This is a genomic window from Microbacterium sp. SORGH_AS_0428 (genome assembly GCF_031453615.1).
Lineage (GTDB): Bacteria > Actinomycetota > Actinomycetes > Actinomycetales > Microbacteriaceae > Microbacterium.
In genome coordinates, this window is the sequence record NZ_JAVIZT010000001.1 from 2,666,860 (window position 1) to 2,722,211 (window position 55,352).

Here is a 55,352-nt window from a genome sequence, read left to right on the forward strand (position 1 = left end):
CGCTGGGTCTGGTGCTCATGACCTCGATCGCGTTCGCGGTCGGGGCGGCGAAGCTCGCCGCCAAGCAGGTGCTCGTCAACGAGCTGCCGGCCGTCGAGGGACTCGCGAGGGTCGACGTCATCTGCCTCGACAAGACGGGCACCCTGACCGAGGGTGAGATCACCTTCGACGCCGCGCATCCCCTGCCGGACGCGGCGGAAGGCTGGGAGGGCGCGCTCGCGTGGTACGGCGCGGCTCCCGATGCCAACGCGACGGCGCGGTGTCTGCGGGAGCCCTATCCGAACCCTCCCGATACCCCTCCGACCGCGCGGATCGGATTCTCCTCCGCCCGCAAGTGGAGCGCGGTCTCGCTGGCGGGGGCGACGTGGGTGCTGGGCGCTCCCGAGATGGTGTTCCCGGAGGAGGCGACCGATGCCGCATCCGTCCTCGGCGCACTCGTGACCGGACTCGCCTCGCGGGGCCTGCGCACGCTCGTGCTGGCGCAGGCGCCTGTCGCGCTCGACGACCGAGACGTGGCGGAGGAGCGTCTTCCTGTTGCGCTCCGCCCCGCCGCGGTCGTCACGTTCCGCGAGCGCGTGCGCGCGGATGCCGCGCAGACCCTCTCGTACTTCCACGCACAGGGGGTCGGGGTGCGCATCATCTCGGGCGACAACCCGCGCACGGTCGCCGCCATCGCCCGGGATGTGGGCCTGGATGTCGCCGAGGGTTACGACGCGCGGATGCTCCCGGACGACCAGGAGGCGCTGGCCGAGGTCCTCGAGACGCACACCGTGTTCGGGCGGGTCACCCCCGAGCAGAAGAAGGCGATGGTGCTCGCCCTGCAGAGCCGCGGACACACCGTCGCGATGACGGGAGACGGCGTCAACGACGCGCTGGCCATCAAGACCGCCGACATGGGGATCGCCATGAACTCGGGTGCCGCCGCGACGAAGGCCGTCGCGCGGCTCGTGCTGCTGGATGGCAGGTTCTCGCACCTGCCGGATGTCGTCGCCGAGGGGCGTCAGGTCATCGCGAACATCGAGCGCGTCTCGATGCTGTTCCTCACCAAGACCGCCTACGCGACGGCGTTGGCCATCCTGTTCGGCACGCTCGTCCTGTCGTTCCCGTTCCTGCCGCGCCAGCTGTCCATCACCGACGGGCTGACCATCGGCATCCCCGCGTTCTTCCTCGCGCTCATGCCGAACGCCCGGCGCTACATCCCGGGCTTCCTGCCGCGCTCACTGGCCTTCGCCGTGCCGTCCGGACTCATCGTGGCGCTCACGCTCACCGGATACGCGCTCGTCGCGCGGTCGATCGGCGTCGGAGAGGACCAGCTGCGTACGGGCTCGACGATCATCCTGGCCGTCGTCGGCATCTGGATCCTGTCGATCCTGTCGCGACCGCTCAACCGCTTCAAGGTGATCGTGATCGGTGTCATGTTCCTCGCGCTGATCACGCTGTTCACGGTGCCGTTGTCGATCGAGTTCTTCCAGCTGGTCGATCCCGGTCGCGAGGGAGCGTACGCCCTGACCCTGTTCGTGATCGGCGCCATCGGTGCGATCGAGATCGTGCGCCTGTTCCACGTGCGGTTCGTGCGCGCCTCGCTCGCGCGTTCTCAGGGGGCGAAGGGGTCCGGCGCCGCGTCCCGCGAGCGGAAGTAGCGCGAGCCCAGCGGCGTCCACAGGACGACCAAGAGGGCGATCTGCAGGGCGACCTGCACGAAGAGCAGGCCGTCCCAGGTGTCGCTGGTGACGATGGTGATCACGTGCAGCGTGAGCTGGATGGCGATGTAGACGGTCACGAGCAGCCGGGAGAGCCGGCTGCCCCGTGCGACTCCGGAGGCGACGGCGAGCGTCAGGAGCCCGAACAGGATGATGCCCGCGCCGATGAGCGAGACGGTCAGCACGTCATCGGCGGCGACGTCGTAGCGGCTCAGCATCACGAGGATGCCGAGCACCACGTTGTATGCCCCGGTGAGGGAGACCAGCACGACCGCGAGGGTCACCGCGACGGGGCGCCGGACGTGATGCTGGTTCACGCGACCACCCTAGCGGCCGCCCGCGTCAGCCGGCCGCACAGCCCAGCCGCGCCTGCGAGGCGCGCATCGCGTCGATCTCCGCCGTCTGGTTCGTCTTCATGGTCTCCGCCACCTGGAGAACCCGGGGGATGCTGCCGCGCTCGAGCACGGCCTCGGCCATGGGGATCGCGCCCTCGTGGTGGCGGATCATGAGCGTCAGGAACTGGCAGTCCAGGGCCGTGCCGCTCGCGCTGCGGAGCTCCGCCAGCTCCGCGTCGGTGGCCATGCCCATGGACGCGCGCAGCTCGGCGGGATCGGCGTCGGCTCCGGCGCCGTGCGAGCCGTGTGCATCGGTGTCGCCCATCCAGCTCATCAGGGTGCCCTGCTGCGGCACGCCCCACTGCGTCAGCCACTCGAACATCATCCCGTTCTGAGCGGCCTGACCCGTGGCGATGTCGTAGGAGAGAGCCCTGACGGTGTCGTCCTGCGTTCCCTGATAGGCGATCATCGCCATCTCGACGGCCTGGTCGTGGTGCACCTGCATGTCGCGGGCGAAGCCGATGTCGGCGGCGTTGGGCACGGCCGGGGCGTTGTCGAAGAGCGAGAAGCGCCCGATGGCGAAGCCGACCGCGACCACCGCCAGCGCGACCAGCCCGGCGGCGATCCACCGGCCCGGCCGGCGCTCCGTGCGTTCGGTCATCGGGTCACTGACGGCCGGGGGCGTCGACGCCGCCGCTGCACGCGGCGAGCGGCTCGGGGGCGTTCTGGCTGCGCCAGTACTCGGTGAAGAACTCGGGGATGCGGGTGTCATCCGCGGCGTCCAGCTTCAGCTGCGCATTCCACGCACTCAGCACGATGGGGGAGTCGAGGCCCTCGAACGGCGAAAGCAGCGTGTACGTCTGCGGGAAGTAGCTCTTCAGGGTCGCGAGCTCGTCGTCGCCCACCCTGGCGGGGTCGTACGTGACCCAGATCGCGCCGTGCTCCATGGAGTGCACGGCATTCTCGTTCGGGACGGGCTCGGTGTAGATGCCGCAGTTGAGCCAGAACGGGTTGTGCTCCCCGCCGGCCGGCGGGGTCTGCGGGTAGTCGACCGGGCCCTCGACGTGGTTCGTGGTGTTCGAGAACGTCTCGACGCCCTCGATGACCGCGCCCGTCGAGTTCTGCGCCTGATAGGTGACCGGCTTCGGCGTGAAGACGATCGAGGCGACCACGAGCGCGACGACGACGACCGCTGCCCCCGAGCCGACGACCCACCACACGAGCTTGCTGCGCCGGCGCTTGGCCAGCTGGCGCTGGTACTCGGCGAGCTTCTCCTGGCGGCGCTGTTCGCGCTCCTGCTTCTGGGAGCTGGCGATCTTCGCCTGCGTCGCGGGATTGCCGCTCTGGCGCTTGTCGGGCGTCGGGGTCATGTGATGTACGTCCTCGGGTGGGTGCGGGCACGGAAGGGCGGAACACGGGCCATGCTGCCGGCCCGGGGGGATTCTATGCGAACGCATTTTGTGGGGGCTGAGAAGCCGCTCGAGCCGGTGTCGGAGGAGCTCGGATAGAATCGCTGTGCCGCTCGAATCGTTTCGACTGCGGCCCGCCGATCGGCGCCCCTCTCTCTCGAACTGGTACCCCTGTGTCTGACGCCCCCGCTCCCGACCGCCACGAGACCACCGCCACCGGTTCGGTGCGCGTACCCCGCCCGGCCACGGGCGCCATCCGCACGCTCGGCTCGAACCCGGCGACCGCCCCCATCGTGCTGCACCCCGGCGACGCCATGCCGACGTGGCGTCGCGTGCTGTACATCGTGCTGCTGGGCGCGCTCACCGCGCTCGGGCCGTTCACGATCGACCTGTACCTGCCGGCGTTTCCCATCCTCGAAGCGGACTTCGACACGACGGCGGCGATGATCCAGTTGACCCTGACGGGAACGACCATCGGATTCGCGCTGGGCCAGCTCGTGGTCGGACCCCTGAGCGACAAGCTGGGGCGCCGTGTCCCGCTGCTGATCGTGACCGGCCTGCACATCGTGGCGAGTGCGGCTGCCGCCTTCGCGCCGGATCTGGTGAGCCTGGGTGTGACCCGCGTGCTCATGGGCGCGGGCGCCGCGGCCGGCGGTGTCGTCGCGGCCGCGATCGTACGCGACCTGTTCGGCGGACGTCGGCTCGTGGTCATGCTCTCGCGTCTTGCCCTCGTCTCCGGGGTGGCACCGGTGCTGGCGCCGCTCGTCGGCTCCTGGCTGCTGCAGGTCATGCCGTGGCGCGGGATCTTCGTCGTGCTCGCCGTCTACGGCGTCGTCATGCTGGTGTCCGCGCTCATCTTCATCCCCGAGACCCTCCCGCGCGCTCGCCGCCAGGAGCGGGGCTCGACGACGATCTGGCAGCGCTATCGGAGCGTCTTCAGCGACCGCGTCTTCGTGGGCGTGCTGATCATCGGCGGCATGACCTTCAGCGGGCTGTTCTCCTACCTGTCGGCGTCCTCGTTCCTCTTCCAGCAGAGTTACGGCTTCGACGCGCAGCAGTACGGCCTCCTGTTCGCCGCCAACTCGGTCGGCCTCGTGATCGGCGTGCAGACCGCATCCCGGCTCGCCGCCCGGTTCGGGCCGCAGTGGGTGCTGGCGTTCTCGACCGCGGCTCTGGTGCTGACCGGCGCCGCCATCATCGTCGGCGATCAACTGCACCTGGGCGTGTGGGGCACCGTCGTGCCGCTGTTCCTGTTCATGACCACGTGCGGTTTCACCTTCCCGTGCGTGCAGGTGCTCGCGCTCGACCGGCACGGCAATGCCGCGGGAACCGCGCAGTCCATCATCGGCGCCACGAACTTCGGTGTCGCGGGCATCATCTCCCCTCTCGTGGGCGGGCTGTCGCACGGGGCGCCCATCTCGCCCACGACCATGGCATCGGTGATGGTGGGTTGCGGCGTGATCGCCGCCCTCTCGCTCTGGTTCATCGTGCGTCCGCGCACGGTCGCCCAGCTCGCGCCCTGATACACCATCGCGATCCACCCGCCGGATCCCGGATGAGCGTGCGAGACTGACGCGATGAGCCACGCCCGCGCCTCCTCTCGCCGCGGCATCCTGTGGCTCGGGGGAGGACTCGTCGCGATCGGGGTGGCGATCGGGGTGTGGATCGTGCTGAGCGGTGACGCGCCGTTCGCCATCGACACGACATGGAACGACCTGCTCGCCGCGATCGCCTCACCGTTTCTGACGCAGCTCTCGCTGTTCCTCAATGTCGCCGGCGGAACGCTCGTCGGCTCGCTCGTCGTTCCCGTCGTCGGCGTGACGATCCTGATGCTGGCGCGACGTCCCTGGTCGGCCGCGACGCTCGTGATCGCCATCGCGGCGAGCGCTCTGGTCGTGCAGATCCTGAAGAACGTGTTCGCGCGGGGGCGCCCCGCCGACATGACGGTGCTGAGCGACTTCGGCTCGTACCCCTCCGGTCACGTGGCGAACGCCGCGACGGTTGCGACCATGCTCGTCGTGCTGCTGCCCCGGGTGTGGACGATCGTCGTCGCCGCCGCCTGGGTGCTGCTCATGGCGTTCAGCCGCACCTACCTGCACGCCCATTGGCTCACGGATGCGATCGGCGGCATCGCCGTCGGCGTCGGTGTCGCGCTGGTGTGCGTCGCGCTCCTCGAGCGCCGCCTCGAACCCGAGCGCCGCTGAGGCGGCGCCTGCGTCCGAGCTGTCAAGAGCCGACCCCCGAGATCGTGGGCGGGCTTACCCTCACAGCATGACGACGCTCTCCTCGCCCACCGGGCACGAGCCCGCCCTGCGCGCACCGCACCGCGAGGACGGCACGACGCCGCTGGTGCTGGTGCTGGGCGCCACGGGATACATCGGCGGGCGGCTCACCCCGCGCCTGCTGGCGGCCGGCTACCGGGTGCGCGTGCTCTCCCGTGACGCCGAGCGCGTGCGAGCCCTGGCGTGGGGAAGCGAGGTGGATATCGTCGAGGGCTCCGTCACCGACCCCGACGCCATGGCGGAGGCCTGCGACGGGGTCGACGTCGTGTACTACCTCGTGCACTCGATGGGGCAGGGCAAGGGGTTCGAAGACACCGACCTCGCCGCCGCGCGCACGGTGGCGGATGCGGCGGCCGCCGCATCCGTCTCACGTCTCGTCTACCTGGGGGCGCTGCATCCCGAGGGTGTTCCGCTGTCGCCGCACCTCGCGAGCCGGGTCGAAGTGGGCGAGGTGTTCCTCGACAGTCCGGTTCCCACCGCCGTGCTGCAGGCGGGCATCGTCATCGGCTCGGGTTCCGCATCCTTCGAGATGATCCGCCACCTCACAGAGGTACTGCCGTACATGCCGGCGCCGAAGTGGGTGCGCAACCGCGTGCAGCCGATCGCGGTGCGTGACGTCCTGTACTACCTGCTGGGGGCGGCACGTCTCGCCCCCGAGGTCGACCGCGCGTTCGACATCGGTGGGCCCGACGCACCTCGCTACGGCCAGATGATGAACGGCTACGCCGTGGAAGCGGGTCTCCCGCAGCGCCCCATCGCCCCGTTGCCGGTGCTGACGCCGGGGCTCGCCTCGCACTGGGTCAACGTCGTCACCCCGGTGCCCCGCTCGATCGCGCGGCCCCTCATCGCCTCGCTGCAGAACGAGTGCGTCATCAAAGACCGTTCGATCGACGAGGTCATCCCGCCGCCGGAGGGCGGGCTGACGTCGTACCGGCGCGCCGTGCAGCTCGCGCTGGGGCGCGTGGATGCCGACGACATCGAGACGAGCTGGCAGGACGCCGAGGTCTCCGGGGTTCCCAGCGACCCGTTGCCGAGCGATCCCGAGTGGGCGGGGCGCACGGTCTACACCGATGCGCGCAGCGCCGTGACGAGCGCGACGCCTGCGGATCTCTGGAGCGTCGTCGCCGGCATCGGGGGCGAGAACGGCTGGTACTCCACGCCGATCCTCTGGGCCGTGCGCGGGTGGATGGACCGCGCGGTGGGCGGGGTGGGCCTGCGACGCGGCCGACGCAGCCGCACCCGCGTCGCCGTCGGGGACGCGATCGACTTCTGGCGGGTCGAGGCGGTGGAGCCCGGGCGGATGCTGCGGCTGCGCGCCGAGATGAAGGTGCCGGGTCTCGCCTGGCTCGAGCTCTCCGTGACGCCCGAGGGCAGCGGTTCGCGGTACGACCAGCGGGCGGTCTTCTTCCCGCGCGGGCTCAGCGGCAGGCTGTACTGGTTCGCCGTCCTGCCGTTCCACGGCTTCGTCTTCCGCGGGATGGCCGAGCACATCATCGCGGCCGCCGAAGCGCGCGAGCTCTGATGCGGGTCGTAGGCTGACCGGTATGCGTCTGGCGGCTGTCATCACCGTGTCCGATCGGTCCGCCGCGGGCGAGCGCGAGGACGCATCCGGACCCGTCGCTGTCGAGCACCTGCAGGCCGCCGGGTGGGAGTGCCCGCCGCCTCGTGTCGTCGCCGACGGGATCGACAGTGTCGAGAGCGCCCTGCGTGCGGCGCTCGCCGACGGAGCCCGACTGATCATCACCTCGGGAGGCACGGGCGTCTCTCCCCGGGACCAGACGCCCGAGGCGAGCGCGCGAGTGATCGAGCGGGAGCTGCCGGGCATCGCGGAGGAGCTGCGCCGCCGCGGCGGCGAGAGCAAGCCTGCGGCGCTGCTCACCCGCGGTCTGGCGGGAACCGCGCGAGGCGCGTTCATCGTCAACCTGCCGGGAAAGCCGGCAGCGGTCGCGGACGGGATGCCGCTGATCCTCGCCGTCGCCGACCACGTCGTCGACCAGCTCGCCGGAGGAGATCACTGATGCCCGTCGTCATCGCCCGCGTGAGCACCGAGCCCCTCGACCTCGACGCGCACCTCGCGGCCGTGGACGACGCCGCATCCGGCGCGCTCACCACGTTCGTGGGTCGCGTGCGCGACAACGACCCCGATGCGCGGACCGCGGTCGTGGCGCTCGAGTACTCGGCCCACCCGGATGCGGAGCAGTTCCTCCGCCGGATCGCCGAGCAGGCCATCGGTGACACCGGCGCGCTCGTGGCCGTCAGTCATCGCATCGGCCGGCTGGAGGTCGGCGACGCGGCGGTGGTGATCGCCGTCGCATCCGGGCACCGCGATGCCGCCTTCACCGTGTGCCGTGAGGTGATCGAGCAGATCAAGCGAGAGCTGCCGGTGTGGAAGCGCCAGGTCGAGTCCGACGGGACGACCGCGTGGAAGGGCCTGGGCGGCTGAGCTCAGCCGCCCGCGAAGGGCGGCAGCACGTCGACCACGGTGTCGGCGTCCAGCGGTGCGTCGTCGTCGCGCCGCGCCCCGGCGACGAGCACGGCGCACCGCGGCAGGATGCCGCCGAGCCCCGGGCGCTCCTCGGCCAGGGCTCGACGGAGCTCTCCAACCGTCGCCTCCGTGCGGTGCTCCTCGGCCCGCCCGGCGAGCTCCTCGGCGGCGGCGAAGTAGCGCACGTGCGCCATCATGCCTCGCGTTCGGTCACGAGACCGGTGATCTCGGCGATCGCGCGGCGCATGTCTTCCGCAGAGCCGCCGGCTCGTCCGGCCGCCAGCCCCGCCGCGAAGGTGCTCACGGGCGCCGCGGGGCGTGCGACACCGCGTGCCACGACGCCCGCCAGATCCAGCACGGCCGAGATCGGCAGGTCCTCGGGCGCGAGTCCCAGACGTTCGGCGATCTGCGCCGCCCACTCGTCGAGAGCCTCCGGCGGAAGGTGCTCGCTCATCTGTCGTCCTCCTTCTCGGCACGGGGCGCGACGGCGCCCGCATCCTGCAGATCCTGCCACGTGTCGATGTCTGCGACGACCTCGTCCGGCGCGCGCACGACCGCGATCGCGAGGTCGGCCATGATCTGGCGCACCGGCTGATCCCTGCCCTCGTCGGCGAGGGATGCGGTTCCGCGCGCCAGGGCGGCGGTGCGGTACAGCCCGGTCAGCCATTGCGGGCGGGAGGAGGCATCGCCGAGGCAGACGCCGTCGGTGTCGACGGGCAGCAGCTCTCTATCCGCCATCAGGCGCGCGACGGCCTCCGCGGGGCGGACGAGATCGACGGCGAGCACGAGGGTCCAGCTCGCGTCTGCCGCTGCGGTCGACATCGCGGCATGCAGCGCCGCCGCCGGGCCGGTGAAGGCCGGATCCTCCCGCACCCATCGCACCTCGCCTGGGGCGGGGTCCACCTCGGGGCCGGCGACGATGACGTCGGCGGCGCCCGCGCCGCGGACGGCGTCGACTGCGCGCTCGAGCAGGGTGGCGCCCTCCAGGCGCACGAGCGCCTTGGGGATCCCGCCCAGGCGTTGGGCGCGACCGCCGGTCAGGATGATCGCCTGCAGGTCGCTCATGCCTCGCCCGGTCGCTGCCAGGTCCCGGACTTGCCGCCCTCCTTGCGCACGATCCGCACGTTCTCGATCGACGGGGACTTGTCGATCGCCTTGACCATGTCGATGACGGCGAGTGCGGCCACGGTCACGGCCGTGAGCGCTTCCATCTCCACGCCGGTGCGGTCGGCCGTGCGCACCGTCGCCTCGACCTCGACGCCCTCGTCGACGACGGCGAGGTCGACGACCGCCCCGTGCACCCCGATCACGTGCGCGAGCGGCAGCAGGTCGGGAGTGCGCTTGGCCGCCTGGATGCCGGCGATCCGGGCGACGGCGAGCACGTCCCCCTTGGGGACCGAGCCGTCTCGCAACGCCGCGACGATGTCGGCGGAGGCGCGGACGAAGCCACGGGCCGTCGCCGAACGGACGGTCGGCTGCTTCGCGGTGACGTCGACCATGCGCGCGTGGCCGGCCGCATCCATGTGGGTGAAGCTCATGAGATCAGCATGACATCGACGAGATCGCCCGCGCGGACCTCATCGACCTCCGCGGGCACGACGGCGTAAGCCTCGGCGCGTGCGAGGCCGCCGGCGAGGTGGGAGCCCGAGCCGCCGGCGGTCGCGGGGCCGACGCGCCAGGCCGCGGCATCGGAACGGTCGATCGCCGCCGGCAGATACTGGCGTCGCCCGGGTGGCGTGCGCCAGCCGGTGGCCGCGGGAAGGCGGATGATGTCGCGGTGCAGCTTCGTGCGACCGAGCATCTGCAGCAGCGCCGGGCGCACGAACACCTCGAACGAGACGGCGGAAGAGACCGGGTTGCCGGGCAGCGCGAACAGCAGCGGGCCCGCAGCGAGCCGCCCGAAACCCTGCGGTTTGCCCGGCTGCATGGCGACCTTGGGGAAGGCGATGTCGCCGCTGAGCGCGTTCTTGACGACCTCGTACGCCCCGGCGCTGACGCCGCCGGAGGTGATCACGACGTCCGCGCCGGCGACGCGTGCATCGTGAAGGACCTCGAGCAGCGACGTGTCCGTGTCGTCGACGTGTGCACGCAGGACGACCTCGGCGCCCGCGGCCGACGCGAGTCCCGCCAGCAGGATGCTGTTCGACTCGGGGATCTGCCCGCGTCGGAGGGGAAGACCAGGAGCGACGAGCTCATCGCCGGTCGACACGACGGCGACACGCGGGACACGTGTCACCTCGATCTCTCCGACACCCGCCGCCGCGATCGCGGCGATCTGGAGCGGACCGAGCAGCGCGCCGGCCCCGATCACGACATCCCCGGCGGAGAGGTCGGCGGCGCGTCGGCGCACGTGCGCACCGGGCGCGGGCGGGGCGATCAGCACGGCGATCTCGCCCAGCGAATCGTCGAGACCGCCCGTAGTGTGCTCGAACGGCACGATGGTGTCGGCGCTGGTGGGCACGGGCGAGCCCGTCATGATGCGCGCGGCTTCGCCAGGGCGCAGGTCGGGGTCGAGAGCGGTGCCTGCGGGCAGGTCGGCGATGACCCGGAGCCGGCTCGGCTCGGCATCCGTCGCCGTTCGGACGTCGGCGAAGCGCACCGCGAAGCCGTCCATCGCAGAGTTCTCGAAGACGGGGATGTCGACGCCGGCGTGCACCGGCGCGGCCGTCGTACGGCCGGCCGCAGCCGACAAGGCGACCCGCTCCGCGGGCAGTGGCGTGGCCTCGGCGAGCACGAGGGCGAGCTGTTCCTCGACGGTGCGGATGCTCATGCGCGGCCTCTGCTCCACGCATCCATGCCGCCGGAGAGCACCACCACGTCGGCTCCCGCCGCAGCGAGGGCGCGGGCGGCGCGGTGCGCCCGCGTCCCGGCCTTGCAGACCACCGCGTAGGGGCCGGTGCCGAGTGCGGCGGGATCCTCGAGGACAGCGGCCAGCGGCACGAGCTGCGCGCCGGGGACCGTGCCGAGCTCGGTCTCCTCCGGTTCGCGCACGTCCAGGACGGCGACACCGGCGACGCGGCGCGCATCGAACTCAGCGATGTCGATCTCGGCGATCTGGGGGAATGGCTCGGGTGCCGGAGGCAGGCTCTGCCCGCTCGCGCGCAGCGGGACCTCCCGGACGCGGGCGGTGAGGGCGTCGACGAGCAGGATGCGGCCCAGCAGCGGCTCTCCGATACCCGTGATGAGCTTGACGGCCTCGATCGCGAGCGCTCCGCCGACCTGTACGCACAGGGCCCCGAGGACCCCGACCTGGGAGCACGACGGTACCTCGCCGACCGTATCCGGCGGGTACAGATCGGCCAGCACGACGGGGGCGACGCCGTCCGGCGGCGCCGACCAGAACACGGTCACCTGGCCCGCGAACTCCTGCACGGTCCCCCACACGAGCGGGATGCCGCGGCGCTCGCACGCAGCGGCGACCGCCGCGCGCGTGGCGAAGGTGTCGCTGCCGTCGATGACCAGGTGCGCGTCGGCGAGCAGCTGGTCCGCGTTCGTGTGGTCGATGCGCGCACGGATGCCGGTGACCACCGTGGCCGAGCCCAGCTCAGCGGCGGCGCGGCGGGCGCTGTCGATCTTCGCGGCGCCCACATCGCCGACGCGGTGCAGCACCTGACGCTGCAGGTTCGTCAGCTCCACCTCGTCGTCGTCGATGACGATGAGCTCGCCCACACCGGCGGCGGCCAGTGCGAGCACGACGGGAGAACCGAGTCCGCCGACGCCGATGACGGCGACACGGCCGGCAGCGAGACGGCGTTGACCGAGCTCACCGAACCCGGCGAGGACGGCATGGCGTGCGGTGCGCGCGCGCTCGGACTCCGACAGCGTGGCAACCGGCTCGACGAGCGCGGGCAGGGGCATGACCCCAGGGTAGTCGCGGCCGGTGGGCGTCGGCCCCGGCGGGCGCCGGCGCCAGGTGCGGCTGCGTGCAGTCAGGACTCGACGGTCACCTTCGCGACGACGTCATGGGAGTCGAAGTGGACGGCCGGCCAGTAGCCGTCCAGGAAGTGCTGTCCGCACGTGTCGTTGAGATGGACCGTGACCGCGGCATCGGGGAAGACCACGATCTGCTCGGCTCTGAGATCGGCGGCGGCCTCGTCGAGCTCGTCCTGCGTCGGGTCTTCGGCGCTGAACTCGACGACCACCGCATCGGTGGCTGCCCGCTCCCACAGCGCGCGACGCGCCAAGAACGCCTCGAGACGCGCCAGAAGCCCGGCGGCGACCCTCTCGTCGCCGGTCTCGAGCGTGAGGTGTGGATCGCCGGCGACCGAGAACCGCTCGAAGACCCTGATCTCGCCGTCGATCGACCTCACGGAATCACGGGAGAAGACACCCCACGGGGACGGGAGGCTCGCTGACTCGTCGGGCATGTGCTCACGATATCGCCGGGTGAGAGCGGGCCGGTGCCGTCCGCGGCGCCGGATGCCAGACTTGCCGGATGCGGATCGGAGAGCTGGCGGCGAGGACGGGTACGTCCGTGAGGGCGCTTCGGTACTACGAGGAGCAGGGCCTGATCGAGCCGCGACGCACCGCCGCCGGCCAGCGTCTCTATCGTTCGTCTGACGAACGCGTGGTCAGCACCATCCGTGAGCTCTTCGACGCGGGGTTCTGCAGTTCTGTGATCGCAACCCTCCTGCCGGCCGTGAGCGCACCGGCCGCGTCCGCGGCAGATCTTGAAGCGGTCTTCGACGCCGCCGAGGCGCGACTCGCGAGCGAGAGGCGGCAGATCGAGCAGGAGATGAGCGCGCTCGCCGAGCTTCGCACGAGATGGGGGCTTGCCCCTCACGTGCACGTCAGGGGCGAGGGTGGGAGCCATGACACATCCCACGGTCCCGAAGCAACTCCGTCTGATCATCGAGACCGACGACTTCGATGAAGCCCTGCGCTTCTACCGCGACATTCTGGGCATGCCGGAGCAGGCGGCGTTCGCGACGGCGGGCGACGACCGGGTCGCGATCCTCCACGCGGGCGTGGCGACCATCGAACTGGCCACCCGCGTTCACGCGAGGAACATCGACGCGGTCGAGGGCATACCGCCGGAGTCGGGTTCGCCGCTTCGGCTGGCGCTCGAAGTCGAGGACACCGTCGCCGCCGTGGCACGGGTCGTCGATGACGGCGTGATCGTTCTCGCTCCGCCCACGCGCACGCCGTTCCGGTCGCTCAATGCACGCGTGCAGGGTCCAGCGGGGTGGCAGCTCACGTTCTTCCAGGAGTTGGAATCGCTCGATCAGCGCCGGATGCGGCCGGGATTCCTGACGGATGGCGAGCGCGACCGGTCACCGGAGCCATGAGATCGCGGCGCGCTGCGGAGAAGCTGGCGCAGTCACCCCAGTGAAGGTGGACTGAGACGCGGATGCGGAGTAATAGGCTCCGATTGTCCGCGAATGCGGCTACTGTTGCGGGCATGCACTCCTTCAAGGTATCCCACGCCGCTCGGCTGCTCGGTGTCAGCGACGACACCGTCCGGCGGTGGATCGACCAGGGCATCCTGCCGACGACCGATGCCACCCCCGTGGAGGTCCCCGGCGACGCGCTCGCCGCGCGAGCGAGCGAGCTCGCTGCCGCATCCGAGGACCCGAGCGACGTTCTCTCGAGTGCGCGCAACCGCTTCGTGGGCCTCGTCACGCGGGTTCAGATCGACGGGGTGATGGCGCAGGTCGACATCCAGGCCGGGCCGCACCGGGTCGTCTCGCTCATGACGGCGGAGTCGGCCCGCGACCTCGCTCTCGAGCCCGGATCCCTCGCCGTCGCCGTCGTCAAGGCCACCACCGTCATCGTCGAGACCCCGAAGGACTGACATGCCCGCTCGTCGCCTCTCCCTGATCGGCCTGGTCGTCGCCGGTTCCCTGCTGCTCGCCGGCTGCGCCGGGACCGCTGAGCCGACGTCGGCACCGAGCGCGTCCGGAGCCGCGGAGCTGACCGGAACACTCACGATCTCGGCCGCCGCATCTCTGAGTGCCGCATTCGACGAGATCGCCCAGGGCTTCGAGGCGGAGCACCCCGGCGTGCAGATCCCGCCGATCTCGTACGACGGATCGTCGACCCTCGCGACGCAGATCATCGGCGGCGCGCCCGTCGACGTGTTCGCGTCGGCGGACGAGAACAACATGAACAAGGTGGTGGATGCGGGCCTCGCCGGGGATCCGCAGATCTTCGCCACGAACACACTCGTCATCGCGGTGCCCCGGGGAAACCCCGCCGGCATCGCGTCGCTCGGCGACCTCACCAAGCCCGGTGCGACCGTCGTCCTGTGTGCGCCGGAGGTGCCGTGCGGCGCCGCATCCCAGAAGCTGCTGAGCGCGGCCGGTGTGAGAGTCACCCCGGTCAGCCAGGAGCAGAACGTGACCGCGGTGCTGACGAAGGTGGCGGCGGGCGAGGCCGACGCGGGCCTGGTCTACGCGACCGACGTCAAGGGCCGCGACGATGTGGACTCGCTCACGCCCGACGGCGCGGGAGCCGTCGTCAACCGGTACCCGATCGCCGTGTTGAAGGACGCGCCGGACGCGGCGCTCGCCGCCGCTTTCGTCGCGTACGTCCGTGGCGAGCGGGGGCAGGCCGTCCTGGCCGCGCACGGCTTCGGCGCACCGTGAGCGGTGCCCCGCGCGGCCACCTGCCGCGCTCCCTCGCCCTCCCCGCGGCGGTCGGACTCGCGTTCCTGCTGCTGCCTCTGCTCGCGCTCATCGCCCGCGTCGAGTGGGCCACCTTCCTCTCCGACATCACGTCGACGGCTGCGCTGAGCGCGCTCACGCTGTCGCTGGGCACAGGGGTCGTCGCCACGACCGTCTGCGTCGTCGTCGGGGTGCCGCTCGCGCTGCTCATCGCGCGTGCGGCGCCTCGCACCGCCGCCGTGCTGCGCGCGCTGGTGACGGTGCCTCTCGTGCTCCCGCCCATGGTCGGCGGTGTCGCGCTGCTGTACCTGTTCGGACGCAACGGGGTGCTCGGCGACGCTCTCGGTGCGATCGGGGTGCGCGTGCCGTTCACGACGACGGCCGTCGTCATGGCGCAGGTCTTCGTCGCACTTCCGTTCCTCGTGCTCGCCGTGGAGGGGTCGCTGCGTGCCATCGGCACGGGCTACGAGCGTGCCGCCGCATCCCTCGGCGCCGGCCGATGGACGGTGCTGCGCCGCGTCACCCTCCCGCTGGCCGCCCCCGGACTCGTCGCCGGCGTCGTGCTCTGCTTCGCCCGGGCGATCGGCGAGTTCGGCGCGACGGCGCTGTTCGCCGGCAACGCGCCGGGCGTGACCCAGACCATGCCGCTTGCGATCTACACCGCGTTCAACGGCGCCGGCGTGTCCCAGGGCGCCGCCGTCGCGCTGTCGCTGCTGCTTCTGGCGACCGCCGTGCTGGTGCTGCTGCTCGTTCGCGCGTGGCGTCCGGGGGCCGTGCGATGACCGCCGTGCGGGCCCGCATCCGTGTCTCGCGGCCGGGGTTCGAGCTGGAGGTCCCCCTGGTGGTGGCGTCCGGCGAGACGGTGGCGATCATGGGCCCGAGCGGTGCCGGCAAGTCCACGATGCTGGACGCGCTCGCCGGTCTCGTGCCGCTGAGTGAGGGGCGGATCGTGCTCGACGAGGACGAGGTCTCGACCCCGCGGTTCCAGCTCGCGCCCGCCCGCCGGGGCACCGTGCTGCTGGGGCAGGACCCCCACCTCTTCCCGCACCTGAGCGCGCGCGAGAACGTCGCGTTCGGGCCCCGCGCCGCAGGGATGCCGGCCCGCGCGGCGCGGGCGCTGGCGGAGGAGTGGCTGGTGCGGGTGGGGCTCCCAGACGCGGGCAAACGGCGACCCGCGGACCTGTCCGGAGGACAGCAGCAGCGCGTCGCCATCGCGCGTGCGCTCGCCGCATCCCCTCGGCTCGTGCTGCTCGACGAGCCGCTGACCTCGCTCGATCCCGTGACGGCTGACGGCATCCGAGCGCTGCTGGCCGAGCACCTCGCGGGGCGCACGTGCGTGCTGGTGACGCACGACGCGGTGGATGCGGTCGCCTTTGCGGATCGCGTCGCGGTCATCGAGGCGGGCAGGCTCACGCAGGAGGGTGCGGTGCGTGACGTGCTCGGCGCGCCGGCGACGGCGTTCGTCGCCTCGCTGGCCGGACTCAACCGCATCGTGGGCGCCGCGGCAGTCGGCGGGGTGCGGGTCGACGGGATGCTGATCCAGGGGCGTGGGGATGTGGGTGACGCGGCGCAGGGCGCGGCGGTGTTCCGCCCCGCAGACGTGCGGATCGTGGGCGACGGGACGCCCGGATCGTGGGTGACTCGCATCGTGCGGGTCGAGCCCACGATCGCGGGCGCGCGCGTGCACACCGCGACGGGCGGCATCGCCGTGGACGTGTCGCTCGATGAGCTCGCGGCGCGCGGCCTGCGTGCGGGGGCGGAGATCGCGCTGTCCGTGGACCCCCGCAGCGTGCGCGTCGTCCCCGCCTGACCCGCGTCCCCTCATCTTCGCCGAGTGACACGGGGCACGCCTGCCCGCGGGTGCACAGGAGGGGTGGGTACGCTCGGCGCATGGGAGTCATCCGTCCGTTCCGCCCGGGTGACGAAGACGCACTGGCGGCGGTCTGTCTGGCGACGGCGGCCGCCGGCTCCGACGGCGCGGGGATCCTGACCGACGACGGCCTCTGGGCCGACCTGTACCTGTTGCCCTACCTCGACCGGCATCCCGACCTCGCCTTCGTCGCCGAGGATGCCGAGGCGCGGCCCGCGGGATACATCGTCGCAACGGACGACACGATCGCTTTCGACGCGTGGTTCGCGAAGCGCTGGTGGCCGGCCCACCGTGCCCGTTATGCGCACGCCGACGCGAACGCCAGGCAATGGGCGATCGTCGCCGAAGCGGATGCGCGCACCGAGAGCAGCGCGCTGCGGGCCACCCACCCCGCGCACCTGCACATCGATCTGCTGCCCGTGCTGCAGGGGCAGGGCACAGGGCGACGCCTGGTCGACACGCTCGTCGAGGCGCTGCGCGAGCGCGGCGTGCGCGGTCTGCACCTGGGCGCGGACGCGCGCAACGCCGGCGCGCTCGCGTTCTACGACCGTCTCGGATTCGCTCGTGCCGCGTCGCCCGAGGGGGCCCAGCTGTTCACGCTCGATCTCTGAGTCAGGCGGATGCGGCCAGCCGGCCGTTCTCCAGACGCACTTCCCGATCGACGAGCCCGTCCGGGGGCGCGACGTGCGAGATCACCACGACGGCGCTGTCCTCCTGAACGGCACCGAGCAGGTCGCGCAGCAGCAGATCGGATGCCGCGGGATCCACCCCCGCGGTCGGCTCATCGAGCACGAGCACGGGGAATCGCGCGAGCAGGGCCCGTGCGAGCGCGATCCGCTGCGCCTGTCCGCCCGACACGAGCGCACCCCGCTCGCCGAGGTCGGCGCCGAGCCCGCCTCGCTCGCGTGCCCAGTCGGTGAGCCCGACACGCCCCAGCACATCCCACAGCTCCGCATCGTCGGCGCTGTCACGGGCGAAGAGCAGGTTCTGCCGGAGCGTCTCGTCGAAGAGGTACGGGGACTGCTCGCAGAGACCGATCGTCCGGCGCAGATCGTCGCCGGAGATCTCTCGCACTTCGCGGCCGCCGATGCGGTAGGAGCCTTCGTAGTCGAGGAAGCGGACGAGAACGTGTGCGAGGGTCGTCTTGCCCGCGCCGCTCGGGCCGGTCACGAGCACGCGTTCGCCGGGGCGTACGTCCAGATCGATCTCCGTCAGCCGGCCGGCATCGTCGACGGATGCGGCCGCGGCGTCGTCCGGGAACGTCTGCGCGCCCAGGCGGTCGGGCCAACGCGCCGAGACGCCCGACAGACGCAGTCCGTCCCCGAGGGGAGGGGCGTCTCCCGTGGCCACCGGTTCGTCCCGGGGGAGCCCGGCGGGCACCTCGTCGGGCACCGTCTCCGCCACGCGCTGCGCGGCCGTGCGCACCTGGCGCCACGCCGCGAGGGCCAGCGGGACCGTTCCGAAGACCTCGAACACGGCCATCGGCAGGAGCACGACGACGGCCAGGGCCGGTCCGTCGAAGCCGCCCTGCCCGAGCAGCGCCGCGCAAGCGAGGAGTGTGGCGAGCGAGGCGATTCCGGCGACGAGCGACACGGCGCCGGAAGTGAGCCCCTGCGCGCCCGCGCGGCGCACCGTGGCCCGGCGCAGCTGTTCGTCGGCGTGACGGATGCGCGTGCGGGCCGCATCCGTCGCCTCGAATGCGGTGAGCACGTCGAGGGCCGTCAGCTGGTCGAGGAGGGCGTCGGAGAGGTGGGAGCGCAACGGTGCGATGCGGTTCTCGGCCCGTGCGCCGGTGCGCCAGCCCACCCACGCGGCCAGTGCGAAGGCCGCTGAGAGGCATACGGCGAGCACGGCGGCGGCGATCGGCTGCAGGAAGGCGGTGAACACGACCGTCGCGACCGAGGCGAGGGTGGCCGTCGCGAGGGGCATGACGACACGCAGCGGAAGGTTCTGCAACTCGTCGACGTCGTCGACCAGGCGGGACAGCAGCGCCCCGCGCCGGGTCGTCCCGAGCCCATCGGGGGCGAGCGGCACGATGCGGCGCACGAGGTCGGCCCGCACGGTGGCGAGGCGTCCGAGCGCGGCATCGTGCCCGCTCAGCCGCTCGAGGTAGCGGAAGACGCCGCGTCCGAGCGCGAAGGCGCGGACGGCCACCACCACCGCGGTGATGTACATGACGGCGGGCTGCTCGGCGGAACGCGTGATGAGCCAGGCGCTGGCCGCCAGCAGGGCGATCGCGCTGACGGCGGTTCCCGTGCCCGCCGCGAGCGCCCACCAGAAGCTGCGCAGCGGCGGCTGCGCCGCCCGCAGGACGTCGGAGGTTCTCACGCCGCGCCCCCTTCCCCGGGCGCATCCAGCGCGGAATCGAGAGCGGCGCCGGACGACACGACGATGACGCGGTCGGCGATCGTCCGCGCCGTCGGCCGGTGCGAGACGAGAAGGACGGCGGCGCCCTCAGTATCGGCCGCGCGACGCACGGTCTGCCACAGAGCGGCCTCGGTCTGCGCGTCGAGGGCGCTCGTCGGCTCGTCCAGTGCCAGCACGGGCGTCCCGCGGCGCCGCATCCGATAGAGGGCGCGTGCCACCGCGACGCGCTGCGCCTGTCCGCCCGACAGCCCCGCCCCGGCGACGCCGAGCGCCAGGGCGCCGTCGACGTCCGCGACCGCGTCGGTGAGGCATCGCGCCACGAGAGCCCAGTCGGGTCGGTCGTCGCCGAGCGCGACGTTCTCCGCCACGGTGCCGGTCACCAGTCCCGGCCGCTGACCCGCCCACGCCACGATGCCGCGCGCGGCCGCATCCGTCGCCGGGGTACCCGCGACCTCGATGCGACCCGTGTAGTCGGCGAAGCCGAGGAGGGCCGCGAGGATGCTCGACTTGCCCGCGCCACTGGGACCCTCGAGCAGCACGACCTCTCCGCCCGACAGTTCCAGATCGATCGGGCCGATCTCACGATCCCCCCGCGGCACGCGCAGATCATGCAGGCGAAGCAGAGGGCCGCCTGTCGCCGGCGACGTCGCGGCGGGCGCGGCGGGCGCTGCCGGTGTCAGCGCGCGGGCGTCGTCCAGGGTCTGGAAGATCTCGTCGGTCGCGGCGACGCCCTCGGCCGCGGCGTGGAACTGCACACCCACCTGTCGCAGCGGCAGGTACGCCTCCGGTGCGAGCAGGAGCACGAACAGTCCCACCAGCAGGGGCATCTGGCCGCCCAGCAGGCGGAAGCCGATCTCGACGGCGATGATCGCGACGGAGATGGACGCCAGGAACTCGAGCGCGAAACCGGAGAGGAACGAGACGCGCAGCACCGCCATCGTCTCGCGCTTGTAGTCACCGGTGACGGTTTCGATGCTGCGCGCGGCGCGGTGCTGGCGTCCGAAGACCTTGAGCGTCCCGAGGCCCGCCACCGTATCCGCGAAACGGGACGCCAGATGCTGCAGGGTGCCGAACTGGCGGCGCTGCACGGTCTGGGTGGCGAGGCCGATCAGCACCATGAACAGCGGGATGAGGGGCATCGTGAGCACGACGATGAGGCCCGAGAGCGGATCCGAGACGAGGATCGTCACGATCAGGACGGGCATGGTGATCGCGGTGGCGACCAGTTGCGGCAGATAGCGGCCGAAATAGGCGTCGAGCGCCTCGAGGCCGTGGCCCGCCGTGACCGCGAGCGCCGCGCTGTTGCGGCGCGACAGCCACGCGGGGCCGAGCCGGTCGACGGCGGACACCAGGGCCGCGCGCAGCTGCAGCGATGCGCGCGCAGCACCCACCGCCGAGGTGCGCTCGGATGCGGCGATCAGCAGCCCCCGCACGAGCGCGAGTGCCGCCGCGCCTCCGAGCGCCGGAAGGAGCGTCTCGACCGGCTCGCCGGCGATGGCGCCCACCAGTGCCGTCGTCAGAAGCCAGGCGAAGCCGATGATCACGCCGGTCTGTGCGAGCACGATCGCGGCCGTGATCAGCAGGAAGTGGCGCGACGCGGAGCTGTATCGCAACAGCCGCGGATCGATCGGGCGGTTCCTGCCCGACGCGCGGGTGGCGGCGTCCGTACTCACTCTTCGATCCTGCCTCATGTGCCGTCGGACCGGCCGATGCTCGCGAGCATCCGCCGGTCCGACGGGGTGTGCCTTCATCCGCTCCGAAGGGGAGGAGCGGATGAAGGCGGTCAGTGGACGACCGCCGCGGCCTTCTCGATCCGGGAGCGCATCACGCGCTTGCGGAACACCCAGTAGGTCCAGCCCTGGTAGAGCAGCACGAGCGGAAGGAAGACCACCGCGGCCCAGGTCATGATCGTGAGGGTGTAATCGGTGCTCGAGGCGTTCTCGATCGTCAGGGTGCCCGCGGGGTCCGTCGAGGACGGCATGACGTTCGGGAAGAGCGCAAGCCACAGCGTGAGCACGGCGAACGCCACGGTGCCCGCGCCGAAGGCGAACGCCCATCCCTCGCGGTCGGTCGCGTTGGCGAGCACGGAGGCGATCAGCAGCACGGCTGCGAGAACGGCGCAGATGATCACGAGCGGCAGCGCGGGAGCCTGGGCGCCCATCGCGTTCATGACGGTCCAGCCGAGGAACGCGGCGGCGACCACGACGGTCAGCAGTCCCGAGGTGCGCGCGAGCTTGCGGGCGTCGGTACGCACCTGTCCGTCGGTCTTCAGGGCGACGAAGTACACGCCGTGCGTGAAGAAGAGCAGCAGCGTCGTGAGACCGCCGAGAAGGCCGTACGGGTTCAGGAGCGTCAACAGCGAGCCCGTGAACTCGTGGTGTGCATCCAGCGGCACGCCCTGCACGATGTTCGCGACCGCCACGCCCCACAGCAGCGCCGGAAGGGCGGAGCCGACGACGATCATCGTGTCGAAGCCCTTCTTCCACCGCAGCGAGTCGCGCTGATGCCGGTACTCGAAAGAGACTCCGCGAGCGATGAGGGCGAGCAGGATGAGCAGCAGCGGCAGGTAGAAGCCGCTGAACAGCGTGGCGTACCACTCCGGGAAGGCCGCGAACAGGCAGGCGCCGGCGACGATGACCCACGTCTCGTTGAGGTCCCAGACGGGGCCGATCGTGTTGATGATCTGCCGGCGGCCGATGTCGTCCTTGCCGAGGAACGGCAGCGACATCCCGACGCCGAAGTCGAAGCCGTCGAGCACGAAGTATCCGACGAACAGCACGCCGACGATGAAGAACCAGAGGTATGCGAGATCCATGGCGAGCTCCTCAGTAGACCGTGGTCATGCGGTGGGCATCGTCGTCGGCGCTCTCGCCGTCCCCGGGTTCGGGGATCGGCTCGGGCCCCTTCCTCGCGGCCTTCAGGATGAGGCCGAACTCCACGACGGCCAGAGCCGCGTAGGTGAGGGTGAAGGCGATCAGCGAGATCAGCACGTTCCATCCCGGAACACTCGGCGAGACGCCGTCCTGGGTCAGCATGAGGCCGAACACGATCCAGGGCTGACGACCCATCTCGGTGAACAGCCAGCCGACGAGGCTGCCGAACATGGGCAGCGGTGCCGACCAGATCGCCACGCGCCAGGCCCACTGCGGGACCGCGCGCTTCGCCTTCTTGCGCGTGAGCCACAGGCCGACCACGGAGATCACCGCTGCGAGGCCGCCGAAGCCGATCATCCAGCGGAAGGACCAGTAGGTGATCCAGATGGTGGGCGCGAAGGGCAGGTCGCCGCCCAGCTGGTCGGCGAACACGGGCCAGTTCTGGGTGTACTCGGCGTTCAGGTTGTTGATGCCCTCCACGCAGCCGTCGAGCGTGTGGGTGGACAGGAACGAGAGCAGATAGGGCACACGCAGCGACCAGATCTCACTCGTCCCGTCGGGGGTGCCGAGCGAGAAGATCGAGAACGAGGCATCCGCTCCGCACGCCGTGTTGTACAGCGCCTCCGCAGCCGCCATCTTCATCGGCTGGGTGGCGACCATCTGAAGGCCCAGCAGGTCGCCGGAGATGGCGGTGCCGGCGAAGGAGATGATGACCGTCCACATCCCGAAGCGCAGGGCGGGACGCATCGAGTCGAAGTGCTTCCCGCGGGCCAGATGCCAGGCGGCGACGGCGACCACGACGGCGGCGGCGAACATGATGGCGGCGAACATCGTGTGCGGGAAGGTCGCGAGCACGACGCGGTTGGTGAGCACCGCGAAGAAGTCGGTCATCTCGGCGCGGGTGCCGTCGGGCGACATGGTGTAGCCGACGGGGTTCTGCATGAAGGAGTTCGCGGCCAGGATGAAGTACGCCGACAGCGTCGCGCCGATCCAGGCGCACCAGATCGTGGCCAGGTGCACGCGCTTCGACAGGCGGTCCCAGCCGAAGATCCACAACCCGATGAAGGTCGCCTCGAAGAAGAAGGCGAGCAGACCCTCGAAGGCGAGGGGAGCGCCGAACACGTCGCCGACGAAGCGTGAGTACGCCGACCAGTTCATGCCGAACTGGAACTCCTGCACGATGCCGGTCACCACGCCCATGGCGAAGTTGATCAGGAAGATCTTGCCGAACAGACGTGTCAGCTGGAGCCACTTGGTCTCGCCCGTACGCACCCACCAGGTCTGGAAGATCGCGACGATCAGGCCCATGCCCAGCGTCAGCGGGACGAACAGGTAGTGGTACAGCGTGGTCAGACCGAATTGCCAGCGCGCGAGCGCGAGCGGATCAAGAAAATCCATGAGCGTCCCCTTCAGAGCCCTCGCCTCGACTCCAGGCCGCGGGACCGGCCGGATGGGAGGTTGCGGCACAGTGTCGCAGTTCGAAATGAGATGGCCGCGGGGGGCGGCCGTGAATAATGGCGAGGAGTTTCCGCGCCGATGCGCGCCGGGGGTCCGAGCGCGGCACGTACCCTCGTGTCATGGGCGATCGAGCGGTGGAGGTGAGCGGATGACGGCGATTCCGCTCCAGCTGCGCCGCACACCGCCCGTGGATGCGGGGCAGCAGCGGCAGGGCGATCCGCTCGTCGACGCGTTCGGCCGGGTGCATCGGGACCTTCGCATCTCGCTGACCGACCGCTGCTCGTTGCGCTGCACGTACTGCATGCCCGAGCAGGGCAACGAGTGGCTCGCGCGTAACAGCATCCTGACCACCGACGAGATCGAACGCGTCGCCCGCGTCGCCGCCGCCGACGGGATCACCACCTTCCGGCTGACCGGCGGTGAGCCTCTGCTGCGCCGCGACATCGTGGACGTCGTGGCGCGCCTGGCGCGCATCGAATCCCCCGAGGGACCGGTCGCGATCGCGATGACCACCAACGGGATCCGCCTGCCGGAGCTGCTGCCCGACCTCGTTGCGGCGGGACTGAGCCGGTTGAACATCTCCATCGACACCTTGCGGCGCGATCGCTTCGCCGAGCTCACGCGCCGCGACCGACTCGATGAGGTGCGGGAGGCGATCGCCGCGGCCGCCGCATCCGGGCTCCGCCCGCTCAAGCTCAATGCCGTCGCGATGCGCGGGGTGAACGACGACGAACTGGTCGACCTGGTCGAGTTCGCCGTCGCGCACGACGCGCAGATGCGCTTCATCGAGCAGATGCCGCTGGATGCGGGCCACACCTGGGACCGATCGCAGATGGTCACCCGCGAAGAGATCCTCGAAGCGCTCGGACGTCGGTGGGAGCTGACCCCTGTCCCGGGCCGCGGCGGCGCGCCCGCCGAACGCTGGACGCTCGATGCCGGACCGCACACGGTGGGCGTCATCGCGTCGGTCACGGCGCCGTTCTGCGGCGACTGCGACCGGATGCGGCTGACCGCCGACGGGCAGCTGCGCAACTGCCTGTTCTCCACGACCGAGTACGACCTCGTGCCGCTGCTGCGCGGGGGTGCCTCCGACGCACAGGTCGACGCCATGCTGCGTTCGTGCATCGCGGGCAAGCTCGCGGGGCACGCCATCGATGACCCCTCGTTCCTGCAGCCGTCGCGGGGAATGAACGCGATCGGCGGCTGAGGGCCGCTCGTTCATGCCGGTAGCGTCACCCGCTGCGCGAGCATGAGCTTGACGACACAGTTGCGCGGGTCGCACGATGCGGCCATCTTGTCCACGCGCAGCGGGCCTCCGGCCTCGGCGAGAACGCCGTCCATGAGCCCTAGGTGCACATCGCACAGCGTCTCGCGGTGGTCGGGATCCGCGCCCGCGTTGGGGCAGGGGGAGATGTCGACGGTGAGCTCGGCCTCGTCGACGATCGGCTCGAAGCCGGCATCGCCGAGATCTTCGACGAGGGCGTCGATCTGATGCACGGCATCCGGCGTGAGCCCGGTGTCCGACACGTTCGTCCACGGCATGATGCGGCGCATGAGGTCTCCGCGCTGCGCCGCCTCGCGCACCTTGCGCTGCGAGATGACGCTGATGCCCTGGCGGTCCGAGGTGGTGCTGTACAGCACGCGCGGGCGGCCGCGGGTCGTGCGGTGCTCGGTCTCGGCCACGATGTAGCCGCCGTCGAGCAGGCGCTGCAGGTGCTCGCGAACCGTGTTCGGATGCAGTTCGGTCGCCTCGCACAGCTCGGCGACCGTGCGCTGTCCGCGCTTCTGCAGAACGTGGAGGATCTGGACGCGCGAGTAGCTGGAGATCGCGCTGTAGCCGGGGCGGGTCATGTCTTCATTGTTCATGTTCTCGGATGAAATTGAAAGGTCAGACCACAACATTTCCGAGGTTCCACAGTTCACGTCGCGCTTTCGCGCGGCCGGTGTTGTGGGTTTTCCACGGCTCCGCCGGGAAAGCGTCGTCTTTCGCGTCGTCGTGCAAGCGGAGCCGTGCGTCGCGTCGGGGTGAGAGCATGTGTGCATGTCCGCATCCCGCACCGCCGTCGTCTACAACCCGAGCAAGACGAAGCGCGAGGATCTCGCGCGCGCGTGGGCGGGTGTCAGCGCGGAAGCCGAGCCAGAGTGGTTCGAGACGACCCCCGAGGATCCGGGTCAGGGCCCCGCACGCGCCGCGATCGAAGCCGGATGCGATCTGGTGATCGCTGCGGGCGGCGACGGCACGGTGCGCGCGGTGGCGGAGGGGCTCGCCGGAACGGATGTCGCGCTCGGCATCGTGCCCCGCGGAACCGGCAACCTGCTGGCACGCAATCTGGGCGTGCCGCTGCTGAGTCTGCCGGCCGCCATGCGCCGGGCACTGACGTCGGAATCCCGCTCGATGGACATCGGCTGGGTCGATCTCACGCGGGAGCGCGGCACCGAGCGCCACGCCTTCGTCGTGATGGTGGGCTTCGGCCTGGACGCCCAGATGCTCGCCGAGACCGACGACGACCTGAAGTCGAAGGCGGGATGGCTCGCCTACGTCGCGGCGATGGGACGCGCCCTGTCGTCATCGAGCGTGATCGATGTCCGGCTCGCGCTGGATGACGAGCCGGCGCAGAGTGTCGAGGCGCACACGCTGCTCGTGGGCAACTGCGGCGCCATCCAGGGCGGGGTTACCCTCTTCCCGGACGCTCAGCTCGACGACGGGCTGCTCGATGTGCTCGTGATGAGCGCGGCCGGCGTCGGCGACTGGCTCGAGACGCTGCGCACCGCGATGTGGGACAACGGCATCCTCCGCCTGTTCGATCGCGAGCGTTCGGCGACGAGCACGGAGTCGGCGCGGCACGCGCAGGCCCGGCGGCTGAGCGTCGAGCTGTCCGAGCCGTGCGCGTTCGAGATCGACGGCGAAGAGGTCGGCGAGGTGACCGGTTTCGCGGTCAGCGTCGAGCCCGCAGCGTTGCGCGTTCGCTGAGCGGGCTCAGGCGATCTGCTCGCCGCACATGCCGCACACGCCGTTGGCGTTCGCCTCGAGGAAGCAGGTGGGGCACACGGCGCGGACACGCTCGGGGATCACGGGCTTGGGTGTGCTCGTGCGGGCGGGCGCGGCCTGACGGGCCGTGCTGCGCTTCGCCCGCACCGCGGGCGCCGCGGGCGCGGGCGCGCGGGGCGGCTCGGGGCGGTGCTCGGCGCAGTAGAAGCGCACGAATCCGTCGTGGTTGTTGGGGTGGCGATGCTTGACGGCCCACAGTTCCGTCCGCTCCCGCGCGGGCGCGTCGGAGGGGCAGGAGGCGCAGCGCCCCGGCTCGCCCGGGGCGATGTCGGCGACCAGCAGCGGTGTCTCGAAGGGGATGTTCTGCCGCCAGTCCGATGACGATGCGATCCTCACGGGTTCCTTCCTGGCAGGCGCGCTTCGGGTGCGCGGATCCTGCCTCTACAACGGTAGATCACCTGGCGGGGGCCGGGCGCCTCGGCCCCCGCCAGGGCGATCAGTTCGCGATCTCTTCGAGGGAAGCCGGTGCGCGGGTCACGTGCAGTTCACTGATCCGGCGTCGATCGATCGCGCTCACGCGGATCGTCGCGCCGTCGACCTCGACGACATCGCCCACGCGGGCGAGGCGTCCGAGCCGCTCGACCACGTAGCCGGCGACGGTGTCTGCGCTGCCGCGCGGGATGGCGATGCCGGTCGCCTCTTCGAAGTCCTGCAGGTTGAGCCGGCCGTCGACCGCGCCGCCTTCGGCGCTGAGGGCTGCGGCGACAGCATCCGTGTCGTACTCGTCGAAGATCTCGCCGACGACCTCCTCGACCAGGTCCTCGAGCGTGACGATGCCGTCCGTGCCGCCGTACTCGTCGACCACGACGGCGATGTGATGCCCCTGCGCCCGCATCCCCGTGAGCGTCGGCAGCACGCGCGCGGAGGAGGGGAGGTAGGGGATCTCGCGGGCGAGGGAGACCAGCTCGCCGCTGCCGGATGCGGAGGCGGCGTCGAAGATGTCGCGCACGTGGACGAACCCGACGATGTCGTCGATCGACGTGTCGATGACGGGGTACCGCGAGTGCGGCAGGTCCTTCACCCGCGCCGCGGCCTGTTCGACCGGCTCGTGGGCATCGAGCGCGATCACCTCGGGGCGCGGTCGCATGACCTCGCTGATCTGGCGGTCGCGCAGCGAGAGCACGTCGTCGAGGATGCGGCGCTCGTCCTCCGGCAGGCCCTCATGACTGGAGACGATGTCGCGAAGCTCCTCGTCGGTGAGCTCGTCGGCGGTCTTGTCCGGGTCGCCGCCGAGCAGGCGGACAAGGGCGTTCGTCGACACCGACAGCAGCCAGATGACGGGACGCATGAATCGCGCGAATCCGCCCAGGACCGGGGCGACGGCGTAGGCGAACTGCGCGTTGCGCTGGATCGCGAGGCGCTTGGGCACGAGCTCGCCGAGCACCAGCGAGAGATACGCGATCACCAGCGTGAGCACGATCGTCGCGACGGTCGCCGCGACGGACTCGGCGAGTCCGAGCGACACGAACAGCGGCGTCACAGACGGAGCGATCGACGAGGCGCCGTAGGCGGCCGAGGCGAAACCGGCCACCGTCACGCCGATCTGCACGGCGGAGAGGAACGTATTGGGGTTCCGGGCGAGATCGGCGACCTTGCGACCGCGCTTGCCCCGTGCTGCGAGGGCGTTGACTTGGCTCTCGCGCAGGGTGACGAGGGCCATCTCCGTGGCGGCGAACAGGCCGCCGATGAGGACGAAGACGATGACGAGGGCGATATTGAGAAGGAGGTCGCCGTTCAACGGCCGACCTCCTCGATGTGCAGGCAGACGCCCGGGGTCACCCGGGCGCGCGGACTATGACTGTCGGAGGAATCGGCAGAGTGCGTCATGGCATCAGCGTACGGGGACGGGCGGCCGCGATGCTCGGGGTTCGCCGAGAGCGGGCGGTGCAGCCGCGCTTGACAGACCATGCGTTCGCGCTAACATCGAGCACAAGTCATTGGTACCGCTAACACGCGATGTCGCGTATCCGCATCCCGCTCGACGCCTCCGCAATCCTTTGCGCGCGTTGTGACGTGCGCCGATGACGACCTGATCAAGTCGAAGAACGAGTGAGTGACCCATCGTCGGGTCACAGCAAAGGTGCACGATGCTCGCTGCGAACGCCGGCCCCCGGCCCGACGTCGCGACCGCGCGCGGCGGCAGAGCGCCTCTTTCACCGGGAGGCATCCGGCTGCGGCCGCATCCCTCTCGGGCAATCTGGCGACCGGAGAGTCCGGCCGTCCTGGAACTCGGCTGAGCGCTGTCGCCTCGCCGGAGATCGGAGACACACCATGAAGAAAGGCCTTCTCGCCCGGACCGCCGTCGGCCTGGTCGGCGGCGCACTCCTCATCGGCGCCGCGGGAGCGGCCGTCGCGGACGAGATCGGCAACGACGACGTCGACGTCACCGTCGACATCGCGGCGCTGCCCGATGCCGGCGCTCTGACGCTGAGCGTCGCTCCCGGTTCCGCCGTGCTGACCGAGGGGGAGTCCGCCGACCCCGACCAGCGCGTCTTCGAAGGCACGCTGCCCACCGTCACCGTCACCGATGATCGCGACACCATCCCGTCCGGCTCCGCCTGGTACGTGACGGGCCAGGCGAGCGCGCTGGCGTCCGGCGACGCCTCGATCGCCCCCGGCCATCTGGGCTGGAAGCCGAAGCTGCTGACGCAGAGCGCCGACGTCGCGGAAGGTCCGGACGTCGACACCGTGCTGGATGGCGGCCCCAACAACGTCGGGCTCGTGGATGCCGAGTTCCTCGCGATCGCCTTCGATGCCGAGAGCGCTGCCGGCACCTGGCAGGCCACGGCCGATCTGCTGCTCAAGACTCCGAAGGACGTCACGCCGGGCAGCTACTCCGGCACGATCACCCTCACCCTGTGGGAGGAGCTCTCCTGAGGTCGCGTCCCCGCCTCGCGCATGCCCCATGCGGAGGAGCCGGCGACGGCTCCTCCGCCCCTTCCCCCAGGATGACCGCTGTGTTCCCACGCTTCCGTACCCCGCCGTCCGCGATCAGGGCGTCGGTGCTGTCCGTCGCCGCTCTCGCGGCCCTGCTCGCGCCCCTCGCCCCTGTCGCGGCCGCCGCGGCCGATGACGATCCCGTCCGCTGGTCGGTCGCGCCCGCGGATGCCGCGGGGGCGGACGGGCGGCGCGCCGTCGAACACGAGCTGGCGCCGGGGGAGCACGTGGACGAGTACTTCGCGGTGCGCAACCTCAGTGAGCACGAGATCACCTTCCGGATCACGGCCGCCGACGGCTTCTTCACGCAGACGGGCCGTTTCGACATCCTCGCGGATGCGGCCGCGTCGAGCGCGGCAGGTACGTGGATCACGGTGCCCGACGCGGTCACCGTCCCGGCGGGCGAGAGCGTGGTCGTCCCGTTCTCGATGGCGGTGCCCGAGCGTGCGGAGCCCGGCGACTATGCAGCGGGCGTGACCGCATCCATTCTTTCGGCGGGCAGTGGCGCGGGAGGGGCGAGCGTCGGGGTCGAGAGCAGGGTCGGCTTCCGCGTGCTGACGCGGGTGACGGGCGAGATCACCCCGGCGGCCTCGCTCGACGCGCTCGCCGGCGACTACCGCCTGTCGTGGAACCCGTTGCGCCCGGGGGAGGCGCAGGTCTCGTTCGAGGTCGTGAACGAGGGGAACACGCGCCTCGCGGCTGCCGGCACGGTGTCGGTCGGCGGACGAAGCGTCGCCTTCCCCGCTCCGGGCCAGCAGGCGCAGGAGCTGCTGCCCGGTGACCGTCGCGAGATCACCGTCACGGTCGACGAGGTGTGGCCCTGGGTTCTGTTGAGCGCCACCGTGACGCTCGCGCCGGAGGTCCTGACCCTCTCCGACACGGATGCGACCATGGCTCCGATTTCCGCCGACGTGGCGATCTGGGCGGTACCGTGGCCGCAGTTGGCGATCTTGCTGGGGGCGGGTCTCGTCGTCTGGGCTATCCTGTGGCGACGATCACGGTCCCGGAGGCGGATCTCCGCCATGATCGACGACGCGCTCCGACGAGGGCGTGAAGAGGGACGCAACGAGATGACCGATCGGGTGGGAGCATCATGAAGCGCTGGGGCGCGGTGCTGACCACGGCCATGAGTGCGCTCGCGGCTGCCGCGGCGACCGCGCCCGCGTACGCGGCCGATGTCGACGCCGATCCGGGCAGCGTCGGCGTCAGCGTCCAGATCACCCCGATCGAGTGCGCGAGCGGATGCGGCGCCGGCGTCGAGGGCGTCGGCTCCCTGGCCGCCAGCGGTCTGGCGTCGATGGAGCCGGTCCTGTGGGCAGCGACCCTGCTTCTGGGACTGGGCACCGCCCTGGCCCTGCGCACCATCGTCGTCCGCCGCTCGAAGCCGGCGCCCGCATCCGATTCCGGAGACGGTGCGTGTCAGAGCTGACGCGCGGCTGGCAGCGACCCAGCATCTACGACGTCGCCAAACATGCGGGCGTGTCTCATATGACCGTCTCGCGGGTCTTGAACGACCACCCCAACATCCGTGACTCGACACGTCAGCGCGTGCTGAAGGCGATCGAGGAGATGAACTACACCCGCAGCTCGATCGCGCGAGCGCTGGCCACGCGGCGGGCGATGCGCATCGGCGTGCTGGTCGACGGGCCGGTGCAGTTCGGTCCGAACAGCACGCTGCGCGCCCTGGAGGCCGCCGCACGCGACGTCGGCTACGCGATCAGCGCGTTCTCGATCGACGACGACGACGACTCTCAGCTGGATGCAGGGGTCGTGGAGCTGGTCACCCAGGGCGTGGACGCCCTGTGTGTCATCGCCCCCCGGGCATCGTCGCTCGAGCTGCTGCGGCAGAAGAGCACGGGGTTGCCCACGATCGTCATCAAGGCGGAGCCCGACGACGTCTGGCATACCGCGGCCGTCGACCAGCGAAGCGGGGCGCGACTGGCGGTCGACCACCTGCTCGAGCTCGGCCACCGACGCATCGCGCACCTCGCGGGACCGCTGGACTGGTACGACGCGAGGGAGCGCGAGCAGGGCTGGCGCGAGTCGCTGGCCGCTGCCGGCCTCGAGGCCGGCGAGGCGATCATCGGCGACTGGACCTCGGACTACGGCTACGAGGTGGGCAAGGCGTTCGACCCCGGCAGTGCGACGGCCGTCTTCGCGGCGAACGACCAGATGGCGCTCGGTCTGGTGCACGGCCTGGTCGATCAGGGCCTGCGCGTGCCGGAGGACGTCAGCGTGGTCGGCTTCGACGACGTCCCGGATGCGCGGCACTTCCTGCCCCCGCTGACGACCGTCCGCCAGGATTTCTCCGCCCTGGGAGAGCTCGCTCTGGAACTCGTGATCGCCGCCATCGACGGCGAGGACCACACCCGCCACGATCGCATCGCGCCGGTCCTGGTCGTGCGTTCGTCCACGGCGTCCGCGCCGCGCGACTGAGTCGCTGCCATGCGTTGTTAGGCGCAACAAATGTTCGCGGTAACGGAAAAATAACGAATCGCCCCGAAAGAGTTGCGAAGTCGCATTGTTAGCGCGCACAATGTGGCTACCCGACGTTCCCGCTGGGGGCACACGGACCACCTCTTCGACGATGAGCGTCGGGGAGTCTCAAGGAGGAGATCACATGGCACACAACAAGCGCGCACTGGGCATGCTGGGATTCATCGGCGTGGGGGCTCTCGCGCTGGGTCTGGCCGGCTGCTCGAGCGGTGACGCAGAGGCCGGCGGCGACGCGACCGGCGGCAGCGGCAGCGGCGACCTCACCACGGTCGGCTTCGTCGCGGTGGGCCCCGAGGGTGGCTGGCGCAACGCCAACGAGCAGGCCATCAAGGACGCCTTCACCGAGGACGCCGGCTTCGAGCTCAAGTACGCCCCGGCCGCCAGCCCGAGCGACCAGAAGTCGCAGCTGGATGCCTTCTCGACGTTCGTCAACGACGAGGTCGATGTCATCCTGCTCACCGCCACCGAGGCGTCGGGCTGGGAGGACTCGCTCAAGCTCGCCAAGGAGGCCGAGATCCCGGTCATCCTGCTCGACCGCGGTGTCGACGCTCCCGACGACCTCTACGTGACCCGCATCGCGCCCGACAACGTGCAGGTCGCGAAGTCGGTCGGCGAGTGGGCGACCACCGCGTTCCCCGAGGGTGCCAACTACTTCGTGCTCGAGGGCGTTCCGGGTCTCTCGGTCGTCAACGAGCGCAACGAGGGCTTCGACGAGGCGCTCGGCGGCGCATCCGGCTGGAACAAGGTCGGCGCGCAGACCGCCAACTGGAAGACGGACGAGGGCAAGTCGGTCATCGAGACCGTCCTGAAGGCCAACAACAACAACATCCAGTTCATCTTCGCTCAGAACGACGAGATGGGCATCGGCGCGGCGCAGGCCGTGACGGCGGCGGGTCTCAAGCCCGGCACCGATGTGAAGATCGCCACGATCGACGGCACCAAGGGGGCGCTCGAGGCTCTGGCCAAGGGCGACCTGAGCTTCGTCGCTCAGTACAACCCGTTCTTCGGCACCGACGCCGTCGACGCCGTCAAGAAGGCCCTTGCGGGCGACAAGGTCGACTCGACCATCATCGTCAAGAGCGCCACGTTCGACTCGCCCGAGGCGGCCGACAAGGCACTCGCCGACGGCCTCGCCTTCTGAGCGCCGGAAGCCCGCACTAAACCGCGCCGGCAGGCAGAGCGGGGATCGCCCCGGGCGATCCCCGCTCTCTGTCCGGCCCCCCAGGGCATCAGCCCCGTAGCGAGGAAGCTCGTCAGTGATGACCGAATCACCCCCGATCGTCGAAGTCCGCGGCGCATCGATCACCTTCCCCGGCGTCAAGGCCCTCGACGCCGTGAACTTCCGACTCCTCCCCGGAGAAGTCCACACCCTGATGGGCGAGAACGGCGCAGGCAAGTCCACGCTGATCAAAGCGCTGACCGGCGTGTACCAGATCGACTCGGGATCGATCCTCGTGGGCGGCGTCGAGCGGCGCCTGACCGGCACCAAGTCCGCCCAGGACGCCGGGATCTCGACGGTCTACCAAGAGGTCAACCTCTGCACGAACCTCACCATCGGCGAGAACGTCATGCTGGGTCACGAGGTGCGTGGTGCGCTCGGGATCAACTGGCGCAAGACACACGCCCGCGCGGCCGAAGCGCTCGCGCGCATGGGCCTCGGTCATCTCGACCCCCGCGCCCCGTTGGCCTCCATCTCGATCGCCCTGCAGCAGCTCGTCGCCATCAGCCGTGCCATGGTCACCGAGTCCAAGGTGCTCATCCTCGACGAGCCGACCTCGAGCCTGGACTCCGCCGAGGTCGAGGTGCTCTTCGGCGTCATCCGCAATCTCCGCGACCAGGGCGTCGCGATCCTCTTCGTCTCGCACTTCCTCGACCAGGTGTATGCGATCAGCGATCGCATCACGGTCCTGCGCAACGGAGCCTTCGTGGGGGAGTACCTCACCCACGAACTGGACCGCACGCAGCTCATCTCGAAGATGATCGGCAAGGACCTCGACGCGCTGCGTGCGCTCGGCTCGAACCGTCAGGTCGACGAGCGCGACCGCACGGACACCCCCGTCTACAGCGCGCAGGGGCTGGGTCGCAAGGGCGCGCTGAACCCGACCGACATCGAGATCCACCGGGGCGAGGTCGTCGGCTTCGCGGGTCTGCTCGGCGCCGGCCGTACCGAGCTCGCCCGGCTCATCGTGGGCGCCGACCGTGCCGACTCCGGCACCGTGCGCATCCGGGGCAAGAAGGCCAACATCGCCTCGCCCGTCGCGGGGCTCGCCAACCGGATCGCGTACTCGACCGAGAACCGCCGTGACGACGGGATCATCGGCGACCTGAGCGTCCGCGAGAACATCATGCTCGCGCTGCAGGCGAAGCGCGGCTGGTTGCGTCGCGTGCCCGCCCGCGAGGTCGACGCGCTGGTCAAGACCTACATGGAGCGCTTCAGCGTTCGACCGAACGACCCGGACCGGCCGATCCGGCTGCTCTCGGGCGGCAACCAGCAGAAGGTGCTCCTCGGCCGCTGGCTGGCCACGGAGCCCGAGCTGCTGCTGCTGGACGAGCCGACCCGCGGTATCGACGTCGGTGCGAAAGCCGACATCCAGGAGACCGTCGCCGAGCTCGCCGAGGGCGGCATGGGAGTCGTCTTCATCTCCTCCGAGTTGGAGGAGGTCGTCCGGCTGTCCGAGCGCATCGTCATCCTGAAGGACCACGACAAGATCGGCGAGGTCGTCAACGGACCCGACGTGACGGCCGAGCGCATCGTCTCGATCATCGCCGCCGAAACGGAAGAGAAGGCCGAGGCCCAGACCGAGGCGCTCGCCGAAGGAGAGCTCTCATGACGTCCTTCCTGAAGACGCTCGTGCGCACGCCCTGGTTCTGGGGCATCGTCGGCATCGTCCTGCTGCTCACGCTCAACGTCATCAAAGACCCGAACTACCTGTCGCTCGGCATCAACCCGACGACCGGGATGCTGGCGGGCAACCTCCTCGACATCCTGCGCGTGTCCGCGCCGATCATCATGATCGCCCTCGGCATGACCTTCGTCATCGCGACCAAGGGCATCGACCTGTCGGTGGGATCGATCATGGCCGTCGGCGGCGCCGCGGCCATGGAGAGCCTGTCCGCGGCCGGTGCGCCGACATCGGTGGGCGCCATGCTGACGGCGATCGGCATCGCGCTCCTGCTGGGTGCGGTCCTCGGTCTCGTCAACGGCCTGCTCGTGTCCGTCATCGGACTCCAGCCCTTCATCAGCACGCTCGTGATGATGCTCGCCGGACGCGGTATCGCCCGCGTCATCACCGGGGGCCAGAACACCAACGCCACCAACGAGCCGTTCCGCCAGATCGCGAACGGGCAGATCCTCGGACTGCCGATCAGCTTCGTGGCGGCGATCGTGATCGTGGTCCTCGTCTCGGTCATCATGCGACGCACGGCGCTCGGGCTCATGATCGAGTCGATCGGTGTGAACCCCGCCGCCAGCCGTCTCGCCGGCATCCGGCCGCGGCCCATCCTCATCGCGGTGTACATCCTCTCGGGTGTCCTGGCGGCCACGGGCGGCCTGTTCACCGTCTCCGAGGTCATGACGGTCGACGTCTCGGGCACCGGTTACCAGATGGAGCTCGACGCGATCCTCGCGGTCGTGATCGGGGGGACATCGCTGGCGGGCGGAAAGTTCTCGATCCTCGGTTCCACGGTCGGCGCCCTTCTGATCGCGACGCTCAACAAGACCGTCCTCTTCCTCGGGATCTCGGCCGCGGCGACGCCCGCCTTCAAGGCGATCGTCATCGTGGTGCTGGTTCTCCTGCAGTCCGAGCGGGTGCGGGGCTACGTCCTGCGACTCGGACGCACCCGTTCCCGAAAGGAGGCCGTCGCGTGAGCGCGTCCGTCTCGACCTCGTCCATCGACCTCGACAAGGTCCCCTCCCGCGGGTTCGCCCGCATCTGGGGGCGCAGCCAGTCGGTGATCCCGTCGCTCGCGGCGGTCCTGTTGCTGATCGCCATGCTCGTGTACGCGGAGCTCGCCTACGGCCGCGTGTTCCACATGGGCACGATGTCGAGCCTGCTCGTCAGCTTCGCGCCGACGATCATCCTCGCCGTCGGGATGACGATCGTCATCCTCTCGGGCGGCATCGACCTCTCGGTCGGCGCGGTCGTCGCCTTCACCTCGGTCGCCGGCGTCATGCTGATGGACATCGGCGTGAACGGGTGGCTCGCGATCGTGCTCATGATCGTCTTCGGCGCGATGTTCGGCCTCGTCTCCGGAGTGCTCATCCAGTACTTCAACGTGCAGCCGTTCATCGCCACGCTGGCCATGATGTTCCTGGCCCGTGGGCTCGCGTCGATCCTGTCGACCGTGCCCGTCCAGGCACCCGACGACTCGCCGATCCTGCTGCTGGCGACCGACTTCAAGCTCATCGACGGCCCCAAGGTGAACGACCTCGTGCTCACGCCCGGGTTCTTCATCGCCGTGCTCGTCGTGATCGGCGCGTTCTTCTTCCTGCACCGCACCCGCTCCGGACGCACGATCTACGGCATCGGCGGTGCCGAATCGTCGGCGCAGCTGATGGGACTCCCGGTCGCCCGCACCCGGGTGTCGATCTACATCATCAGCGGTGCGCTGGCAGGCCTCGCCGCCGTCGTCTACACGGCCGAGGTGGGCGGCAAGGCCCAGAACGTCACGGCCATCGGCTGGGAGCTCGACGCGATCGCGGCCGTCGTCATCGGCGGCACGCTGCTGACCGGCGGCGCGGGCTACGTGCTCGGCTCGGTCGTCGGATCGCTCGTGCTCGCGACCCTCTGGATGATCATCACGAAGGACGGCACCATCCGCCCCGAGTACCTCACGATCATCACCGGCGGCATCCTCCTCGTCTTCGTGCTCCTGCAGCGCGTGCTGACGGCCAGACGACGCAGATGAACCCCGACACGGCGTCGGGGCGGGCGCCCGGCCCGCTCCGACGCCGTGTCGCGCCCGCACGCGGGCGGATCCACAACTGAACACCGCATCCGACGCGACGTCGGCCGCGACGCGGCCCGGTCGCTCGAGACGAACAGGACTCTCGATGACGAGAAACTCCCCGCCCGTATCCGTCACCCCGACACGGCACCGTCGGCGCGCCCGCGCGTTCGCCGCATCCGTGCTCGGCGCAGCGCTCACCGTCACCGGTCTCGGCGTCCCCCTCGCCGCACAGGCCGCGGAGATCCCGGCCCCCACGGCTCACTACGACATGTCCCACCAGGGCCAGTCCCTGATCGATGTGTCGGGCAACGGCCGCAACGCCACACTCACCGGCTTCACCGACGCGTCGTTCGCGGATGCGGCGGGCGACGCCGTGCTGCGCTTCCGGGCCGACGGCTACGCATCGCTGCCCAAGGGGCTCGTGACCGGCACCGACAACGACTTCACCGTCGAGTACACCGTCGCCACGCAGACCGCGGCCAACCACTTCGGCTGGGTCATCGGCGACGGCGTGGGTCCGTGGAACACGACCCAGCTGGGCAACCACATCTTCCTGAGCCCGCGTTCGTCGCAGGGCGGCTACGTCAACCAGGCGCTCGCCGCGATCCGCGTGAAGTCCGCAAGCGACAACGGCGAGACGCGTATGCCGGCCGGCGGCGGGCTGAACCCCGGGTTCACGACCCTCACGATGGTGGGCCAGGGCAACACGCTGACGCTGTACCGCGACGGCGCCGTCATCTCGACGCTCACCCACACCCGCTCATTGAGCTCGATCATCCCGAGCGGCAACGTCCTCGGATATCTCGGACGCTCCCTCTACCAGGGCGACGCACTGCTGCGCGCCGACGTCTCTGACGTGAAGTTCTGGGACACAGCGCTCACGGCGGACGATGTGCGCGCCAGCATGCCGACCGCCCAGGAGAAGAGCGCTGCCACCGCCGCGCTGCTCCGCGGCGACGTGCTCGCAACGATGCTGGGAGCCAACCCCTCGCTCGACCGGGTGTCCACGAACCTGACGCTCGCGGCCACGGTCAACGGCGTCGCGCTCACCTGGGCCTCATCCTCGCCGCAGATCGTGTCCACGACCGGCGTGGTCTCCCGCTCCATCGCCCAGGACACCCCCGTCACGTTGACGGCCACGAGCTCGCTGGGCACGCTGACCTTCGACGTCACCGTCGTCGCCCCCTCCGTATCGAGCGATCTCGACGCGATCGTGCTGGCGACGCGCACCACCGAGAACCTGCCGCTGGCGACGAAGGGCGCTGTCAACGGCGCCGCCCTCACCTGGACCTCGTCCGACCCGGCCCTGGTGACCGCCACCGACCCGGCCTACACGGCGCCGGCGGCCGGTTCGGCGGACCCGTACGCGGGCGGCGGCATCGTCTCGCGGCCGGCATACGGCTCGGGTGATCGCAGCGTCACGCTCACCGCGACGGCCACGCTGAACGGCCGTTCCGCAGAGCGCACGTTCCAGGTCACCGTCGCCGAGCAGGGTCGGTGGGCACCGGACGCCGGCTACGCGGCCGCCTACTTCAAGTCCGACGGCGACGAGAAGATCTATCAGGCCGCCACCAGCGGGAACGACTTCTTCACCTTCTCCGCGGTCAACGGCGGAAACCCGGTCATCACGTCGACGACCGACACGAAGGGCCTCCGCGACCCGTACGTGCTGCGGTCCAAGGACGGCGACAAGTACTACATGGTCGCGACCGACCTCTGCATCAGCTGCGGTACCGGCTGGGGTCCCGCCCAGTCCGAGGGCAGCCTGAAGATCGAGGTGTGGGAGTCGACGGACATGGTGCACTGGAAGCGCACCAACGACGCGAACACGGGCATCACGGTCAACCAGCCGGCCGCAGGCATGACGTGGGCGCCCGAGGCGTACTGGGATGACGAGCTGCAGTCCTACGTCGTGCACTTCTCGTCGCGGCTGTACTCGGACGCGTCCAAGACCAACAACGACAACCTGCACGCCCGTGTCTTCACCGTCCTCACCCGCGATTTCCGCACCTTCACCTACCCGCCCGCCGAGTGGCAGAACACCGGCTACGCGCGGATCGACTCGACGGTGCAGAAGATCGGTGACTACTACTACCGGTTCACGAAGAACGAGGACGGCGGCGCCGCCGACGGTCTCGAACGCGGAAAGGACATCTTCCTGGAGCGGTCCAAGGTGCTCACCGCGAAGACCACCCGTTCGGACTGGAACGCGAACCCGGAGACGGGCTGGCAGCTGATCGACACCGCCATGACCAGCCTCGAGACCGGGCAAGCGGGTGAGGGACCGCAGATCGTGAAGCTCAACGACGGCGACCCGAACAACACCGCGGACGACGACGGGTACGTCTTCCTCGTCGACAACTACGGCTCCGGCGGCTACCGCGCATTCGTCACGACCGGTGACGAGATCGCCAGCAGCAACCGCGACGATCGCCTCTCGCGCCGCGCCGACTGGAACGTCCGCCCGGTGGGCGGTCTGCCCGCAAGCCCCCGCCACGGCTCCTTCGTCAACGTGTCGCAGGCCGTCCTGACGGCTCTGCACGGATGGACGGATGTGGCCGCCGTCGCCTCGACCACGACGCTCACCGCCTCCGGCCGCACCGCCACGGCGCACGTCGTCGCCGCGGACGCCGGTCAGGTCGCCGGCACGGTGACCTTCGCCGGCGGCGGCTGGAGCCAGAGCGCGACCCTCGCCGACGGGGTGGCCTCGATCGAGGTTCCCGCCCAGGTCGGTGCCGTCACCGCCACTTACGACGGATACCGGGATGGACGCGTGAGCGTGTCGAGTTCGGCGACGGTGTCGCTCGGTGTCGCGTTCACGACCACCGTCGCCGCGAAGTGTCTGGCCGGTAAGGTCGTGCACTCGGTCGCGGTCGTCAACACAGATCCGTCGACGATCACGGCGACGATCGTCGGCGCCTACGGCAGCAAGGTGCTGACGCTGGCTCCCGGCGCCTCGGCATCGGCAGCCTTCACGACCCGGCTGACGGCGACGCCGGCGCAGACCGTGACGGTGACGGCGAAAGCCGCCGACGGGCGCACGACGACGCAGAGCGCGCTCGTGCCGTCGACCACCTGCGGCTAGGGAGCGTCCTACACCACCGGGGCCGGGTCAGCACATAGCTGGCCCGGCCCCGGTGCGTCCGCGCAGGATGGTGGGGACCCTCGACCGACAGGAGAACGCATGAGCGCCGACGACATCGACATCCGACCGATCGCGCCCGAGGATGCCGGAGAGGTGCTGACCCTGCAGCGTGCGGCCTTCGTGCAGGAGGCGCTGATCTACCGCGACGTGGACATGCCGGTGTTCACCCAGACGCTCGAGGAGGTCGCCTACGAGCTGCGGGACAATCTCGGCCAGGTGGCACGGCGCTCCGGGAGGATGGTCGGCGCGATCCGCGCGCGTATCGACGGCGACGTGCTGCTGGTCGGGCGGCTCGCCATCGCGCCCGACCAGCAGGGCGAGGGCATCGGGTCCGCGTTGCTGGACGCGGTCGAGGCGTGCGGACGACGCTCGGGCGCCCGTACGGCGGAACTGTTCACCGGCCGGCTGAGCGAGGCCAACATCCGCCTTTACGAGCGTCAGGGATATGTGGTCGCGGAGGCCGCCGGCGGCGCCGGAGGCGCCGACGAGGTCTTCCTGCGCAAGGACCTCGCCGACTCCGGCGCCGCCGACGACTGAGCGTCAGATGGTGGCGACCGACCCCGAGTCCACGCGGTAGTTCGAGCCGTTGACGAAGGAGGCGCGCGCCGAACAGAGGAACGCGATCACCGACGCGACCTCTTCCGGCTCGCCGCGACGACCGAGCTCCATGTACGGCCGCTCCTGGTCGAGGAACGACGCGATCGCCTCGTCGAACGACTCGCCCCGTTCCTTCGAGCGCTTCTGCATCATCGCGTCGGTCATGGGCGTGTGGATGAAGGCCGGGGAGACGGCGTTGACCAGCAGCCCCTCGGAGGCGTAACTGCGTGAGAGCCCCTTCGCGAGGGCCAGGATGCCGGCCTTCGCCGCGCAGTACGGTAGCTCGTCGTCGTAGGGCTGCACCGCATCCTCCGAGGCGAGGAGCACCAGGCGCCCCCATCCGCCGGAGCGCAGGTCCGTGAGGAACTCCCGGATGACGCGGACCGGCCCGAGCAGGTCGGTCTCGATCGTCGACGTCCAGCCCTCGTCGTCGATCTCGTGGAAGAGCCCCTGCGCGCCGGTGATGCCCGCCGACTGCACCAGGATGTCGATCGCGCCCACCGCATCCGTCGTCTTGCGGTGCAGTTCCGCCACGGATGCGGGGTCGGTGATGTCGGCGGCGAACGCGTGGAGTCGGCCTTCAGGTGCGTCGAGCTCGGCGGCGGACTCCTCCAGCTTGTCCGCATCGCGGTCGGTGAGCACGACCGTCACCCCCTCGGCGAGGAGCAGCTTCGCGGTCTCGAAGCCGATGCCCGAGTCGCCCCCGGTGATGAGAGCCTTCTTGCCTGCGATGCCGAGATCCATGTGGGTGTCCTTTCATTCCCCGTCGGACGGGATCGGTCCGAACGTGTGTACCGGGCGCCCCTCGGCGTCCGTGTCGATCACGAAGATCGATCCGCTGAGGGGTGCGGCGACGAGTTGTTGCTCGGTGAGCTGTTCGCGAGCGGTCCCCACGAACAGCAGGTTCCGCGCCCGCCCGCCGAAGGCGACGGAGGTCACCTGCGGTGCGGGGATCGGGATGCGGGCCTCGACGCCTCCGTCGGGACTCCACCGCACGACCTGCCCCGCACCGTAGACGCCGTTCCAGAACCGTCCGTCGGTGTCGAGGGCGAGACCGTCGGAGTCCTCGCCGATCAGGAACGGCGTCAGCTCGCCGAGTGCCTCGGGGCCCGGGGAGTACGCGCCGCGGTAGACGGTCCGCGTGGCCGTGTCGGTGACGTACATCGTCTGCGCATCGTCGGACCACTCGAAGCCGTTGGCCACGCCGAACCCGCCGCGGAGCACGCGCACCGAGCCCGTGGGCTCGACGAGGTACAGACCCGCATCGGGCTCGCCGGTGGTCACGTTCATCGCTCCCACCACGAAACGCCCGAACGGGTCGACCTTGGCCTCGTTGCTGCGGATTCCCGCGTGCGCGTGGGGCAGCACGGCCACGGTCCGCCGAATGGTGCCGTCCGCATCCAGTACCACGACACGATCCTTCAACGCGGCGACGAACCCACCGGATGCGGCGGGCTGCACGGCGCTCACCGGCGCCGGCAGCCGCACGAGGGTGTCGCGGGACCCGTCCTCCGGGTCCTCCAGCCGCGCGCGGTGCATCGTGCCCCGCGTGATGTCGACCCAGACGAGCTGGTCGGTGCGGTCGTCCCAGAAGATGCTCTCGACGAGGATCGCGTCGAGGCGGCGGAAGACGCGAGGTTCAGTGTCCATCGAGCTCCTCCTCGGGGACGAGGTCGCGGATCGTCAGTGCGGCGCCGATCACCGCCAGGTGGCTGAGCGCCTGGGGGATGTTGCCCCACGATGAGCCGTCGTGCTCCGAGATCATCTCGGCGAAGACGCCCACGTCGTTGGCGCGGGCGACCAGGTCGTCCATGGCCGCGACGGCCTCGTCGTGGCGTCCCACGCACGCGAGCGCGCCGGCACGCCAGAACGCGGAGGCGACGAAGGTGTGCTCCTCCTGGTCCATCCCGGTGTAGCGATAGAGCAGGTCTCCGGCGCCGAGCCGCTCGGTGAGCACGTCGATCGTGCGTGACATCCGCTCGCCGCGGTCGAATCCGCTCTCGGCGTGCAGGAGCACCGAGCTGTCGACATCCGTGGAGCCCGGATGCATGACGTACGCCCCGATCTCCTCCGACCAGCCGTGCTCGGTGATCCACGCCGCGATGCGGTCCCGCTCGGACGCCCAACGCTCCGCGCTGCCCGGGATCGCGCCCGCCTCGGCGAGCACCACGGCATCGCGCAGCGCCTGCCAACAGCCCATCTTCGAGGAGGTGTAGTGGCGGATCTCAGGGAGCTCCCACATCCCGGAATCCGGCTGTCGCCATTCGTCGCACGTGCGGTCGGCCATGGCGGCGAGCATGCGACCGGTGGCGACATCCAGCACGTTGCCGGAATCCACGTAGGTGCGGCAGATGGCGAAGAGGTCGCCGTAGACCCCCAGCTGGAGCTGCCCGTGTGCCGGGTTGCCGGTGACCACCGGGCCGATCCCGCGCCAGCCCGGCGCCTCGTGCTCCGTGACGTTCTGCGCGAGCGTGCCGCGCAGCGTGTACAGCACGTGCAGGTCGGGCCCGTTGTCGCGGATGGTGCGCAGCAGCCACGAGATCGCAGCGTGCGTCTCCTCTCGGAGGCCGAAGCGCACGAGCGCGTGCGCGGTGTAGGCCAGATCGCGCACCCACGCGAACCGGTAGTCCCAGTTCTTGCCGCCGCGCGGGTTCTCCGGCAGCGAGGTGGTCGCGGCCGCGGCGATGGCTCCGGTGGGGGAGTAGACGAGCAGCTTCAGGGCGAGCGCACTGCGCTGGACGGTGGCCGCCCACGGGCCGTCGTAGCCGAACTCCCGCGACCAGGCGCGCCAGCCCTCGATCGTCCGGTCGATGCTGCGGTCGACGTTCTCCGGATGCGGCAGGTGAAGCGGCTCGCCGTCGGTCGCGACCACCACGAGCAGGTGGCGCGAGTCGGGCGAGGTCGTGAAGGATCCCTCGACCCGCGGGCCCGCGCCGTCATCGACGGTGGTCGGCGTGCCATGTCCCTGACCCACCACGGCCAGAGATGTCTCGCCGACACGGAGGATGGTGGCACCGTCGCGCTGCTCCGCCCAGGGAGCCGCCGTGTTCAGACGGGTCCCCGGCTGCACGCGCCACGTGAAGGCGACCTCGCCGTCGATGCCCTCCACTCGCCTCGCCAGCTCCGCCCAGGGAAGACGCCCGGCGACGCCCGTCACCATCGCGTCCGTCAGTCGCGCGGTGCCCGTCGGAGTGACGAACGTCGTCTGGAGCACGTTCGTGCGCGCGACGTACCGACGACGCACCTCGAACTCGCCCACCGGCGTGATCTCCAGGCATCCGCCGTTGTCGGCATCGAGGATGCGTGCGAAGACCGGCACGGAGTCGAGGTTGGGCAGCGGCAGCCAGTCGATGCTGCCGCGGCGATCGATGAGAGCGATCGTCCGTCCGTCGCCGATCGCGGCGTAGGACGAGAGGTCGGAGGAGGGCCGGGGCACGTCAGTCACGCTAGGCGCCCTCCCGCGCCGCGGGGGCAGGCTTGCATGCGGCGCGCGGTCGGGTTAAGCGCCGTCGGGCGCACGAGCGCTAGCAACCGGCGGCGGGGTGGACAACCCCCGCCGGCGTGTGCAGCGCCGGGGTTAGCGTCGCATCCGTCAGACACCGAGCGACGGGCACGACCCGTCCTCGACGACGAAGGAGGACGACATGGCCGCCACGAAAGCATCGAGCACCACGCGCAACCGCCGCCGCCCCGCGAAGGGTGGAGCAGGAGCCGGACTCACCGAGGAGCAGAACGCGGAGAGCGGGTTCACCGCATCCCAGAAACTCAGCGACAACCTGCAGAAGGTGCTCGTCGATCTGATCGAGCTGTCGCTGCAGGGCAAGCAGGCGCACTGGAACGTGGTCGGCCGCAACTTCCGCGACACCCACCTGCAGCTGGACGAGGTGATCGACGCCGCCCGCGAGTTCAGCGACACCGTCGCGGAGCGGATGCGGGCGCTGCACGCCCTCCCGGACGGCCGCAGCGACACGGTCGCCGAGACCACCACGCTGCCGGAGTTCCCGCAGGGAGAGATCGACACGAGCGAGGTCATCGACCTCATCACCGAACGTCTCGAGGCCACGATCGGCACCTGCCGCGACGTGCACGACGAGGTGGATGACGAGGACCCGACGAGCGCCGACATCCTGCACGCGGTCCTCGAGCGCCTCGAGCAGCTCGCGTGGATGGTCAGTGCCGAGAACCGCGCGCCGGCGGCGCGCTGAGAGGGGCCGCGCGATGAGCATGTACGACGCCCAGGATCCGACCACCCAGTTCCCCCGGCCGCCCTTCCCGCCCCAGCAGCAGAACGCGCCGGGAGACATCCACGCGATGGATCCCGCGCCCGACCACGGCGAGACCAGCTACATCGGCTTCGGGCGCCTGCCCGGGCGGAAGGCCCTCGTGACCGGCGCCGACTCCGGCATCGGCCGCGCGGTGGCGATCGCCTATGCCCGCGAGGGTGCGGATGTGGCGCTCAGCTACCTGCCCGAGGAACAGGCGCAGGCGGAGGAGGTCGCGGCGCTCATCGAGAAGGAGGGTCGCAAGGCCGTCCTCCTTCCCGGAGACCTCCAGCAGGAGAAGATCAACATCGACGTCGTCGAGCGCGCCGTCGACGAGCTCGGCGGCCTCGACATCCTCGTGATCAACGCCGGCACGATGCCGACCGTCGACAGCATCGACGACTTCGAGACGCACACGCTCGACCACGTCGTGAAAGCCAACATCTATCCGCTGTTCTGGCTGACCAAGGCCGCCTCCGCGCACTTGAAGCCCGGCGCGGCGATCATCACGACCTCGAGTGTGCAGGGCTTCCAGCCCTCGCCCTCGCTGGCCGAGTACGCGGTCTCGAAGGCGGGTATCGCCAACTGGACGCGCGCGATGTCGCAGCAGCTGATCGAACGCGGGATCCGCGTCAACGGTGTGGCTCCCGGTCCGATCTGGACGCCCCTGCAGCCCGCATACGTGCCGAACGAGAAGATCGAGGAGTTCGGCTCGCAGACGCCGATCGGACGGGCCGGCCAGCCCGTCGAGCTCGCCCCGGCGTTCGTCTTCCTCGCCTCCCAGGAATCCAGCTACGTGGTCGGCGAGACGATCGCCGTGACGGGCGGGATGCCGGTGCACTGACCTTCGCGGGGGAAGCGGCCGTCCGGATACCGGGCGGCCGTCTCCGTGCGTGCGCTTAGCATGGGCGGATGGATCCGCGGGTGCGTCGCACACAGGAACGCCTGCGTGCCGCGGCGCTCGAGCTTGCATCCACCACGCGGTTGTCGCAGATCAGCGTGACCGATCTCTGCCGTGCCGCCGGCGTCACGCGCGACACCTTCTATCGGCATACCGCGGGCGTCGCAGAGCTCATGGCCGACGCGCTCGAGGCGGAGCTGCAGGAGGTGACCGCGACCCTCGGTGCGGATGCGGCGATCGGCGACGGCGAGCGGATGCTGTTGGAGCACGTCCGTACGCGCGCCGCTGTGTACCGGTCGGCGATGGAGCCGCTCCTGGCGGCGCCCGTGCGTGCGGGGCTGGAGCGGGGCCTGCGGCAAGGACTGGAGCAGTGGATCCAGCAGCGTCCCGGCATCCTGCCCGCCACGATCGCGGGCGATGCCGCCGCCGTCTCGCTCGCCGTCGCCTACGCCGCGGCGGGCACGGTGGGCGCGATCGAACAGTGGCTGCGCACCGACATGGCGGACCTCGATCGTGCGGTGACGGTCATCCTGGCCGCGTCCGCCGGCTGGTGGCAGCTCTGACCCGATCCGCGATCTATAAGACATATGTCAGATAGATTGCCTAGACTGCTGTCGAGCAGCGACGCCGCCCGGTCGTCGCGGGAAGGCAGTCATGGCACGTTTCGACGGCAAGGTCGCGATCGTCACCGGAGGCGTCTCCGGAATCGGCGCGGCGATCACGCGTCGCCTGGTGGATGAGGGCGCGCGGGTCTTCGTCGCCGACATCAACGCCGAGGCGGTCGCCGCCGCCGGTGCGACGTTCGGCGACAGCGTGGCGGGGCTCGCGACCGACGTGACCGACGAGGGCGCGATGACGGCGCTCTTCGACGGCGCGCGCGAGCGCTTCGGGCGCATCGACGCGGTCTACAACGTCGCGGGCGGATCCCGGCCGGGCCGCGTCGTGGACATGGACCTCGCGACGTGGGACTTCAACATCCGCCTCAACCTCTACGGGGCTTTCCTCGGTACGAAGCTCGGCGCGCAGCACTTCCTCGCCGAGGGACAGGCGGGTGCCATCGTGAACATCGCCTCGCTCAACTCGCTCGTCCCGATGCACTTCGGCTCGGGGTACTCGGCAGCCAAGGCCGGCGTCGTGATGCTCACGAAGAACGCCGCACTCGAGCTCGCCGGTGACGGCATCAGGGTCAACGCGGTCTCGCCGGGGCTCGTGGCGACGCCCCTCACCGGGGGTCTCATGAGCATGCCCGGCGTTCCCGAGGCGTACATGGCGCGTATCCCGGCGGGCCGTCCGGCCGAGCCCGAGGAGATCGCCGGCGTGGCGTTGTTCCTCGCGTCGGATGACGCCTCCTACGTCAACGGCGAGAACGTCGTCATCGACGGCGCCTGGCAGACCAGCGGCTACCCCGACCTGCGCCCCTTCCTCGGCTGAGGCGCTGCACGGGCGGCTCGTCCGGGTCGCCCGTGCATGCGTAGGCGAGCAGCAGACGATAAGTCAAGCCTCAGCTGTTTGCTACCGCCCGGGCGCACAGTGGGGGAAACCCCACGGAGCAGGAGGCGACGATGACGCTGCAGATGATGCCGGAGAACCGCACGCCCGCAGCCGGAACCGCCGAGACCCCTGATGTCCTCGAGCTGCGCTGGGAGCGCATCGCTCCGGAACGCTATCGGGCCCTGTGTGGCGAGGAGTGCGTCGGATTCGTCGACGTGGTCGGCGCCGTGTTCGTCGTGCTCGCCGGAGCGCGCTACGACCGCGCGGAGGAGATCGCGCAGACGCTCGACTTCGACCGGGTGACGGAGCTTCTCGAGCGCTCCTCCCGCTGAGCGCACGCTGCTCGTACGGTGCCCCCTCGGGCGCGGCTCGACGCTCATATGCCAGATCGCGTATCCGGTGTCAACCCTCTTCATTCGTGCACGAACGACCTCGATTCTCGTTGTTGCCACGCGGCTGCGTGTGGCGGATACTTCCCGCGTGGATCGGATCGATACCGAACCCGTGGGCGGGTGATCGCACAGGGTGGGGATGCGCCGTGATCGGCGCGCGAGGAGGGCAGTTGGGCAGGTTGGATTCCACGGTCGCCGTTTCGGGTGACGGGGCGTGAGGGAGGGGGCGCCCTCTCGCCGTGGACTGCAGACGGACGACCCGCAACGCGCGCAGGAATCGGTGAGCGAGCTCTTCAACACCGCGATGGTCCTGACCGCCGATCCCCCGACCGGATTCCGCTATCAGATGGCCGCCGTGAGCGACAGCAGCCTCATGGCCACGGCGCTCCGATTCGGCGGATCGAGCCGCACGGGCGCGGAGGAGTTCCCCGAGTTCATCGTCGCCCATGCGGTCGCGGGCCGTCATCGGTGGTCGGTGGGGCAGGAGAGCGGAGACGGTCGCATCCCGTTCCTCGTGCCGCCGGCGACCGCATTCTCGGCGCGTTTCACTCAGCTGCAGATGCGGGCGGTCAGCCTCGACGCCCACACCTTCCATCGGGTGCTGCGCGGCATGCTGGGAGAGGAGCCGCCGCGGCTTCGCACGGACCGGGTCAACGGCAGTGCGCAGCACCACTCGATCGTGGCCGAGACGCTGCGCTTCATCGAAGCGACGCTGCTCGCCGACGAGACCGTCGCCACGTCACCGCTTCTACGGGCCCAGTTCACGCACCAGCTCGTGGCGGCGATTGCGACCTCGTTCCCGCTGCTGGGCGAGCACTCCCGCACGCGCGCGCAGACGTCGCCGCGCACCGTGAGGCGGGCGATCGCGTTCATGGAGGAGCACGTCGCCGATCCGATCACCATCGGCGACGTCGCGGTCGCCGCCGGCACCTCGGTACGCGGTCTGCAGCTCGCCTTCCGGCGGTCGTACGAGATGTCGCCGTCGGCGTTCCTGCGCCGCATCCGGCTCGAGGGGGCGCACGCCGATCTGATGGCGGCGGATGCGGGCGCCCGAACGGTGCGGGAGATCGCCGCGCGATGGGGCTTCGCCCATACCGGCCGCTTCGCGCACCTGTATGCGGAGGCCTATGGAGAGCCGCCGTCGCACACGCTACGTCGTTGAGCGCGCGTCGGGGACATTTCGTGCGCGCTCGGAGTGGAGTCCTCGAGCCTGCGAGAGTGCTCGCATACCGTGAACGGCATGGGACAGATCTTCTACGGGGCGAATGAGACGGCGGTGGAGATCGAGGATCGCGCCCTCGCGCATCTGAAAGTCGTCATCGCCACCAAGCTTCGCCGCGGCGAGAGCTTCACGGTCTCGCTCACGCATCCGGAGAGCGAGGAGGGCGGGCGAAGCACCCTCTGGTTCGCTCCCTCCATCCCGCTGCGCTTCGTGTTCGACGACCCGGAGCCCGCCGAGATCAGCCGGGAGTGGATCGAGGAGCTCGCACGATCGGCGCACTCCTCGGGTGGGATCGTGCTCCTTCCGGAGCGTGCGGAACCCGGCGACGACGCGGGTTGAGCGGCGACGGCGCGCGGGTGACCATGACTGCCCGTGTTAGGATCGCTCCTTGGAAGTGTGTCCGAGCGGCCTAAGGAGCATGGCTGGAATCCATGTAGGCGGGGTAACTCGCCTCGCAGGTTCAAATCCTGTCACTTCCGCCACGGAGAACCCCGTCCACGCGAAGCCTGGGCGGGGTTCTCGCATGGAGCCGGGGATCAATCGTCCCGGCGGCGCTCGACCAGGACGGTGTCACGCCATCGACCGGCCCACGGGCCGTACGTCATGAGAGCGATCCGCTCCCTCTGCCCGACGCGACGGAAGCCGGCGCGTTCGTGGAGCGCGAGGCTCGCGAGATTCTCCGCGAAGATGCTCGACTGCACCGTCCAGACGCCCGCGTGGTCCATGGCGTCGAGGAACGATCCGAGCAGCGCCCTGCCCACGCCGCTTCCCTGGACTCTCGCCGCGACGTACACCGAATGCTCTACGACTCCGCGGTAGACCGCGCGGGTCGAGACGGCGGATGCCGCAATCCAGCCGACGACGATGCCTTCCTTGTCCACCGCGACGAGCCGGCCGGCGTCTCGCTTACCGGCATCGAACGCGTCCCAGCTCGGCGGTTCGGCCTCGAAGCTGGCGTTGCCCGTCGCGAGACCCTCGCGGTAGATCGCCTCGACGGCGGGCCAGTCCCCGGGCCGCATCGCGCGGATGCCGCCGGTGCTCACGGGCGCAGCCGGCTCGCGGCGTGGTCGAGGACGTCGGTGACGGCGCGGAAGTAGGCCCATCGGCCGCGCTGCTCACGCGTGGCAAGCCCGGCGTCGACCAGGACCTTCATGTGGTGCGAGACGGTGGGCTGAGACAGTCCGACCGGCTCCGTCAGATCGCAGATGCATGCTTCGCCGTCGCGGGATGCGGCGATCAGCGACAGCAGGCGTACCCGGGTGGGGTCGCCGAGCGCCTTGAAGATGCGGGCGATCGATTCCGCCTCCGCCGACGTCAGCGCGTCTCCGGCCAGGGTCGGACAGCACTCGCCGGCATCGGTCGTCAGAAGAGGGAGCAGAGTCGGCATGCTTTGATTCTGCACCTCGTATTGACATCTGTCGATGGATGCCGGAACCTCGATCTCATCGACGAACGTCGATATGACCGAGGAGCAGTGGTGGACGAAGCACTTCCCGTCGTCGTGATCGGCGCCGGCCCGCAGGGGTTGGCCGCTGCAGCCCACCTGGCCGATCGGAAGGTTCCGTTCGTTGTGCTGGAAGCCGAGGAGAGCCCCGCCGCTGCCGTGTCCGAGTGGGGCCATGTGCGTCTCTTCTCGGACTGGTCCGAGCTCGTCGATGCCGCGGGAGCCCGACTGCTGGGGACGATCGGATGGACCGCCCCGCCCACGGGCCACCCCACGGGAGCGCAGTGGGTCAGTGACTATCTCGCCCCGCTCGCCGGCGTCCTCGGCGATGGTGTCCGATACGGTGCGCGCGTCGTCGGAGTCTCCCGCCTCGGCCGCGACCGACTCGTCGATGCCGGGCGTGGTGACCAACCTTTCACCGTCCACGTCCGGCCGACCCGGGGCGAGGAGTATCGGGTGCTCGCCCGCGCCGTCATCGACGCCTCGGGCACGTGGGCGTCTCCCAACCCCGTAGGTGCGGACGGCCTGCCCGCTGTCGGTGAACGAGACGCGGCCGAGCGGCTGTCCTACCGGATTCCAGACTTCCTGACCGACCCGGGGTTCGAGGGCTCCCACACCGTCGTCGTCGGTTCCGGACACTCCGCGGCGGCCGCCGTGTCGGCCTTGGCGCGCAGAGCTCGTCGTGACCCCTCGACCACGGTCACGTGGGCGCTGCGTCGCGCGAGCGCAGGGAATGTCTTCGGGCGCGGCGACGCGGATGAACTCACCGCGCGCGGGGCCCTCGGCACCCGGGCGAAGGAAGCCGTGGACGCCGGTCTGGTCTCGCTCGTGACCGGGTTCCGCACGAACCGTGTGACCGCGCACGGCGAGGGCGTGGCCCTGATCGCCGAAGACGGTCGTCGCCTCGCCGCTGACCAGGTCGTCGTGCTCACCGGCTTCCGTCCCGACCTGTCGTTCCTCTCGGAGTTGCGCCTGCAGCTCGACCCGGTGCTGCAAGCCCCCCTCCGTGTCGCCGCCGAGGTGGATCCCAACGTGCACTCGTGCGGGTCCGTTGCGGCGACGGGCGCCGCCGACCTCGCACACCCCGAACCGGGCTTCTACATCGTCGGTGCGAAGTCCTACGGCCGCGCTCCGACCTTCCTCGCGCTCACCGGGTACGAGCAGGTGCGCAGCGTCGTCGCGGAACTCGCGGGCGACCACGAGGCCGCACGACGCGTCGAGCTGATTCGTCCCGACACCGGGGTGTGCGGTGGGGCCGGTCAGTTCGACGCGACTGACGGACCGATCGGCGGCGCATGCTGCGCGCCGGCCGCACACCTCATCTCCCTCGCCACGACCACGTCCGTCCGCTCCTGATCCGAACCGAGAACGCCATGACCGACTCCGCCAAACCCGCCGTCCTGTTCGTCTGCGTGCACAACGCCGGCCGCTCACAGATGGCCGCGGGCTACCTCCGAGCCCTCGCCGGCGATCGCATCGACGTCTTCTCCGCCGGGAGCGAGCCCGGCAACGCCATCAACCCCGCCGCCGTCGCCGTCATGGCCGAAGAGGGGATCGATCTCTCCGGCGCCACCCCGCAGATCCTCACGACAGATGCCGTTCGCCAGGCGGATGTCGTCATCACCATGGGATGCGGGGATGCGTGCCCGATCTTCCCCGGCAAGCGCTACGAGGACTGGCAGCTCACGGATCCGGCGGGCCAGCCTGTTGAGGTCGTGCGCGAGGTCCGCGACGACATCAAGGGCCGCGTCGAGAGACTCATCGCCAGCCTCGGCTAGGAAGCCCCTGGTCTACAGAGGTGTGCGGGCGTGCTCGTGCCAGCCGGTGCCGGCCGCGGTCGTGCCGGGGCGGATGACGAGAGAGCGCGGCGCGACGACGGCGATGACGCGGCGCGGGGCCGCGGCGGCGTCCATCAGCCCCCGACGCACGCGCGAGGCCGCGGTGGCGAGGCCGCTGCCGTCATCGATCGATGCCGCGGATGCGGGCGCATAGCTGGCGCGCTCGATGGCGTCGACGAGCAATCGCAGATCCTCCGCCGGGGCCCCTGCCGCGATGAGGCGCTCCGCCAACGCGCGCGGGGACGCGCTCGCGGGCACGGGCAGCCCCAGATCGATCGCGGCCTCTTCGACGAACAGCCACGCGGCGCTCGCATCGCCCCGAGCGGCGAGGATCAGGCGCCGGCGGCGACGCAGCGCGTGGACCAGCGCGGGGGCTGTGAGCAGGAGAAGAGCTGCGATCGTCACCCAGACGGCGGGAACGATCGCGCCGGTGCCGACCCTGTCGCTGGCGGTGCCGGCCTGCGGGCTGTCTGGGGTGTCGGGGCGCTCGGTCGCGGCCGTGGTGGGTGTCGCCGCAGCGGTCGGCTCCGGGGATGCGGAGTCGATCTGATCGGGCGAAGTGCCCACGCCGCTGGAGAACGCGGTCGGCACGCCCAGGCTGTTGGTCGGCTCGAACGGTACCCAGCCGATGCCCTCGAAGTAGACCTCGGGCCAGGAGTGCAGCAGGTCGCTCGAGACCGAGTACACGAGATCGCCGTCGATCCGATCCGTCGTGGCCGTGCCGGGCAGGTAGCCGATCACGATGCGCGTCGGCATCCCCAGTGACCTCGTCATGGCGGCGAACGCGGAGGCGAAGTGCACGCAGTATCCGCTGCGCACCTCGAGGAACTGTCCGATCGCGTCGACACCCGCACCATCGAAACCCTCCTGGACGGGCGCATCCAGCGAGTAGGTGAATTCACTCGAGCGGAACCAGCGCTGCAGCGCGAAGGCGGCGTCGTAATCGTTGCTCGTCTCGGCGGTGACGGCCCGGGCGAGTTCGGAGACGTTCGCCGGGGTGTCGTCGGGGATCTCGCGAAGTTCGGGATCGACATCGGCGCCGCGCGAGGTCGCGGCACGGATCTGCTCCAGCGTGGGGGCGGGGGTCTCGGTGATGACCTCGTAGCTCTGGCCGCGCGAATCCCCGTCCTGGCTGACGACCGTGCGGTTATCGGCCACGATGCCCCACTCGCCCGTGAGCCCGCCGATCGCCGTCGCGGGGAAGGGGATGGGCAGGTAGGGGGTGTTCAGCTTCACGATGTCGATCTTCGTGTCGGCGCTGGTGCGAGCGATGTCGGGGTCGGTGCGTACCGGACCGAACCCGGGCCCTTCGCCCACCGGCGTCGCGTCGCGCTCGTCCGGTCGCCAGACCTCGCCCGCGAAACTCGACAGGGTCACCGCGCGCAAGTACGGAGCACGGGACTCTGACGAGCGCACACGCAGCACCTCGACCGGATTCGGTCGGCGCAGGTCGTCTCCGAGGCGCAGGGTGGGGTTGATGCCGCTGCTGCCCGCCCCGCTGACGGCCGCCTCGCCGTCGGGGGCGGGCAGCAGCGGTGTGACGATGACCGCCACGGCGATCGACGCGACCGCGATGAGGGCGGCCGACGCGGCGGCCGGTGCGCCACGCGGGCCGGTCCTGCCCCGGCGCGTGCGTGTGTCGGTCGCGAGCAGGAACAGGATGCCGGCGGCCAGCAGCACGAAGGCGAACACATCCATCGGCGCCGGCACCGCGATCGTGGGAACGACGGCGACGGCGACGAGCGCGACAGCGGCGAGCAGCGGCATCCGTGTCGTGATGACGACGTGGTCGAGGACGATGGCCAGCGCCCCGATCGCGGCGACCACGAAGAACGACAGCGCGGGGGTCGCGGCCAGCGGCGCCGCCCCCACCGCCATCTCCTGGACAGCCGATGAGATGAGCGTGCCCACCGCGTCGAAGGTTGCGGGGGAGGGAACGAGCCCGCCCCAGGCGCTGTCGCGCAGATAGAACAGGGTCAGCGCGAGCACCCAGACGACGATGTCGATGCCGGTGACCGCGAGCCCTGCGACGCCGACGCGGCGCAGCACGGCTCCGAGAGCCAGGATGACGGCGGCGAGTGAGAACCCTGCCGCGACCCAGGCGCCGGGCGCGATGACGCGCATGACCGGAAGCGTCGTGGCGACGAGCGCGACGAACACGCCGACGGCGAGCGCCGCCTGCCCGTGGGCACGCGTCGTCTTCTCAGCCGGCATGGGGGAGCCTCTCCCACACCGCATCGCGCCACGCTTCGGCGACGTCGTGGCCGAGCGCGGCCGCCGTCCATCCGGTCGCCGCGTCGAACGCCCCGGGCGCGGGGGCGGTACTGAGCAGCACGGGGAAGGCGCTGTGGTGGCCCACGGTGGCGAGCGTGGCTGCATCCGCGGGGGACAGCGCGCCCGTGACGAGCACGAGCGGACCCGTCGTCTCGCCCGCGAACAAACCCGCCAGCGCACCGAGGCGGTCATCCAACCGTGCCTGCACCGTCGCCAGCATCAGCATCGCCGCCTCGAGAGCCGGTGCATCCGCGGGTTCCACGTGGTCGCACAGCGCGACGCCGTCGGGCTCGACGAGCGCCACCGTGTACCCATCGGCGACGAGTCGTGCCAGCGCCGAAGCCACGGCGCCGACAGCCGCCTCGAAGGCGGGATCGGATCCGGTGGCCTCCGTGGCCTCGGGGGAGAACCGAGCCAGGGCGCGATCGAAGACGATCGTCGCCTCGGGTGAGCTCTCCTGCTCCTCCTGGCGCACCATGAGCTCGTCGCGGTGCGCGGAGGCGCGCCAGTGGATGCGGCGCATGGAGTCGCCGGGAGCCCACGGGCGGGCGATCACGTCGTCGGTGCCCTGTCCGAGCCGGTTCGTCGCGCGCGAGAGACTGCCGCCGGAGGCGCCGGCGACGCCCGCCAGTGAGAGCAGCTCCTCGACCGCGGGTGTCACGACGAGACGGGTCAGCTCGCCCTGGGCGACCGTCCGACGGGCGATGCCGAAAGGGTCGAGCGAGCTCAGCTCGAAGGGGCCGATCCAATGGATGCCGCGGTGGAGCACCCGGGCCCGATATCCCACGACGACCTCGCGGTCATCACGGCTGAACCCCGAGGAGACGGCGGGGAAGGTGCCGGGACCGCCGCCTTCGATGCCCTCCGGCATCGTGTCGCGCCAGCGCCCGCCGGAGGTCGGCAGCGCCGTGCGCGCCCCGACCCGCACGGTCACCTCGACCTCGTCGCCCGCATCCGGTACGGCGGGCAC

General features: G+C 70.6%; 58 protein-coding genes and 1 tRNA gene (2 of these 59 only partly in view). 35 read left to right on the top strand and 24 right to left on the bottom strand.

All coding sequences use genetic code 11. The features are described from left to right. A protein-coding gene (locus tag QE374_RS12940) for an HAD-IC family P-type ATPase (RefSeq protein ID WP_309735484.1) crosses the window boundary here: on the top strand, window positions 1–1,640 show its 3' portion. Its footprint begins 826 nt before the window's first position; only the last 1,640 of its 2,466 coding nucleotides appear in the window; its start codon lies beyond the left edge, outside the window; the stop codon is at window positions 1,638–1,640. Here the strand turns inward: QE374_RS12940 and QE374_RS12945 are convergent. From QE374_RS12945 to QE374_RS12955, 3 genes are read right to left on the bottom strand one after another with little or no spacing between them, the layout of a single operon-like run. Then, window positions 1,595–2,017, bottom strand: a complete 423-nt coding sequence (locus tag QE374_RS12945) for a hypothetical protein (RefSeq protein WP_309735486.1) — start codon at window positions 2,015–2,017, stop codon at window positions 1,595–1,597. The two genes, QE374_RS12940 and QE374_RS12945, sit on opposite strands and share 46 nt — an antisense overlap. A 25-nt stretch (window positions 2,018–2,042) precedes the next feature. After that, a complete protein-coding gene (locus QE374_RS12950; protein WP_309735487.1) occupies window positions 2,043–2,696 on the bottom strand; it encodes a DUF305 domain-containing protein in 654 nt (217 codons plus the stop codon). 4 nt (window positions 2,697–2,700) lie between these two features. Beyond that, complete coding sequence (locus tag QE374_RS12955; protein WP_309735488.1) at window positions 2,701–3,405, bottom strand: DUF3105 domain-containing protein; 705 nt, start codon at window positions 3,403–3,405, stop codon at window positions 2,701–2,703. Between the two features lie 353 nt (window positions 3,406–3,758). On the opposite strand from QE374_RS12955, the gene QE374_RS12960 reads away from it, so the two are divergent. The 5 genes from QE374_RS12960 (at window position 3,759) to QE374_RS12980 (ending at window position 8,169) form a co-directional block, all read left to right on the top strand. Continuing rightward, entirely contained in the window at window positions 3,759–4,967 is a 1,209-nt protein-coding gene (locus tag QE374_RS12960) for a multidrug effflux MFS transporter (RefSeq protein ID WP_309736704.1), read from the top strand. 54 nt (window positions 4,968–5,021) lie between these two features. Next, a complete protein-coding gene (locus QE374_RS12965; RefSeq protein ID WP_309735490.1) occupies window positions 5,022–5,648 on the top strand; it encodes a phosphatase PAP2 family protein in 627 nt (208 codons plus the stop codon). A gap of 67 nt (window positions 5,649–5,715) precedes the next feature. Then, window positions 5,716–7,248, top strand: coding sequence for an SDR family oxidoreductase (locus QE374_RS12970; protein WP_309735492.1), 1,533 nt, complete (start codon window positions 5,716–5,718; stop codon window positions 7,246–7,248). A gap of 22 nt (window positions 7,249–7,270) precedes the next feature. After that, on the top strand, window positions 7,271–7,744 hold the full coding sequence (locus QE374_RS12975) for a MogA/MoaB family molybdenum cofactor biosynthesis protein (RefSeq protein WP_309735494.1): 474 nt from the start codon (window positions 7,271–7,273) through the stop codon (window positions 7,742–7,744). Further along, window positions 7,741–8,169 (top strand): molybdenum cofactor biosynthesis protein MoaE, encoded by a 429-nt coding sequence (locus tag QE374_RS12980; protein WP_309736706.1) that lies wholly within the window; start codon window positions 7,741–7,743, stop codon window positions 8,167–8,169. The genes QE374_RS12975 and QE374_RS12980 overlap by 4 nt, the downstream gene beginning before the upstream one ends. 2 nt (window positions 8,170–8,171) lie before the next feature. On the opposite strand, the gene QE374_RS12985 is transcribed toward QE374_RS12980, so the two are convergent. From QE374_RS12985 to QE374_RS13015, 7 genes are all read right to left on the bottom strand, one after another. Further along, the gene (locus QE374_RS12985; protein WP_309735496.1) at window positions 8,172–8,405 is read right to left on the bottom strand and encodes a MoaD/ThiS family protein; all 234 of its coding nucleotides are present in this window, start codon (window positions 8,403–8,405) and stop codon (window positions 8,172–8,174) included. Continuing rightward, window positions 8,405–8,665 carry a DUF6457 domain-containing protein gene (locus tag QE374_RS12990; RefSeq protein WP_309735498.1) on the bottom strand — a complete coding sequence of 87 codons (261 nt, stop codon included), beginning with the start codon at window positions 8,663–8,665 and terminating at the stop codon, window positions 8,405–8,407. Before QE374_RS12990 ends, QE374_RS12985 begins: the two co-directional genes overlap by 1 nt. Further along, complete coding sequence (locus tag QE374_RS12995; protein ID WP_309735500.1) at window positions 8,662–9,276, bottom strand: NTP transferase domain-containing protein; 615 nt, start codon at window positions 9,274–9,276, stop codon at window positions 8,662–8,664. The genes QE374_RS12990 and QE374_RS12995 overlap by 4 nt, the downstream gene beginning before the upstream one ends. Further along, on the bottom strand, window positions 9,273–9,749 hold the full coding sequence (gene moaC / locus QE374_RS13000; RefSeq protein WP_309735502.1) for a cyclic pyranopterin monophosphate synthase MoaC: 477 nt from the start codon (window positions 9,747–9,749) through the stop codon (window positions 9,273–9,275). Before moaC ends, QE374_RS12995 begins: the two co-directional genes overlap by 4 nt. Then, window positions 9,746–10,981: a gephyrin-like molybdotransferase Glp gene (gene glp / locus QE374_RS13005; RefSeq protein ID WP_309735504.1), complete on the bottom strand. Its 1,236-nt coding sequence runs from the start codon at window positions 10,979–10,981 to the stop codon at window positions 9,746–9,748. Before glp ends, moaC begins: the two co-directional genes overlap by 4 nt. Beyond that, window positions 10,978–12,069, bottom strand: a complete 1,092-nt coding sequence (locus tag QE374_RS13010; RefSeq protein WP_309735506.1) for a ThiF family adenylyltransferase — start codon at window positions 12,067–12,069, stop codon at window positions 10,978–10,980. The genes glp and QE374_RS13010 overlap by 4 nt, the downstream gene beginning before the upstream one ends. A gap of 71 nt (window positions 12,070–12,140) precedes the next feature. Next, window positions 12,141–12,578 carry a hypothetical protein gene (locus tag QE374_RS13015; RefSeq protein WP_309735508.1) on the bottom strand — a complete coding sequence of 146 codons (438 nt, stop codon included), beginning with the start codon at window positions 12,576–12,578 and terminating at the stop codon, window positions 12,141–12,143. 68 nt (window positions 12,579–12,646) lie between these two features. Here QE374_RS13015 and QE374_RS13020 point away from each other — a divergent pair, with 68 nt between their 5' ends. From QE374_RS13020 to QE374_RS13050, 7 genes are all read left to right on the top strand, one after another. Beyond that, window positions 12,647–13,084 carry a MerR family transcriptional regulator gene (locus tag QE374_RS13020; protein ID WP_309735510.1) on the top strand — a complete coding sequence of 146 codons (438 nt, stop codon included), beginning with the start codon at window positions 12,647–12,649 and terminating at the stop codon, window positions 13,082–13,084. After that, window positions 13,023–13,499, top strand: a complete 477-nt coding sequence (locus tag QE374_RS13025) for a VOC family protein (RefSeq protein WP_309735512.1) — start codon at window positions 13,023–13,025, stop codon at window positions 13,497–13,499. The genes QE374_RS13020 and QE374_RS13025 overlap by 62 nt, the downstream gene beginning before the upstream one ends. A 113-nt stretch (window positions 13,500–13,612) precedes the next feature. Further along, complete coding sequence (locus QE374_RS13030; RefSeq protein ID WP_309735514.1) at window positions 13,613–14,005, top strand: TOBE domain-containing protein; 393 nt, start codon at window positions 13,613–13,615, stop codon at window positions 14,003–14,005. A 1-nt stretch (window position 14,006) separates the two neighbouring features. Further along, window positions 14,007–14,798, top strand: a complete 792-nt coding sequence (gene modA, locus QE374_RS13035; protein WP_309735516.1) for a molybdate ABC transporter substrate-binding protein — start codon at window positions 14,007–14,009, stop codon at window positions 14,796–14,798. Continuing rightward, window positions 14,795–15,598 (top strand): ABC transporter permease, encoded by an 804-nt coding sequence (locus QE374_RS13040; protein WP_309735517.1) that lies wholly within the window; start codon window positions 14,795–14,797, stop codon window positions 15,596–15,598. The genes modA and QE374_RS13040 overlap by 4 nt, the downstream gene beginning before the upstream one ends. After that, window positions 15,595–16,626, top strand: coding sequence for an ABC transporter ATP-binding protein (locus QE374_RS13045; RefSeq protein ID WP_309735519.1), 1,032 nt, complete (start codon window positions 15,595–15,597; stop codon window positions 16,624–16,626). The genes QE374_RS13040 and QE374_RS13045 overlap by 4 nt, the downstream gene beginning before the upstream one ends. Window positions 16,627–16,706: 80 nt before the next feature. After that, a complete protein-coding gene (locus QE374_RS13050; protein WP_309735520.1) occupies window positions 16,707–17,297 on the top strand; it encodes a GNAT family N-acetyltransferase in 591 nt (196 codons plus the stop codon). A 1-nt stretch (window position 17,298) separates the two neighbouring features. Here QE374_RS13050 and cydC read toward each other — a convergent pair whose 3' ends face one another. The 4 genes from cydC to QE374_RS13070 all read right to left on the bottom strand — a co-directional run bounded on the left by cydC (window position 17,299) and on the right by QE374_RS13070 (window position 23,324). Continuing rightward, the gene (cydC, locus tag QE374_RS13055; RefSeq protein ID WP_309735522.1) at window positions 17,299–19,014 is read right to left on the bottom strand and encodes a thiol reductant ABC exporter subunit CydC; all 1,716 of its coding nucleotides are present in this window, start codon (window positions 19,012–19,014) and stop codon (window positions 17,299–17,301) included. Beyond that, complete coding sequence (gene cydD / locus QE374_RS13060; RefSeq protein ID WP_309735524.1) at window positions 19,011–20,726, bottom strand: thiol reductant ABC exporter subunit CydD; 1,716 nt, start codon at window positions 20,724–20,726, stop codon at window positions 19,011–19,013. The genes cydC and cydD overlap by 4 nt, the downstream gene beginning before the upstream one ends. 110 nt (window positions 20,727–20,836) lie before the next feature. Continuing rightward, on the bottom strand, window positions 20,837–21,868 hold the full coding sequence (gene cydB / locus QE374_RS13065; protein WP_309735525.1) for a cytochrome d ubiquinol oxidase subunit II: 1,032 nt from the start codon (window positions 21,866–21,868) through the stop codon (window positions 20,837–20,839). Window positions 21,869–21,878: 10 nt separating this feature from the next. Next, a complete protein-coding gene (locus QE374_RS13070; protein WP_309735527.1) occupies window positions 21,879–23,324 on the bottom strand; it encodes a cytochrome ubiquinol oxidase subunit I in 1,446 nt (481 codons plus the stop codon). Between the two features lie 208 nt (window positions 23,325–23,532). On the opposite strand from QE374_RS13070, the gene moaA reads away from it, so the two are divergent. After that, on the top strand, window positions 23,533–24,591 hold the full coding sequence (gene moaA, locus QE374_RS13075) for a GTP 3',8-cyclase MoaA (RefSeq protein ID WP_309735528.1): 1,059 nt from the start codon (window positions 23,533–23,535) through the stop codon (window positions 24,589–24,591). A gap of 11 nt (window positions 24,592–24,602) precedes the next feature. Here the strand turns inward: moaA and QE374_RS13080 are convergent, their stop codons facing one another. Continuing rightward, window positions 24,603–25,235: a metalloregulator ArsR/SmtB family transcription factor gene (locus QE374_RS13080; RefSeq protein WP_137417775.1), complete on the bottom strand. Its 633-nt coding sequence runs from the start codon at window positions 25,233–25,235 to the stop codon at window positions 24,603–24,605. 190 nt (window positions 25,236–25,425) lie between these two features. Between QE374_RS13080 and QE374_RS13085 the strand changes: the two genes are divergently transcribed. Beyond that, complete coding sequence (locus QE374_RS13085) at window positions 25,426–26,355, top strand: diacylglycerol kinase family lipid kinase (RefSeq protein ID WP_309735532.1); 930 nt, start codon at window positions 25,426–25,428, stop codon at window positions 26,353–26,355. A 6-nt stretch (window positions 26,356–26,361) separates the two neighbouring features. Here the strand turns inward: QE374_RS13085 and QE374_RS13090 are convergent, their stop codons facing one another. Beyond that, the gene (locus tag QE374_RS13090; protein WP_309735534.1) at window positions 26,362–26,769 is read right to left on the bottom strand and encodes a glucose-6-phosphate dehydrogenase; all 408 of its coding nucleotides are present in this window, start codon (window positions 26,767–26,769) and stop codon (window positions 26,362–26,364) included. A gap of 100 nt (window positions 26,770–26,869) precedes the next feature. Then, a complete protein-coding gene (locus tag QE374_RS13095; protein WP_309735535.1) occupies window positions 26,870–28,171 on the bottom strand; it encodes a hemolysin family protein in 1,302 nt (433 codons plus the stop codon). A gap of 533 nt (window positions 28,172–28,704) precedes the next feature. Between QE374_RS13095 and QE374_RS13100 the strand changes: the two genes are divergently transcribed. The 10 genes from QE374_RS13100 (at window position 28,705) to QE374_RS13145 (ending at window position 40,498) form a co-directional block, all read left to right on the top strand. Further along, window positions 28,705–29,310 (top strand): hypothetical protein, encoded by a 606-nt coding sequence (locus QE374_RS13100; RefSeq protein WP_309735537.1) that lies wholly within the window; start codon window positions 28,705–28,707, stop codon window positions 29,308–29,310. An 80-nt stretch (window positions 29,311–29,390) separates the two neighbouring features. Next, window positions 29,391–30,467 carry a hypothetical protein gene (locus QE374_RS13105; RefSeq protein WP_309735539.1) on the top strand — a complete coding sequence of 359 codons (1,077 nt, stop codon included), beginning with the start codon at window positions 29,391–29,393 and terminating at the stop codon, window positions 30,465–30,467. Next, window positions 30,464–30,799 carry a hypothetical protein gene (locus QE374_RS13110; RefSeq protein ID WP_309735541.1) on the top strand — a complete coding sequence of 112 codons (336 nt, stop codon included), beginning with the start codon at window positions 30,464–30,466 and terminating at the stop codon, window positions 30,797–30,799. Before QE374_RS13105 ends, QE374_RS13110 begins: the two co-directional genes overlap by 4 nt. After that, window positions 30,787–31,806 carry a LacI family DNA-binding transcriptional regulator gene (locus QE374_RS13115; protein ID WP_309735542.1) on the top strand — a complete coding sequence of 340 codons (1,020 nt, stop codon included), beginning with the start codon at window positions 30,787–30,789 and terminating at the stop codon, window positions 31,804–31,806. Before QE374_RS13110 ends, QE374_RS13115 begins: the two co-directional genes overlap by 13 nt. Before the next feature lie 184 nt (window positions 31,807–31,990). Then, entirely contained in the window at window positions 31,991–33,007 is a 1,017-nt protein-coding gene (locus QE374_RS13120) for an ABC transporter substrate-binding protein (RefSeq protein ID WP_309735543.1), read from the top strand. A 118-nt stretch (window positions 33,008–33,125) separates the two neighbouring features. Further along, the gene (locus tag QE374_RS13125; RefSeq protein WP_309735545.1) at window positions 33,126–34,697 is read left to right on the top strand and encodes a sugar ABC transporter ATP-binding protein; all 1,572 of its coding nucleotides are present in this window, start codon (window positions 33,126–33,128) and stop codon (window positions 34,695–34,697) included. Then, entirely contained in the window at window positions 34,694–35,734 is a 1,041-nt protein-coding gene (locus QE374_RS13130; protein WP_309735547.1) for an ABC transporter permease, read from the top strand. The genes QE374_RS13125 and QE374_RS13130 overlap by 4 nt, the downstream gene beginning before the upstream one ends. Continuing rightward, on the top strand, window positions 35,731–36,774 hold the full coding sequence (locus QE374_RS13135; RefSeq protein ID WP_309735550.1) for an ABC transporter permease subunit: 1,044 nt from the start codon (window positions 35,731–35,733) through the stop codon (window positions 36,772–36,774). The genes QE374_RS13130 and QE374_RS13135 overlap by 4 nt, the downstream gene beginning before the upstream one ends. Window positions 36,775–36,919: 145 nt before the next feature. Then, complete coding sequence (locus QE374_RS13140) at window positions 36,920–39,901, top strand: immunoglobulin-like domain-containing protein (protein WP_309735551.1); 2,982 nt, start codon at window positions 36,920–36,922, stop codon at window positions 39,899–39,901. A 99-nt stretch (window positions 39,902–40,000) separates the two neighbouring features. After that, on the top strand, window positions 40,001–40,498 hold the full coding sequence (locus QE374_RS13145; protein ID WP_309735553.1) for a GNAT family N-acetyltransferase: 498 nt from the start codon (window positions 40,001–40,003) through the stop codon (window positions 40,496–40,498). 3 nt (window positions 40,499–40,501) lie between these two features. Here QE374_RS13145 and QE374_RS13150 read toward each other — a convergent pair whose 3' ends face one another. The 3 genes from QE374_RS13150 to QE374_RS13160 are packed head-to-tail and all read right to left on the bottom strand — an operon-like array spanning window position 40,502 to window position 43,994. Then, on the bottom strand, window positions 40,502–41,302 hold the full coding sequence (locus QE374_RS13150) for an SDR family oxidoreductase (RefSeq protein ID WP_309735555.1): 801 nt from the start codon (window positions 41,300–41,302) through the stop codon (window positions 40,502–40,504). Between the two features lie 12 nt (window positions 41,303–41,314). Next, window positions 41,315–42,208, bottom strand: coding sequence for an SMP-30/gluconolactonase/LRE family protein (locus tag QE374_RS13155; protein ID WP_309735557.1), 894 nt, complete (start codon window positions 42,206–42,208; stop codon window positions 41,315–41,317). Then, window positions 42,198–43,994, bottom strand: a complete 1,797-nt coding sequence (locus QE374_RS13160) for a glycoside hydrolase family 15 protein (RefSeq protein ID WP_309735559.1) — start codon at window positions 43,992–43,994, stop codon at window positions 42,198–42,200. The genes QE374_RS13155 and QE374_RS13160 overlap by 11 nt, the downstream gene beginning before the upstream one ends. Before the next feature lie 208 nt (window positions 43,995–44,202). On the opposite strand from QE374_RS13160, the gene QE374_RS13165 reads away from it, so the two are divergent. The 8 genes from QE374_RS13165 to QE374_RS13200 all read left to right on the top strand — a co-directional run bounded on the left by QE374_RS13165 (window position 44,203) and on the right by QE374_RS13200 (window position 49,308). Further along, window positions 44,203–44,763, top strand: a complete 561-nt coding sequence (locus QE374_RS13165) for a Dps family protein (RefSeq protein ID WP_137417759.1) — start codon at window positions 44,203–44,205, stop codon at window positions 44,761–44,763. A gap of 13 nt (window positions 44,764–44,776) precedes the next feature. Further along, complete coding sequence (locus QE374_RS13170; RefSeq protein WP_309735562.1) at window positions 44,777–45,664, top strand: SDR family oxidoreductase; 888 nt, start codon at window positions 44,777–44,779, stop codon at window positions 45,662–45,664. A 68-nt stretch (window positions 45,665–45,732) separates the two neighbouring features. Next, window positions 45,733–46,284, top strand: a complete 552-nt coding sequence (locus QE374_RS13175; RefSeq protein ID WP_309735564.1) for a TetR/AcrR family transcriptional regulator — start codon at window positions 45,733–45,735, stop codon at window positions 46,282–46,284. A 91-nt stretch (window positions 46,285–46,375) separates the two neighbouring features. Continuing rightward, window positions 46,376–47,152 carry an SDR family NAD(P)-dependent oxidoreductase gene (locus QE374_RS13180; protein WP_309735566.1) on the top strand — a complete coding sequence of 259 codons (777 nt, stop codon included), beginning with the start codon at window positions 46,376–46,378 and terminating at the stop codon, window positions 47,150–47,152. Window positions 47,153–47,283: 131 nt separating this feature from the next. After that, window positions 47,284–47,544 (top strand): hypothetical protein, encoded by a 261-nt coding sequence (locus QE374_RS13185; RefSeq protein WP_309735567.1) that lies wholly within the window; start codon window positions 47,284–47,286, stop codon window positions 47,542–47,544. Between the two features lie 340 nt (window positions 47,545–47,884). Next, on the top strand, window positions 47,885–48,766 hold the full coding sequence (locus QE374_RS13190) for a helix-turn-helix transcriptional regulator (protein WP_309735569.1): 882 nt from the start codon (window positions 47,885–47,887) through the stop codon (window positions 48,764–48,766). Between the two features lie 78 nt (window positions 48,767–48,844). Further along, window positions 48,845–49,165 carry a hypothetical protein gene (locus QE374_RS13195; RefSeq protein ID WP_309735572.1) on the top strand — a complete coding sequence of 107 codons (321 nt, stop codon included), beginning with the start codon at window positions 48,845–48,847 and terminating at the stop codon, window positions 49,163–49,165. Between the two features lie 51 nt (window positions 49,166–49,216). Continuing rightward, a tRNA-Ser gene (locus QE374_RS13200) sits at window positions 49,217–49,308 on the top strand. Between the two features lie 54 nt (window positions 49,309–49,362). Here QE374_RS13200 and QE374_RS13205 read toward each other — a convergent pair. Beyond that, window positions 49,363–49,845: a GNAT family N-acetyltransferase gene (locus QE374_RS13205; RefSeq protein WP_396653352.1), complete on the bottom strand. Its 483-nt coding sequence runs from the start codon at window positions 49,843–49,845 to the stop codon at window positions 49,363–49,365. A gap of 20 nt (window positions 49,846–49,865) precedes the next feature. Beyond that, window positions 49,866–50,213 (bottom strand): metalloregulator ArsR/SmtB family transcription factor, encoded by a 348-nt coding sequence (locus QE374_RS13210; protein ID WP_309735576.1) that lies wholly within the window; start codon window positions 50,211–50,213, stop codon window positions 49,866–49,868. A 90-nt stretch (window positions 50,214–50,303) separates the two neighbouring features. Here QE374_RS13210 and QE374_RS13215 point away from each other — a divergent pair, with 90 nt between their 5' ends. After that, window positions 50,304–51,626, top strand: coding sequence for an FAD-dependent oxidoreductase (locus tag QE374_RS13215; RefSeq protein WP_309735579.1), 1,323 nt, complete (start codon window positions 50,304–50,306; stop codon window positions 51,624–51,626). 17 nt (window positions 51,627–51,643) lie between these two features. Then, window positions 51,644–52,048 (top strand): arsenate reductase ArsC, encoded by a 405-nt coding sequence (locus tag QE374_RS13220; protein WP_309735580.1) that lies wholly within the window; start codon window positions 51,644–51,646, stop codon window positions 52,046–52,048. A 12-nt stretch (window positions 52,049–52,060) separates the two neighbouring features. Here QE374_RS13220 and QE374_RS13225 read toward each other — a convergent pair whose 3' ends face one another. Continuing rightward, window positions 52,061–54,322, bottom strand: a complete 2,262-nt coding sequence (locus tag QE374_RS13225; protein WP_309735582.1) for a DUF3488 and transglutaminase-like domain-containing protein — start codon at window positions 54,320–54,322, stop codon at window positions 52,061–52,063. After that, window positions 54,312–55,352 carry the 3' portion of a DUF58 domain-containing protein gene (locus tag QE374_RS13230; RefSeq protein WP_309735584.1) on the bottom strand. The gene runs 192 nt beyond the window's last position, so only the last 1,041 of its 1,233 coding nucleotides appear in the window; its start codon lies off the right edge, out of view — the gene reads right to left on this strand; it ends in the stop codon at window positions 54,312–54,314. The genes QE374_RS13225 and QE374_RS13230 overlap by 11 nt, the downstream gene beginning before the upstream one ends.

Excerpts from the sequence above, each read along its gene's own strand:
- QE374_RS13110 (WP_309735541.1), top strand. The coding sequence starts at position 30,464 with ATGAAGCGCTGGGGCGCGGTGCTGACCACGGCCATGAGTGCGCTCGCG.
- QE374_RS13085 (WP_309735532.1), top strand. The coding sequence starts at position 25,426 with ATGTCCGCATCCCGCACCGCCGTCGTCTACAACCCGAGCAAGACGAAG.
- QE374_RS13220 (WP_309735580.1), top strand. The coding sequence starts at position 51,644 with ATGACCGACTCCGCCAAACCCGCCGTCCTGTTCGTCTGCGTGCACAAC.
- QE374_RS13165 (WP_137417759.1), top strand. The coding sequence starts at position 44,203 with ATGGCCGCCACGAAAGCATCGAGCACCACGCGCAACCGCCGCCGCCCC.
- QE374_RS12965 (WP_309735490.1), top strand. The coding sequence starts at position 5,022 with ATGAGCCACGCCCGCGCCTCCTCTCGCCGCGGCATCCTGTGGCTCGGG.
- QE374_RS13150 (WP_309735555.1), bottom strand. The coding sequence starts at position 41,302 with ATGGATCTCGGCATCGCAGGCAAGAAGGCTCTCATCACCGGGGGCGAC.
- QE374_RS13145 (WP_309735553.1), top strand. The coding sequence starts at position 40,001 with ATGAGCGCCGACGACATCGACATCCGACCGATCGCGCCCGAGGATGCC.
- QE374_RS13125 (WP_309735545.1), top strand. The coding sequence starts at position 33,126 with ATGACCGAATCACCCCCGATCGTCGAAGTCCGCGGCGCATCGATCACC.
- QE374_RS12970 (WP_309735492.1), top strand. The coding sequence starts at position 5,716 with ATGACGACGCTCTCCTCGCCCACCGGGCACGAGCCCGCCCTGCGCGCA.
- cydB (WP_309735525.1), bottom strand. The coding sequence starts at position 21,868 with ATGGATCTCGCATACCTCTGGTTCTTCATCGTCGGCGTGCTGTTCGTC.
- QE374_RS13175 (WP_309735564.1), top strand. The coding sequence starts at position 45,733 with ATGGATCCGCGGGTGCGTCGCACACAGGAACGCCTGCGTGCCGCGGCG.
- QE374_RS13030 (WP_309735514.1), top strand. The coding sequence starts at position 13,613 with ATGCACTCCTTCAAGGTATCCCACGCCGCTCGGCTGCTCGGTGTCAGC.
- QE374_RS13155 (WP_309735557.1), bottom strand. The coding sequence starts at position 42,208 with ATGGACACTGAACCTCGCGTCTTCCGCCGCCTCGACGCGATCCTCGTC.
- QE374_RS13050 (WP_309735520.1), top strand. The coding sequence starts at position 16,707 with ATGGGAGTCATCCGTCCGTTCCGCCCGGGTGACGAAGACGCACTGGCG.
- QE374_RS13205 (WP_396653352.1), bottom strand. The coding sequence starts at position 49,845 with ATGCGGCCCGGGGACTGGCCCGCCGTCGAGGCGATCTACCGCGAGGGT.
- QE374_RS13015 (WP_309735508.1), bottom strand. The coding sequence starts at position 12,578 with ATGCCCGACGAGTCAGCGAGCCTCCCGTCCCCGTGGGGTGTCTTCTCC.
- QE374_RS13100 (WP_309735537.1), top strand. The coding sequence starts at position 28,705 with ATGAAGAAAGGCCTTCTCGCCCGGACCGCCGTCGGCCTGGTCGGCGGC.
- QE374_RS13120 (WP_309735543.1), top strand. The coding sequence starts at position 31,991 with ATGGCACACAACAAGCGCGCACTGGGCATGCTGGGATTCATCGGCGTG.
- QE374_RS12975 (WP_309735494.1), top strand. The coding sequence starts at position 7,271 with ATGCGTCTGGCGGCTGTCATCACCGTGTCCGATCGGTCCGCCGCGGGC.
- QE374_RS12950 (WP_309735487.1), bottom strand. The coding sequence starts at position 2,696 with ATGACCGAACGCACGGAGCGCCGGCCGGGCCGGTGGATCGCCGCCGGG.
- QE374_RS13170 (WP_309735562.1), top strand. The coding sequence starts at position 44,777 with ATGAGCATGTACGACGCCCAGGATCCGACCACCCAGTTCCCCCGGCCG.
- QE374_RS12990 (WP_309735498.1), bottom strand. The coding sequence starts at position 8,665 with ATGAGCGAGCACCTTCCGCCGGAGGCTCTCGACGAGTGGGCGGCGCAG.
- QE374_RS13010 (WP_309735506.1), bottom strand. The coding sequence starts at position 12,069 with ATGCCCCTGCCCGCGCTCGTCGAGCCGGTTGCCACGCTGTCGGAGTCC.
- QE374_RS13140 (WP_309735551.1), top strand. The coding sequence starts at position 36,920 with ATGACGAGAAACTCCCCGCCCGTATCCGTCACCCCGACACGGCACCGT.
- QE374_RS13225 (WP_309735582.1), bottom strand. The coding sequence starts at position 54,322 with ATGCCGGCTGAGAAGACGACGCGTGCCCACGGGCAGGCGGCGCTCGCC.
- moaC (WP_309735502.1), bottom strand. The coding sequence starts at position 9,749 with ATGAGCTTCACCCACATGGATGCGGCCGGCCACGCGCGCATGGTCGAC.
- QE374_RS12960 (WP_309736704.1), top strand. The coding sequence starts at position 3,759 with ATGCCGACGTGGCGTCGCGTGCTGTACATCGTGCTGCTGGGCGCGCTC.
- QE374_RS13020 (WP_309735510.1), top strand. The coding sequence starts at position 12,647 with ATGCGGATCGGAGAGCTGGCGGCGAGGACGGGTACGTCCGTGAGGGCG.
- QE374_RS13025 (WP_309735512.1), top strand. The coding sequence starts at position 13,023 with ATGACACATCCCACGGTCCCGAAGCAACTCCGTCTGATCATCGAGACC.
- QE374_RS13045 (WP_309735519.1), top strand. The coding sequence starts at position 15,595 with ATGACCGCCGTGCGGGCCCGCATCCGTGTCTCGCGGCCGGGGTTCGAG.
- QE374_RS12995 (WP_309735500.1), bottom strand. The coding sequence starts at position 9,276 with ATGAGCGACCTGCAGGCGATCATCCTGACCGGCGGTCGCGCCCAACGC.
- modA (WP_309735516.1), top strand. The coding sequence starts at position 14,007 with ATGCCCGCTCGTCGCCTCTCCCTGATCGGCCTGGTCGTCGCCGGTTCC.
- QE374_RS13080 (WP_137417775.1), bottom strand. The coding sequence starts at position 25,235 with ATGACCCGCCCCGGCTACAGCGCGATCTCCAGCTACTCGCGCGTCCAG.
- QE374_RS13210 (WP_309735576.1), bottom strand. The coding sequence starts at position 50,213 with ATGCCGACTCTGCTCCCTCTTCTGACGACCGATGCCGGCGAGTGCTGT.
- glp (WP_309735504.1), bottom strand. The coding sequence starts at position 10,981 with ATGAGCATCCGCACCGTCGAGGAACAGCTCGCCCTCGTGCTCGCCGAG.
- QE374_RS12955 (WP_309735488.1), bottom strand. The coding sequence starts at position 3,405 with ATGACCCCGACGCCCGACAAGCGCCAGAGCGGCAATCCCGCGACGCAG.
- moaA (WP_309735528.1), top strand. The coding sequence starts at position 23,533 with ATGACGGCGATTCCGCTCCAGCTGCGCCGCACACCGCCCGTGGATGCG.
- QE374_RS13130 (WP_309735547.1), top strand. The coding sequence starts at position 34,694 with ATGACGTCCTTCCTGAAGACGCTCGTGCGCACGCCCTGGTTCTGGGGC.
- QE374_RS12985 (WP_309735496.1), bottom strand. The coding sequence starts at position 8,405 with ATGGCGCACGTGCGCTACTTCGCCGCCGCCGAGGAGCTCGCCGGGCGG.
- QE374_RS13070 (WP_309735527.1), bottom strand. The coding sequence starts at position 23,324 with ATGGATTTTCTTGATCCGCTCGCGCTCGCGCGCTGGCAATTCGGTCTG.
- QE374_RS13195 (WP_309735572.1), top strand. The coding sequence starts at position 48,845 with ATGGGACAGATCTTCTACGGGGCGAATGAGACGGCGGTGGAGATCGAG.
- QE374_RS13185 (WP_309735567.1), top strand. The coding sequence starts at position 47,284 with ATGACGCTGCAGATGATGCCGGAGAACCGCACGCCCGCAGCCGGAACC.
- QE374_RS13180 (WP_309735566.1), top strand. The coding sequence starts at position 46,376 with ATGGCACGTTTCGACGGCAAGGTCGCGATCGTCACCGGAGGCGTCTCC.